General features: G+C 67.7%; 56 protein-coding genes and 1 pseudogene (2 of these 57 cut by a window edge). 37 read left to right on the top strand and 20 right to left on the bottom strand.

Annotated elements, in window-relative coordinates:
* A protein-coding gene (locus IE307_RS20920; RefSeq protein ID WP_191300107.1) for a LacI family DNA-binding transcriptional regulator crosses the window boundary here: on the top strand, positions 1-900 show its 3' portion. The gene continues 153 nt to the left of window position 1, outside the view; only the last 900 of its 1053 coding nucleotides appear in the window; the start codon falls outside the window, past its left edge; its stop codon occupies positions 898-900.
* A 59-nt stretch (positions 901-959) separates the two neighbouring features.
* Here the strand turns inward: IE307_RS20920 and IE307_RS20915 are convergent, their stop codons facing one another.
* Positions 960-2396 (bottom strand): aldehyde dehydrogenase family protein, encoded by a 1437-nt coding sequence (locus tag IE307_RS20915; protein ID WP_191300105.1) that lies wholly within the window; start codon positions 2394-2396, stop codon positions 960-962.
* A gap of 89 nt (positions 2397-2485) precedes the next feature.
* Between IE307_RS20915 and IE307_RS20910 the strand changes: the two genes are divergently transcribed.
* The 18 genes from IE307_RS20910 to IE307_RS20830 all read left to right on the top strand — a co-directional run bounded on the left by IE307_RS20910 (position 2486) and on the right by IE307_RS20830 (position 21201).
* Positions 2486-3235, top strand: coding sequence for a GntR family transcriptional regulator (locus tag IE307_RS20910; RefSeq protein WP_191300103.1), 750 nt, complete (start codon positions 2486-2488; stop codon positions 3233-3235).
* Positions 3225-4388 (top strand): hypothetical protein, encoded by a 1164-nt coding sequence (locus tag IE307_RS20905; protein ID WP_191300100.1) that lies wholly within the window; start codon positions 3225-3227, stop codon positions 4386-4388. Before IE307_RS20910 ends, IE307_RS20905 begins: the two co-directional genes overlap by 11 nt.
* On the top strand, positions 4385-5326 hold the full coding sequence (locus tag IE307_RS20900; RefSeq protein ID WP_191300098.1) for an ABC transporter permease: 942 nt from the start codon (positions 4385-4387) through the stop codon (positions 5324-5326). Before IE307_RS20905 ends, IE307_RS20900 begins: the two co-directional genes overlap by 4 nt.
* A 10-nt stretch (positions 5327-5336) precedes the next feature.
* Positions 5337-6209, top strand: a complete 873-nt coding sequence (locus tag IE307_RS20895) for an ABC transporter permease (RefSeq protein ID WP_191300096.1) — start codon at positions 5337-5339, stop codon at positions 6207-6209.
* Positions 6210-6246: 37 nt separating this feature from the next.
* Entirely contained in the window at positions 6247-7800 is a 1554-nt protein-coding gene (locus IE307_RS20890) for an ABC transporter substrate-binding protein (protein ID WP_191300094.1), read from the top strand.
* A gap of 8 nt (positions 7801-7808) precedes the next feature.
* A complete protein-coding gene (locus IE307_RS20885; RefSeq protein WP_229904926.1) occupies positions 7809-9638 on the top strand; it encodes an ABC transporter ATP-binding protein in 1830 nt (609 codons plus the stop codon).
* Positions 9635-10795 (top strand): mandelate racemase/muconate lactonizing enzyme family protein, encoded by a 1161-nt coding sequence (locus IE307_RS20880; RefSeq protein WP_191300090.1) that lies wholly within the window; start codon positions 9635-9637, stop codon positions 10793-10795. Before IE307_RS20885 ends, IE307_RS20880 begins: the two co-directional genes overlap by 4 nt.
* The gene (locus IE307_RS20875) at positions 10792-11616 is read left to right on the top strand and encodes an SDR family NAD(P)-dependent oxidoreductase (RefSeq protein WP_191300088.1); all 825 of its coding nucleotides are present in this window, start codon (positions 10792-10794) and stop codon (positions 11614-11616) included. The genes IE307_RS20880 and IE307_RS20875 overlap by 4 nt, the downstream gene beginning before the upstream one ends.
* Complete coding sequence (locus IE307_RS20870; protein ID WP_191300086.1) at positions 11609-12346, top strand: ribonuclease activity regulator RraA; 738 nt, start codon at positions 11609-11611, stop codon at positions 12344-12346. The genes IE307_RS20875 and IE307_RS20870 overlap by 8 nt, the downstream gene beginning before the upstream one ends.
* 66 nt (positions 12347-12412) lie before the next feature.
* Positions 12413-13783: an FAD-binding oxidoreductase gene (locus tag IE307_RS20865; protein WP_191300828.1), complete on the top strand. Its 1371-nt coding sequence runs from the start codon at positions 12413-12415 to the stop codon at positions 13781-13783.
* Between the two features lie 106 nt (positions 13784-13889).
* Positions 13890-16133: a GH39 family glycosyl hydrolase gene (locus IE307_RS20860; protein WP_191300084.1), complete on the top strand. Its 2244-nt coding sequence runs from the start codon at positions 13890-13892 to the stop codon at positions 16131-16133.
* A 348-nt stretch (positions 16134-16481) separates the two neighbouring features.
* Positions 16482-17084, top strand: coding sequence for a chemotaxis protein CheB (locus IE307_RS20855; protein WP_191300082.1), 603 nt, complete (start codon positions 16482-16484; stop codon positions 17082-17084).
* A 37-nt stretch (positions 17085-17121) separates the two neighbouring features.
* Positions 17122-17856: a Crp/Fnr family transcriptional regulator gene (locus IE307_RS20850; RefSeq protein ID WP_191300080.1), complete on the top strand. Its 735-nt coding sequence runs from the start codon at positions 17122-17124 to the stop codon at positions 17854-17856.
* 518 nt (positions 17857-18374) lie between these two features.
* Entirely contained in the window at positions 18375-18710 is a 336-nt protein-coding gene (locus tag IE307_RS20845) for an ArsR/SmtB family transcription factor (protein ID WP_191300078.1), read from the top strand.
* Between the two features lie 11 nt (positions 18711-18721).
* Positions 18722-20035 (top strand): alpha/beta fold hydrolase, encoded by a 1314-nt coding sequence (locus IE307_RS20840; protein WP_191300077.1) that lies wholly within the window; start codon positions 18722-18724, stop codon positions 20033-20035.
* A gap of 688 nt (positions 20036-20723) precedes the next feature.
* On the top strand, positions 20724-20870 hold the full coding sequence (locus tag IE307_RS20835; RefSeq protein ID WP_191300075.1) for a hypothetical protein: 147 nt from the start codon (positions 20724-20726) through the stop codon (positions 20868-20870).
* A gap of 104 nt (positions 20871-20974) precedes the next feature.
* A complete protein-coding gene (locus IE307_RS47305) occupies positions 20975-21106 on the top strand; it encodes a hypothetical protein (protein WP_268250391.1) in 132 nt (43 codons plus the stop codon).
* Positions 21107-21129: 23 nt separating this feature from the next.
* On the top strand, positions 21130-21201 hold the full coding sequence (locus IE307_RS20830) for a hypothetical protein (protein WP_373306030.1): 72 nt from the start codon (positions 21130-21132) through the stop codon (positions 21199-21201).
* A gap of 137 nt (positions 21202-21338) precedes the next feature.
* Here the strand turns inward: IE307_RS20830 and IE307_RS20825 are convergent, their stop codons facing one another.
* The 7 genes and pseudogenes from IE307_RS20825 to IE307_RS20800 all read right to left on the bottom strand — a co-directional run bounded on the left by IE307_RS20825 (position 21339) and on the right by IE307_RS20800 (position 32762).
* Positions 21339-22478, bottom strand: coding sequence for a glycosyltransferase (locus IE307_RS20825; protein ID WP_191300073.1), 1140 nt, complete (start codon positions 22476-22478; stop codon positions 21339-21341).
* Positions 22479-22680: 202 nt separating this feature from the next.
* Entirely contained in the window at positions 22681-23010 is a 330-nt protein-coding gene (locus tag IE307_RS20820; RefSeq protein WP_229904925.1) for a hypothetical protein, read from the bottom strand.
* A gap of 585 nt (positions 23011-23595) precedes the next feature.
* Entirely contained in the window at positions 23596-23925 is a 330-nt protein-coding gene (locus IE307_RS20815) for an ANTAR domain-containing protein (RefSeq protein WP_191300071.1), read from the bottom strand.
* A 259-nt stretch (positions 23926-24184) separates the two neighbouring features.
* Entirely contained in the window at positions 24185-25378 is a 1194-nt protein-coding gene (locus IE307_RS20810; RefSeq protein WP_444543461.1) for a glycosyltransferase, read from the bottom strand.
* Between the two features lie 45 nt (positions 25379-25423).
* A pseudogene (locus IE307_RS47730) lies at positions 25424-25714 on the bottom strand (STAS domain-containing protein); the annotation flags it as partial.
* Positions 25715-25953: 239 nt separating this feature from the next.
* Positions 25954-28230: a SpoIIE family protein phosphatase gene (locus IE307_RS20805; protein ID WP_229904924.1), complete on the bottom strand. Its 2277-nt coding sequence runs from the start codon at positions 28228-28230 to the stop codon at positions 25954-25956.
* The gene (locus tag IE307_RS20800; RefSeq protein WP_191300066.1) at positions 28227-32762 is read right to left on the bottom strand and encodes a hybrid sensor histidine kinase/response regulator; all 4536 of its coding nucleotides are present in this window, start codon (positions 32760-32762) and stop codon (positions 28227-28229) included. Before IE307_RS20800 ends, IE307_RS20805 begins: the two co-directional genes overlap by 4 nt.
* A gap of 550 nt (positions 32763-33312) precedes the next feature.
* On the opposite strand from IE307_RS20800, the gene IE307_RS20795 reads away from it, so the two are divergent.
* Positions 33313-33543 (top strand): hypothetical protein, encoded by a 231-nt coding sequence (locus IE307_RS20795; protein ID WP_191300064.1) that lies wholly within the window; start codon positions 33313-33315, stop codon positions 33541-33543.
* Positions 33544-33668: 125 nt separating this feature from the next.
* Positions 33669-33848 (top strand): CGNR zinc finger domain-containing protein, encoded by a 180-nt coding sequence (locus IE307_RS20790; RefSeq protein ID WP_308436379.1) that lies wholly within the window; start codon positions 33669-33671, stop codon positions 33846-33848.
* 18 nt (positions 33849-33866) lie between these two features.
* On the opposite strand, the gene IE307_RS20785 is transcribed toward IE307_RS20790, so the two are convergent.
* Together IE307_RS20785 and IE307_RS20780 are read right to left on the bottom strand one after the other, a co-directional pair.
* Positions 33867-34598 (bottom strand): ZIP family metal transporter, encoded by a 732-nt coding sequence (locus IE307_RS20785; RefSeq protein WP_191300062.1) that lies wholly within the window; start codon positions 34596-34598, stop codon positions 33867-33869.
* 826 nt (positions 34599-35424) lie between these two features.
* The gene (locus tag IE307_RS20780; protein ID WP_191300060.1) at positions 35425-35823 is read right to left on the bottom strand and encodes a hypothetical protein; all 399 of its coding nucleotides are present in this window, start codon (positions 35821-35823) and stop codon (positions 35425-35427) included.
* Positions 35824-36089: 266 nt separating this feature from the next.
* Here IE307_RS20780 and IE307_RS20775 point away from each other — a divergent pair, with 266 nt between their 5' ends.
* From IE307_RS20775 to IE307_RS20755, 5 genes are all read left to right on the top strand, one after another.
* Positions 36090-37298, top strand: a complete 1209-nt coding sequence (locus IE307_RS20775) for an MFS transporter (RefSeq protein ID WP_191300058.1) — start codon at positions 36090-36092, stop codon at positions 37296-37298.
* Between the two features lie 130 nt (positions 37299-37428).
* Positions 37429-38004, top strand: a complete 576-nt coding sequence (locus tag IE307_RS20770; RefSeq protein WP_191300056.1) for a PadR family transcriptional regulator — start codon at positions 37429-37431, stop codon at positions 38002-38004.
* 399 nt (positions 38005-38403) lie between these two features.
* Positions 38404-39480, top strand: a complete 1077-nt coding sequence (locus IE307_RS20765; protein ID WP_191300054.1) for an XRE family transcriptional regulator — start codon at positions 38404-38406, stop codon at positions 39478-39480.
* The gene (locus IE307_RS20760) at positions 39473-41848 is read left to right on the top strand and encodes an ATP-binding protein (protein WP_191300052.1); all 2376 of its coding nucleotides are present in this window, start codon (positions 39473-39475) and stop codon (positions 41846-41848) included. Before IE307_RS20765 ends, IE307_RS20760 begins: the two co-directional genes overlap by 8 nt.
* Positions 41849-41940: 92 nt before the next feature.
* The gene (locus tag IE307_RS20755) at positions 41941-42471 is read left to right on the top strand and encodes a sigma-70 family RNA polymerase sigma factor (RefSeq protein WP_191300050.1); all 531 of its coding nucleotides are present in this window, start codon (positions 41941-41943) and stop codon (positions 42469-42471) included.
* A gap of 41 nt (positions 42472-42512) precedes the next feature.
* Here IE307_RS20755 and IE307_RS20750 read toward each other — a convergent pair whose 3' ends face one another.
* From IE307_RS20750 to IE307_RS20740, 3 genes are all read right to left on the bottom strand, one after another.
* Positions 42513-42677 carry a hypothetical protein gene (locus tag IE307_RS20750; RefSeq protein ID WP_191300048.1) on the bottom strand — a complete coding sequence of 55 codons (165 nt, stop codon included), beginning with the start codon at positions 42675-42677 and terminating at the stop codon, positions 42513-42515.
* Positions 42678-42705: 28 nt separating this feature from the next.
* Positions 42706-43977: a glycosyltransferase gene (locus tag IE307_RS20745; protein ID WP_191300045.1), complete on the bottom strand. Its 1272-nt coding sequence runs from the start codon at positions 43975-43977 to the stop codon at positions 42706-42708.
* Positions 43978-44078: 101 nt separating this feature from the next.
* Entirely contained in the window at positions 44079-44648 is a 570-nt protein-coding gene (locus IE307_RS20740) for a helix-turn-helix transcriptional regulator (protein WP_191300043.1), read from the bottom strand.
* 152 nt (positions 44649-44800) lie between these two features.
* Here IE307_RS20740 and IE307_RS20735 point away from each other — a divergent pair, with 152 nt between their 5' ends.
* From IE307_RS20735 to IE307_RS20705, 7 genes are all read left to right on the top strand, one after another.
* Complete coding sequence (locus IE307_RS20735; RefSeq protein ID WP_191300041.1) at positions 44801-45385, top strand: helix-turn-helix transcriptional regulator; 585 nt, start codon at positions 44801-44803, stop codon at positions 45383-45385.
* Between the two features lie 127 nt (positions 45386-45512).
* Positions 45513-45890: a hypothetical protein gene (locus tag IE307_RS20730; protein WP_191300039.1), complete on the top strand. Its 378-nt coding sequence runs from the start codon at positions 45513-45515 to the stop codon at positions 45888-45890.
* 94 nt (positions 45891-45984) lie between these two features.
* Positions 45985-46365, top strand: a complete 381-nt coding sequence (locus tag IE307_RS20725; protein WP_191300038.1) for a hypothetical protein — start codon at positions 45985-45987, stop codon at positions 46363-46365.
* 33 nt (positions 46366-46398) lie between these two features.
* Positions 46399-47823: a PPE domain-containing protein gene (locus IE307_RS47300; RefSeq protein WP_191300036.1), complete on the top strand. Its 1425-nt coding sequence runs from the start codon at positions 46399-46401 to the stop codon at positions 47821-47823.
* A gap of 19 nt (positions 47824-47842) precedes the next feature.
* Positions 47843-48340, top strand: coding sequence for a YbaB/EbfC family nucleoid-associated protein (locus IE307_RS20715; RefSeq protein WP_191300034.1), 498 nt, complete (start codon positions 47843-47845; stop codon positions 48338-48340).
* Between the two features lie 34 nt (positions 48341-48374).
* On the top strand, positions 48375-48680 hold the full coding sequence (locus tag IE307_RS20710; RefSeq protein ID WP_191300032.1) for a type VII secretion target: 306 nt from the start codon (positions 48375-48377) through the stop codon (positions 48678-48680).
* Between the two features lie 2 nt (positions 48681-48682).
* A complete protein-coding gene (locus IE307_RS20705) occupies positions 48683-50374 on the top strand; it encodes an RAD23 family protein (RefSeq protein WP_229904923.1) in 1692 nt (563 codons plus the stop codon).
* Positions 50375-51123: 749 nt separating this feature from the next.
* Here IE307_RS20705 and IE307_RS20700 read toward each other — a convergent pair.
* From IE307_RS20700 to IE307_RS20690, 3 genes are all read right to left on the bottom strand, one after another.
* Positions 51124-51294 carry a hypothetical protein gene (locus IE307_RS20700; protein WP_191300028.1) on the bottom strand — a complete coding sequence of 57 codons (171 nt, stop codon included), beginning with the start codon at positions 51292-51294 and terminating at the stop codon, positions 51124-51126.
* Between the two features lie 201 nt (positions 51295-51495).
* On the bottom strand, positions 51496-52356 hold the full coding sequence (locus IE307_RS20695; protein ID WP_191300026.1) for a DUF4436 family protein: 861 nt from the start codon (positions 52354-52356) through the stop codon (positions 51496-51498).
* Between the two features lie 55 nt (positions 52357-52411).
* Positions 52412-52786, bottom strand: a complete 375-nt coding sequence (locus IE307_RS20690) for a DUF5684 domain-containing protein (RefSeq protein WP_229904922.1) — start codon at positions 52784-52786, stop codon at positions 52412-52414.
* A gap of 104 nt (positions 52787-52890) precedes the next feature.
* Here IE307_RS20690 and IE307_RS47295 point away from each other — a divergent pair, with 104 nt between their 5' ends.
* A complete protein-coding gene (locus tag IE307_RS47295; RefSeq protein WP_268250389.1) occupies positions 52891-53295 on the top strand; it encodes an SDR family NAD(P)-dependent oxidoreductase in 405 nt (134 codons plus the stop codon).
* Positions 53296-53404: 109 nt separating this feature from the next.
* On the opposite strand, the gene IE307_RS20680 is transcribed toward IE307_RS47295, so the two are convergent.
* Together IE307_RS20680 and IE307_RS20675 are read right to left on the bottom strand one after the other, a co-directional pair.
* Entirely contained in the window at positions 53405-53620 is a 216-nt protein-coding gene (locus IE307_RS20680; protein WP_191300020.1) for a hypothetical protein, read from the bottom strand.
* Positions 53621-53840: 220 nt separating this feature from the next.
* A complete protein-coding gene (locus tag IE307_RS20675) occupies positions 53841-54005 on the bottom strand; it encodes a hypothetical protein (protein ID WP_191300019.1) in 165 nt (54 codons plus the stop codon).
* A gap of 35 nt (positions 54006-54040) precedes the next feature.
* Here IE307_RS20675 and IE307_RS20670 point away from each other — a divergent pair, with 35 nt between their 5' ends.
* The 3 genes from IE307_RS20670 (at position 54041) to IE307_RS20660 (ending at position 55674) form a co-directional block, all read left to right on the top strand.
* Positions 54041-54298, top strand: coding sequence for a hypothetical protein (locus IE307_RS20670; RefSeq protein ID WP_191300017.1), 258 nt, complete (start codon positions 54041-54043; stop codon positions 54296-54298).
* A 252-nt stretch (positions 54299-54550) separates the two neighbouring features.
* Entirely contained in the window at positions 54551-54982 is a 432-nt protein-coding gene (locus IE307_RS20665) for a DUF2000 domain-containing protein (protein ID WP_191300015.1), read from the top strand.
* 368 nt (positions 54983-55350) lie between these two features.
* Entirely contained in the window at positions 55351-55674 is a 324-nt protein-coding gene (locus IE307_RS20660; protein ID WP_191300013.1) for an antibiotic biosynthesis monooxygenase family protein, read from the top strand.
* A gap of 136 nt (positions 55675-55810) precedes the next feature.
* On the opposite strand, the gene IE307_RS20655 is transcribed toward IE307_RS20660, so the two are convergent.
* Both IE307_RS20655 and IE307_RS20650 read right to left on the bottom strand, forming a co-directional pair.
* Positions 55811-57244, bottom strand: a complete 1434-nt coding sequence (locus tag IE307_RS20655) for a phytoene desaturase family protein (RefSeq protein WP_191300010.1) — start codon at positions 57242-57244, stop codon at positions 55811-55813.
* Positions 57245-57249: 5 nt separating this feature from the next.
* Positions 57250-57671, bottom strand: the 3' portion of a protein-coding gene (locus IE307_RS20650) for a hypothetical protein (RefSeq protein ID WP_191300008.1). It continues 52 nt past the right edge of the window; the window shows 422 of its 474 coding nt (coding positions 53-474); its start codon lies beyond the right edge, outside the window — the gene reads right to left on this strand; the stop codon is at positions 57250-57252.

Raw genomic sequence — 57671 nt, 5'->3', positions numbered from 1 at the left:
AACGTGGCCGCGCGGGCGATGAAGCGCGGCCATGCCGAGGTGGTCGGGATGATCGTCCCCGACATCGCGGACCCGTACTTCTCGGGCATCGCCTCGGGGGTCATGAAGGCTGCCGACGAGCAGGGCTTGATGGTGTCGATCGCCAGCACGCGCAGGCAGAGCGAGCGGGAGGCCGAGTACGTGGCCGGGTTCCGCCGGCAGCGCAATCGCGCCGTCATCCTCGCGGGCAGCCGCACCACCAGCCGGGCCGAGGTCGACAGGCTTCGAGCCGAGGTGGAGCGATTCGAGGCGCAGGGCGGCACGGTCGCCGCGGTGAGCCAGCGCAAGCTCCCGGTGGACACCGTGGTCGTGGAGAACAGGCAGGGCGCTCGAGCGCTGGCGGCCGATCTGGCCGATCTGGGGTACCGCGACTTCGCGGTGCTCGCCGGACCTCGTGACCTGCTGACCGCCAAGGACCGCCTCGACGGCTTCCGGGCCGGTCTGGCCGACCACGGCGTCGACCTGGCCCGCGAACGGATCGTCAACGGCGAGTTCAGCAGGGACGGTGGCTACCAGGCGATGGAGCAGGTCCTCGCGGAGTGCGACGGGGTCGACTGCGTGTTCGCGGTCAACGACGTCATGGCGCTCGGGGCGATTTCCGCCATCCGTGCGCGCCGCCTTGACGTGCCCCGTCACCTGTCCGTCGCAGGGTTCGGCGACATCTCGACGCTGCGTGACATGTCGCCGCGGTTGACCACCGTGCGGGTGGACCTCGAAAAACTGGGGCGGCTCGCGCTGGAGATGATTCTGTCCAGTGGGGACGGCGTGCCGCGGACCCATCGGGAGAAGTGCCAGGTGGTACTGGGATCCAGCACCCCCGGCCCGAAGCTCGCCAGCCGGAGGTCCGCAGCCCGAGGGTGACCTCGGCGCGGTCGCCCTCGGGCTGCGGACGTCGGTGTCGAGCCAGTGGTTCGACGGTCTCACGCGGGCCGCCGGGTCCAGTCGCCTTCCACTCGGCGCGGCACGCTCCACGGGTTGTCGCGACGCAACGGCGGGGGCAGCAGGGCGTCCGGGACGTTCTGGTAGGCGACCGGGCGCAGCCACCGGCTGATGGCGGCCGCACCGACGCTGGTGTGCAGCGGTGCGGTGGTCGCGGGCCACGGCCCCCCGTGGTGCATGGCCGCGGTCACTGACACGCCTGTGGGCCAGCCGTTCCAGACCACCCGACCTGTCCGCACCGCGCCGAACACCTTGGATGCCAGATCGTCCTCGACCTCTCCATGCACTGCGACGGCCAAGCTTGCAGGCACTGTCGCGAGCGTGCCCAGCAGGTCGTCGTCGGACTCGTACTCCACCACCAGTGCAGAAGGGCCGAAGCATTCCGCAACCGGCGCTTCCCGCAAGGCCGTAGCGGACATCGTGAAGAGGCTCGGGGAGACCGTTTCTCCTGTGTCCTGGGGCAACGGCACGATCTCGCGGACACCGCTTCGCCGCGCCAGCTCGCCGATCGCGGCCACGTAACCCTGCCGGATCCAGGATCCCAGCAAGAGGCTTGGCGCGACCTCCGCGACCGCCTGCTGCAGGACCTCCTCCAAACCGTGCCCCGCGGGCAGGAAGAGAAGGCCGGGCTTCGTGCACAGCTGGCCCGAGCCGAGGGTGAACGACGCCACGAACGCCTTCGCCACCTCCTCTCCGCGTGCCGCCACGGCCGCGGGGGTGACGACGACCGGGTTGACCGAGCCCAGCTCGCCGTAGAACGGGATCGGATCCTCCCTACCGGTCGCGAGGTCGAACAACGCGCGCCCACCCGCGCCGGAGCCGGTGAACCCCACGGCGGTGATGCTCGGGTCCACCACCAGCGCCCGGCCCGCATCCCGGCCGGTGACGAGCGACAACACTCCGTCGGGCAACACGTCCGCGGCCAGTGCGCACGTCAGCTCCGACAGCTCCGGATGCCCCTCGTGGGCTTTGACCACCACGGGGCATCCCGCTGCCAGTGCGCTGGCGGTGTCGCCGCCGAGCACGGAGAACGCGAACGGGAAGTTCGACGCGGCGAACACGGCCACCGGCCCGAGCGGGGTGAGCATCCGCCGGATGTCGGGCCGGCCCGCGGGAGGTGGGCCCCCGACGGGCCCGTCGATGACCGCGTCGAGGTAAGCGCCATCGGTGACCATGTCAGCAAAAGCAGCCAGCTGGAACCGGGTGCGGTCCACCTCGCCGTTGAGCCGGCCGAGGCCGATGTGGGTCTCTCGATCGGCGACCGAGACGAGTTCGCCGCGGTTGTCCTCCAGCGCCTGCGCGAGACGGAGCAGCAGGTCCGCGCGGTCGCGCGGCGACGATGCGGCGAGGAACGGAGAGGCCGCGAGGGCGGTCGTGGTCACCTCGGATACCTGTTCTGCCGCGGACGTGGTGTGCATGAGACCTCGCAGTGCTGTGCGGATCGGCGAAATCCAGAATTCCGGCGCCGACACTTGCGCTTGGTATCTTGGTATACCAACATACCGGTATGCCGTACGGAGATGTGACCCGGACCATAAGCTCACCTCGCGAGCCGGTCAACGGAGCAGCGCTGGCCGCTTTGCTACCACCCGCCCAGACACCCGCGTCCCGCGCCGACGTGGTGTGCGAGGCGTTGCGCCGGGCGATTCTCGACGGCGTGCTCCAGCCGGGGCAGCCGCTGGTCGAGCGGGAACTGGCGGACATGCTCGGCGTCTCGAAGACGCCAGTCCGTGAAGCTCTCAAGCAGTTGCGGTCCACCGGCCTGGTCGAGGTGGCGTCGTTCCAGGGAGTGCGCGTGCGCGAACTGGACGCGGACTACGTGGAGAAGCTCTACGCCGCACGGGCGAGCACCGAACCCTCCGCCCTCCGCCTGGCCGTGCAACGGCTCGGTGCCACCGAACACGCCGCCGCGCACACCGCGTTGAGCGAGGCGGCCGCGTGCGCTGCTCGCGGCGACCGGACCGGGATGGGCATCGCGAACCGGACGTTCCACCGAGTGCTGTACACGGCGTCGGACAACGGGTTCCTGTGCGACTTCCTCGACCAGTTGCAGGATCTGACCGCTTTCGCGGCCACCACCGGATGGCGGCTGCGGGCCACCTTCGAGCAGGAGGCGGCCGAGCACGCCGCGATCCTCGCTGCCGTGGAGCAGGGCGACGCGGACCTGGCCGAGCGGCTGGCCTGCGAGCACATCGAGAAAGCAGCCAAGACGCTGTCGGACACATTGCACGAGGCGGACGCGGGCCATGAAGCTTGATCTCTTCGCGCATCCGGTCTCCTTCCGGTCCGACCCGGTGGGGGAGGCCGAGCGGATCGCGGCCACGGGGGCGGACGGAGTCGTGCTCGCGCTGGCCTACCACAGCGGTCGCTGGCTGCTCACCACGAGCGATCCCGGCGCCGTCGTCCACGTCGACGCGGGTCGCTTCTTCCTCGACGACAACCCGGACCTGCTCGACCAGTCCGTCGTGGACGACTCTTCCGCGAACGTGGTCGGGGCGTTGCGGTCGGCCGGGCTCGACGCGTCCGGCTGGCTGGTCGGTCTGCACCAGTCGGCGATCGCCACCCGCCGCCCCGATTTGGCCCTGCGCAACGCGTTCGGCCACCGGTACCGGCACGCGCTGTGTCCGGCACGACCGGAAGTGGTCGCGTTCGCCCGCGCGCTCGTGGTGGGTGCGGTTCAGGGCACCGGTGTGTCCCGGCTGGAACTGGAGGCGTTCGGTTATCTCGGCTGGGAGCACCAGGGCGCGCACGAGAAGGTGGGCACCGCCCTGCGTCCGGCCGACCGGTGGCTGCTGTCGTTGTGCGTCTGCTCGGCGTGCTCGGCGCAGTTCAACAACTCAGGGGTGGACCCTGCCGAACTCGCCGAACGGACCGCCTGGGCGGTCCGGACCCAACTCGCCGAACCGCGCCCCGCCGCGACGCACGCGGTGGAGGACATCGACTCGGCGCTCGGACCCCAGCTGCACCAAGCAGTGCTTCGAATCCGGTCGCGGGTCAGCTGCGACCTGGTGGCCGCAGCCGTCGACGCCGCCGGGAACACCCCGGTCTCCGTGCGGGCCACCGCCGACCCCTACGGCTGCGCAGGCAAGACCGCGGGAGATCTCAGCGACCTCACGGCCACCCGCGCGGGGCTCACCGTCACCGACCTGTCCGGGGACTTCGGTTCCCTGCAACGAGAACTCGAGGTGGCCGCCGCGATCGCGACCCGCCTGACGGTCGGCTGGAGCCTCTTCCACTCCGCCACCCCGACCAGCGCGGTGCTCGGAGCCGTCACAGATCTGGCGCTCGCGCACGGGGCGGACGCGCTCGCGCTGTACCTCTACGACCTCGTTCCCGCGGCCCGGCTGCGGGACCTGCCCGCCCAGCGCCGCGCGTCTGCGCTCGTCACCACGGGGGAGACGTCCCGATGACGGCCTACCTGATCCGCCGGCTGGCACAACTCGTGCCGGTCCTGATCGTCGTCTCGATGGTCCTGTTCGCATTGCTGCGACTGCTGCCGGGCGACCCCACCACGGAGATCCTCGGCCAGGAGGCGAGTGAGGCCGACCGGGCCGCGCTGCGCGCCGACCTCGGACTGGACGCCCCCGTGTGGCAGCAGTACCTGAACTGGACTGGAGGTGCGCTGACCGGTGACCTCGGCCGGTCCTGGCTCACCAACGAACAGGTCGGCACCGTCATCCTCGACCGGCTGCCCGCGACCGTGGAACTCGGCCTGATCGCGATCGTGCTGACCATCCTCATCGGACTTCCGGCGGGCATCATCGCCGCAGTGCGCAGCCGCACCAAGACCGACGCGGTGATGACCACGGCCAGCGTGTTCGCCCTGTCGACACCGCACTTCTACCTGGCGGCACTGCTGATCCTGGTGTTCGGGCTTTGGCTCCGGATCCTCCCGCCGTCGGGATACGTGCCGTTCACCGAGGACCCGGTGCAGAACCTGCTGCACATGGTGCTGCCCGCGATCACGATCGGATCCACGATCATCGCGGTGATCATGCGGCAGACCCGCGGCTCGCTGCTCGCCGCGCTCGGCGAGGACTACGTCCGCACCGCGCGCGCCTCGGGACTGGCCCAGCGCCGGATCGTCACCGTCTACGCGCTGCGCAACGCCGTGGTGCCGGTCGTCACGGTGGCAGCGTTGCAGATCGGCGCGCTGATGAGCGCCACCGTGGTCACCGAAGCGGTCTTCACCGTGCCGGGCATGGGCACCTTGATCGTCAACGCCATCTTCAGCAGGGACCTGCCCATCGTCCAGGGAGCGGTGCTCGTGGTCGTGGTGTTCGTCCTGCTGGTCAACCTGCTCGCCGACCTCCTCTACGCGCGGCTCGACCCGCGCATCACCTACTAGGAGCCCGACCATGGCGATGACGACGAAGTCCCCGCCGCGTGAGCGGCCCGTGCTCGACAGCCTGCGCCGCGACCGGCGCGCCTGGTTCGCCCTGCCCGTGCTGGTGCTGCTCGTGCTCGCCGCGGCAGCCGCGCCGTTCCTCGACGACGCGGTCGCCGACACCGACACCGACAACCTGCTGGCCGGGCCCTCCGCCGCACATCTGCTGGGTACTGACGAACTGGGCCGCGACATCCTGGTCCGCGTCGTCGCCGGCGCACTGGTGACCCTCGAGGTCGCCACCATCGCCGTTGGCCTGGCACTGGTGCTGGGCACCGCGATCGGCCTCGTCGCGGGCTACCGAGGTGGTTGGGTGGACGCGGTGCTCATGCGCGTCACCGACGGCCTGCTCGCCTTTCCCCTGCTGGTGCTCGCGCTGACCGTAGTGGCGGCACTCGGGCCGGGTCTGCGCAATGCGCTGATCGCCATCGCCGTGGTGACGACACCGCGCTTCGCCCGCCTGGTGCGTGGCGAAGTCCTGTCCCTGCGCACCCGTGAATGGGTGTCGGCAGCCAGGATCGTCGGCGTCGGCACACCGACCATCCTCGTGCGGCACCTGCTGCCGCACCTGGCGGGCACCCTCCTCGTGTTCGCCGCTCTGCAGGCCTCCACCGCGATCATGGCGGAGGCGTCGCTGAGCTTCCTCGGGCTCGGGGTGCAGCCACCGCAGCCCGGTTGGGGCGGCATGGTGGCTTCCGGCACCGCGCACCTCGACTCCACCTGGGCGCTGAGCGTGTTCCCCGGCCTCGCGATCCTGCTGACGATCGCCGCCTTCAACCTCCTGGCCGATGCGCTGCGCGACGCGCTCGACGCCCACCGGCCGGTGCTGTCCCCGATCCGCTGACCTTCGCTCCTCCGCCCCCGTGAAGGGATCCGCTGCCGTGTCCCACCCCAGAACAACCCGGCGTGCCGCACTCTTCGGCCTCGCCGCCGTCCTGATCGCCTCCACCGTCGCGTGCGGGAGCCCCGCTTCCACCGGCCCGCGAAACGCGCCCCGCACCGGTGGCACGGTGTCCGTCGGGTTCGACAACGAACCGACCACTTTGGACCCCGCGTTCTCCAGCCAGATCTCCTCCGACCGCAGCGTGCTGAACCTGTTCTACGACACACTGCTGCGCCAGAACCGCGACGGCGGCTTCGTCCCCGCCCTCGCCGAGAAGTGGGACGCCCAGCCGCGCGCGCTGACCTTCACGTTGCGCACCGGCGTGAAGTTCCACGACGGCACGCCGTTCGACGCGAAAGCCGTCGCCGCCAACATCAACCGCGTGCTCGACCCGGCCACCAAGTCGACCAAGACCAGTGCTCTGGCCAAGATCGCCACCGTGGCCGTGGTCGACGACAGGACCGTCCGCTTCGACCTGAAGGACCCGGACCCGCTGCTGCTGGTCCAGCTCGCTCACGAGCCCGGCATGATGGTCTCGCCGGAGGCCTTGAAGACCAAGGGCGCCGAGTTCGGTCGCAACCCCGTCGGCACCGGGCCGTTCACGTTCGACCAGTGGCGCTCCAAGGTCCAGCTCACCGTCGTCCGCAACACCTCGTACTGGGGCAAGGACGCGGACGGCAACCAGCTGCCCAGGCTCGACAAGGTCGTGGTCCGGTTCATCACCGAACCCAAGGTGCTGCGCACGGAGCTCGCCACCGACGGTGTCCAGCTGGTGCGCGCCCTGCCGCCGGAGGAGTTCGCGCAACTCGCCTCCGACAAGCAGGTCAGCATGGAGGACGTCGGCGTGCGCCGGTCGTACTACGTGGCGCTCAACACGACTCGCGCGCCGTTCAACGACCCCAAGATGCGCGCCGCGTTCACCGCTGCCGTGGACCGTTCCGCCATCGGCAAGGTCGCCGCGTCCGACCAGTTCGACCTCGCGCCGTCGTTCGCGACGAAGAAGGACTGGTACTACGACGACTCGATCACCTCACCCTCCTTCGACCAGGGGGCTGCCAAAGCCGCCGTCACCGCACCCACGTCCATCACCGTGCTGGCTCGCAGGCGCGCACCGGACCCGACGATCGCCGAGCTCCTGCAGGCTCAGCTCTCCGACGCGGGATTCACCGTGAAATCCGAAGTGCTGGAGCTGCAGACGCAGCTCGACCGGATGCGCAAGCAGGACTTCGACGCCGCCGTGCTGGTGGTCGACGTGCCGCGGCTCGATCCTTCCCTGGTGTTCGACCCGTACTTCACCAGCAAGGGCTCGAACAACTGGTCGGGCCTGAACGACAGCACGCTCGACGACGTGCTCCTGCTGGCCCGCAGCACCGATGACAAAGCCGTGCGCAGCAAGGCTTACAGCGACGTGCAGCGCCGAATCCTGGATCAGCGCTACTGGACCTTCCTGCACCAGGCCAAGTCCCCGCTGATCCACCGCACCGCGCTGAAGGGCGTCGTGCTCAACGTCGACGGCCAGTGGCGCCTCGACGAGGCCTACCTCGACCGATGAGGACATCCATGAGCTTGTTGCGCGTCACCGATCTCGCGGTCTCGTTCGCCGGTCGGCCGGGACAGGACCCGGTGCGGGTGGTCGACGGCGTGGCCCTCCACCTCGACGCAGGGGAGATCCTGGCCGTGGTGGGGGAGTCCGGGTCGGGCAAGACCGTCACCGCACTCAGCCTGCTCGGCCTCAACCCCACGTCACCGACGTGCACCACCACCGGGTCCGTGCTCGTCGACGGCACCGAGGTCATCGGCCTCGACGAGCGGCAGTGGCAGAAGGTCCGGGGCAGCACCGTCGCGATGGTGTTCCAGGACCCGAGCGCCGCGTTGAACCCGTTGCTCACCATCGGCACCCAGATCGCGGACGCGGTGCGCGCCCACGAGCCGATGTCCCGCGAGCATGCCCGGCGCCGAGCGGTGGAAGCACTGGAACTGGCACGGATGCCCGATGCGAAAGGCCGGCTCGGGCAGTACGCGCACGAGCTGTCCGGCGGGATGAGGCAGCGTGCGGCGATCGCACTGGCGATCGCCCCACGGCCCCGGCTGCTGATCGCGGACGAACCCACCACGGCACTCGACGTCGCGGTGCAGGCCGAGATCATGGGAATGCTGGGATCGCTGTGCTCCGACCTCGACATGGGGCTGATCCTGATCACCCATGACCTCGGTGTCGTCGCGGGTCACGCCGATCGCGTCGCGGTGATGTACGCAGGGCGCCTCGTCGAAACCGGAGCGGCAGCCGGGGTGCTGGGCGATCCGCGCATGCCCTACACCCAGTCGCTGCTCGCCGCGACGCCCAGGGTGGACGGGCTCGCGCGGCAGCGGCTCACCGCCATCGGCGGGCGGCCGCCGAATCCCCGCGAGCGTCCGGCGGGATGTCCGTTCCAGCCGCGTTGCCCGGTGGCCGTCGACCGCTGTTCCACCACCCGTCCTGTGCGGGTGGACCTCGGACAGGGCCACAGCGCGGCGTGCCTCCTCGTCGAACAGCGCCCCACCATCGAACCGCCTGCCGTGTCGGTCCACAGTGGACCATCGGTTGGGGTCAAGATCCTGGCGGAGTTCGACGACGTGTCGCTGAGCTATCCGGTGCGCGGGGGCGTGCTGCGCCGGGTCACCGGGCAGGTGCACGCGGTCCGCGGTGTGAGCTTGTCGGTCATCCGCGGGCGGACGGTGGCGCTGGTCGGCGAGTCGGGATCGGGCAAGACCAGTCTGACGAAGATGTTGTTGCGCTTGGAGAAACCGGATCGGGGCACGGTCCGCTACGACGGCATCGACGTCACGAAGCCGGACCGCGACCAGCTCAGAACTCTGCAACGTGACGTCCAGGTCGTGTTCCAGAACCCGTACGCGAGCCTGGATCCCCGGATGCGGGTCCGCGAGCTCCTGGCGGAGCCGATGAAGGTCCACGGCCTCGACACGGACGAGGCCGAACTGGTCCGGCTTCTCCGTGAAGTGGGACTGGACGCCGGTGCGCTCGACCGGTACCCGGCAGCGTTCTCCGGTGGCCAGCGGCAGCGGATCGCCATCGCACGGGCACTCGCCCTGCGGCCGAAGCTGATCGTGTGCGACGAGGCGGTCAGCGCGCTCGACGTATCGGTGCAGGCGCAGGTGCTCAACCTGCTGGCCGACCTCCAGCAACAGCACGGGCTGGCCTACCTGTTCATCACCCACGACCTGGCCGTCGTGAGGTCCGTCGCGCACGACATCGCGGTGATGCGCGACGGCCAGGTGGTCGAGGCCGGCCCGGCCGAGCAGATCTACCAGGACCCGCAGCACGACTACACCCGTTCACTGCTGGCCATGGCGCCAGGACACCCCACGGCACCGCAGAGGAGCACCGCATGACCCGCATCACCGGGGTCCGGTTGACCACCGTCAACACCCCGCGGCACAACAGCATCACCTGCGGGCACGTGATGGTCGAACTGCTCACCGACACCGACCTGGTCGGCCTGGGGGAGATGTCGGACCTGCAGCACCTGCCGCGGTTCCACTTCGACATCCCCGAACTGGCCGCCACCCTCGAAGACCTGCTCATCGGCCTGGACCCGCTGCAGACCACGGAGGTCGAACGCAGGCTGGAGGCCAACTTCCCGCAGGCGGGCTACATCTACGACAAGAGTCGCGCGATCAAGTGCGGAGTGGACATCGCGGTCTGGGACCTGGCGGCCAAGGTGCTCGGCCTGCCGCTGTACCAGCTGCTCGGCGGACAGGTGCGCGACTCCGTGCCGATCGCCTACCCCGTGTTCCGGCAGCAGAGCGAAGCCGACGTCGAGCGCAACCTGACGATGGTCGACCGCCGGCTGGACGAGGGCTTCGAGTTCTTCCGCGTCTACGTGGGCCGCGACCTCGCACTGGACGAGCGGTTCCTGCGCGAGGCGCGGGACCGGTTCGGCGACCGGCTCACGATCAAGTCGCTGGACTTCTCCAACCTGCTCGACGCCAAGTCCGCCTGCTCCTTCGCCGAACGGGTCGCCGACGTCGGTTACGGACTCGTCGAGGCGCCCGCGCCGAATCACGACATACGTGGTCTGGTGTACGCACGTGACCGGCTGCACGTGCCGATCAGCGAGCACGTCTACAGCAACCGGTGGGCGCTCGATCTCGTGGCGGCCGACGCGGTGGACGTGTTCAACGTCAGTGTGATCGCCATCGGCGGCATCACCCCTGCCCGGCGCATCTTCGCCATCGCCGAGGCTGCGGAGAAGACCTGCCTGATCGGCACGACGCAGGAACTGTCCATCGGCACCGCCGCCGCGGCCCACGTCGCCATGGCCATGCCGGCCGCGACGCTGCCCAGCGACCCGGTCGGCCCGCTGCTCTACACCCGCGACGTCGTGCGCGAACCGGTGCGATACGAGAAGGGCCGGTTGCGCGTGCCCGAGGGCCACGGGCTGGGCATGGAGCTCGACCCGGACCTCCTCGCGGCCAGCGCGGGTCCGCTGACCTGGCGGCACACCACCGCCGACGCCGTGGTGGACCGCCAGCAGGTGACACCGTGACCCAGCGCTTCTCCGGCAAGGTCGTGCTGGTCACGGGCGGTGCGCGGAACATCGGCCGGGCGATCGCGCTGCGGATGGCGCAGGAGGGCGCCGCCGTCGCGGTCAACGGCCCTGACCCCGACGAGGCCGAAGCAACCGCCCGCGCACTGCGTGACGCCGGGGCGCAGGCGGTGGCCTGCCCGGCGGACGTGTCGGACGGCGAAGCGGTCGACAGGGCCTTCGAACGGGTGCTCGCCACGTTCGGCAGGCTGGACTTCCTGGTCAACAACGCCGCCCTGCCCATGGTCGGGCGCGCTCGCCTCGTCGACCTCGATCCGGCCGACTGGGAGCGCAGCTTCGCCGTCAACGTGCGCGGCGTCTTCCTGGCGACGGCCGCGGCGGCCAAGGTCATGCGGCCAGGCTCCGCCGTCGTGAACATCTCCTCGATCGGCGCCACCCGCGCCCACCTGGGCACCATCGCCTACGACGCGGGCAAGGGCGCGGTCGAGGCCGCGACCAGAGCCATCGCCGTGGACCTCGCATCGGCGGGCATCCGCGTCAACGCCGTCGCGCCGGGACCGATCGCCAACGACCGGTTCGACGCGCTATCGCCCGAACAGCAACGCGCCCGAGCCGAACCCGTCCCGCTCGGAAGGGTCGGGACCGGCGCCGACGTGGCAGGGGTGGTCGCTTTCCTGTGCTCGCCCGACGCCGCCTACATCACCGGTCAGGTCATCACCACCGACGGCGGCCTCACCGCGCAGGCCCGCCCCGCCGGTCTGGACCCGACCCTCGACCCGCCGCCATCCGAACACGAAGCAGAAAGCCGGCCCCATGACTGACAGCTCCACCACCCCGCTCGACCCCGACGACCTCGGCGCACTCGCGGAGGCGGGCACCGCGACCGTCACCACCCAGCTGTTCAAGCTGGGGCTGCGCAACACCTTCCTGGCCGGACTGCGCACCTACGGCCGTCCTGCCAAGCGGATGGTGGGCGAGGCTTTCACGCTCCGCTACATCCCGGCGCGTGAAGACATCGACGTGCTCGACGTGTTCGACGACTACGACCACCCCCAGCGCCTGGCCGTCGAATCCGTCGGCCCCGGTCAGATCCTCGTGGTCGACTGCCGGGGCGAGGGCCGGGCGGCCTCCGCGGGGCACATCCTGCTCACCCGCCTCGCGGCCCGCCACGCCGCCGGGTTCGTCACCGACGGCACGTTGCGCGACATCGCGGGCATCGACGAACTGCCGATGCCCGTCTACGCCACGGGCCCGGCGGCGATGACCAACCTCGCCCTGCACCACGCCGTCGACATGCAGCTGCCGATCGGCTGTGCGGGAGTCGCCGTCTACCCCGGCGACGTGCTGCTCGGCGACGCCGACGGCGTGGTCTGCATTCCGCGTCACCTCGTGGCGTCGATCGCGAACCCGGCGCGGGAGCAAGAGGCCCTCGAGGCGTTCCTGCAGCAGCGTGTCGCCAACGGCGCCCCGCTGCGCGGCACCTACCCGCCCGACGAGGCCACCCTGCGGGCTTACCGGGCGTTCACGCGGCCATCCGCGGCCGCTTCCTGAGCCGTCGGTGAGCGGGCGGTGCTCCTCATCGACCTGCCCGCTCGCCGCCCGATCCCGAGGAACCCCATGGACAGCCTGCTCGATCGACTGCGCGCGGAGATCGGCTCCGGAAACGTCCTCACCGATCCCGACGTCACCGACTCGTATGCGCGCGACATGATGCCGCTCGTGCCGGCAGGGCGCTCCCTGGCCGTCGCCCTGCCGATCGACACCGCCGGAGTGCAAGCCGTGGTGCGCGCTTGCGCCGAGAACGGTGTGCCTGTGGTGCCGCGTGGTGCGGGCAGCGGACTGACCGGTGCCGCCAACGCCGTGGACGGCTGCGTCGTGCTGTCGCTGACCAAGCTCGACCGGGTGCTGGAGATCGATCCGGACGACCGGATCGCTGTGGTGCAGCCGGGTGTGGTCACGAAGGACCTGCGGGACCGAGTCGCCGATCGCGGCCTGTTCTACCCGCCGGACCCGTCCAGCTACGACTGGTGCACCATCGGCGGGAACCTCGCCACCAACGCGGGCGGCCTGTGCTGTGTGAAGTACGGCGTCACCACGGATTCAGTGCTGGGCCTGGAAGTCGTGCTCGCGGACGGGTCCGTGCTGCGCACAGGCAGGCGCACCGTGAAGGGTGTCGCGGGGTACGACCTGACGAGCCTCTTCGTCGGCAGCGAGGGAACCCTCGGCGTCATCACCGAGGCGACGCTCGCACTGCGTCCTCGACCGGCGGCGCCGACCACGCTCGTCGCCGCGTTCGCCTCGGCCCAGGACGCGGGTCTCGCCGTCGCCGAGGTCGTCCGCTCGGGTGTGGTGCCGTCGCTCATGGAGATCATGGACGCCGTGTCGATCGAGGCGGCCGAGTCCTACCTGCGGACCGACCTCGGCGCAGGCGACGGGACAAAAGCTTTGCTGTTGTGCCAGTCCGACGCCGGGCCCACCGCCGGTGATGACATCGCGGCCGTGGAACGCCTCTGCGAGAAACACGGAGCGCTCTTCACCCACACGACCGACGACCAGGCCGAGGGCGCGATGCTGCTCGAAGCACGCCGAGTTGTCCTCACAGCGTTGGAAGCGCGCGGTGCCCTCCTCGTCGACGACGTGTGCGTGCCACGCACGCGGATCGCCGAACTGATCCTCGGCTGCGAGGAGATTTCGGCGGAGGTCGGGCTGACGATCGCCGTCGTCGGTCACGCGGGCGACGGCAACATGCACCCCACGATCGTGTTCTCCGGTCCCCGCGAGGAGAACAGGGCTCGCCAGGCGTTCGACTCCATCCTCGCACTGGGCCTGTCGCTCGGCGGCACGGTGACGGGTGAACACGGGATCGGGCGACTCAAACGCGACTGGCTCGCCCGCGAGATCGGTGAGGTCGGCCTGGCCGTCCACCGATCCGTCAAGCAGGCGCTAGACCCGCACGGCTTGCTCAACCCCGGAGCCGTCTTCCACTGACGGGCCGTCCTCACCTTATTCCCGCACAACGGAACCAGGCGTCGCGCTGAACGACGTCGGCTCCGGCGCGCGATCGTTCACCCCACTCCCACTCCAGGAGGTATCAGTGTCGATACCAGCAGACGTCACTCCGGCCAGCGGTTCACGCCGCCGTCCTCGCCGATTGGCCGCCGCCTTCGTGGCTGCGGCGTTGGCGGCGGCGATACCGCCGTCCGTCTTACCGGCGGCCGCCGCCGTCGACAGCGCCGACATCACCGATGCTTTCACCGGCGACGTGGGCTCGTTCCCCACCGGGTGGACCGCCTCACCCGAAGGTGGAACCGCCACCGTGCAACAGGTCTCCGAGCTCGAGCGGGGCCTGCGGTTGCACGACGACTCGACGACCGCCTCGATGGTGGTCACCCGATCCTTGGGCACCACCAGGTCCACCCTCGTCGCCGCCGCGCGGCTGCGCGCCGCCCAGACGACGTCGGTGATCGGAGTGCACCTCAGGGGACCGGCGGGTGACGCGGCCACCGTGGCGATGGACGCCGCGGGCCGCCTGTACACCTACAACGGGGCCAAGCGCGTGGAACTGGGCTCCTACCGGGCCGACGAGTGGCTCGACCTGCGGATCGTGGCGCAACCCACCGCCCGGAAGTACAGCGTTTTCCTCAAGGGCAAGCAGATCGCCGCCGACCTCTCGTTCCGCGTCGGCACAAGCACCCTGACCGACCTCCGGATCGGGGTCAGCAGGGAGAGCGTCGGCACCGCGTGGATCGACGACGTGCGCGTCTTCGCCTCACCAGCGCCCGACGGCTGGAACCCCGTCGGGACCGTCACACCCCGCACCGCCAAGCAGATCGGGTCGTCACGACTGCTGTCGGGCTGCGAGACCACGGGCCGCAAGTACGCCAAGTTCTCCGAGTACCGCGACCAGTTGCTCGCGCTGGGCACCACGACCTGCAGGGTGCAACCCGAGTGGAACGCCGTCGAGGCCAACGCCGACGGCAAGTACAACTGGACGACGGTCGACGAGATCGTGGACGCGCTCCTCGAGGCCGGCATCCAGCCGTGGCTGCAGGTCTCGTACGGCAACTGGGCCTACGGCAAGAAGGGGATCCCCGCCGGCGGCGCGAACCTCGGCGCGCCCCTGCCGAGCGGCGCGGGCCTGGAGGTCAACGCGAACTGGGTCAGGGCAATGGTGGAGCGCTACAAGCCCGGCGGTGTGCGCTACCAGGGCCGCGGTGCGGGCTATGGCGTCCGGCACTGGGAGATCTGGAACGAGCCCAACCACCCCGATGCGCCCTCGACCATCGGTGCCGACTACGCGGCTTACTACAAGCTCATGGCCACGATCGTCCGGCAGCAGCAGCCGGACGCGGTGCTCTTCGGCGTGGAGTACGGCCTCGACGTGGCCTTCGCCGACAAGTTCATGTCAGCTCTCAAGGCAGCCAAGGACGACGGCGAAGCGGACGGCGACACGGCCAAGCAGGCCGCCCGGATCGCTTTGGTGAACGGGTTTTCCTACCACCCGTACAGCAATTACCCGGACAACCCGGCGCTCTACAACTCCATGGCCGCGTTGCGCCAGGTGTTCGCCAAGTACTCCCAGTCGATCGAGATCCGGCAGGGGGAGAACGGCGCGCCGAGCACGGCGGGTTCGGTCGGTGCGTTCGGGCAGGACACCTTCACGGAGTACAGCCAGAACTCCTACGACCTGCGCCGGATCATCGGGGACCTCGGCGTGGGCATCAGCACGGAACTCCTGGGCACCGTGGACCTGTGGTACCGCTGGACTCCCACCAGCGCACCTCAGATCAACTCCAAGGGGCTCGTCGCAGCCACCTCGGACCTCAAGGCGACCTACACCAAGAGGTCTTACTACGGCGTGCAGAACGTGGCTGCCTTGTTCGACAACACCCTGCGCCCGGTGACGCGGCTCGAGCCGTCCGACGACATCAAGAAGAAGTCACCGATTCAGGGCTTCGACTTCACCACCACGGGCAATGGCGATCGGACCGTCACCGCGCGGGCGTTCGAGAAGAACGGCTCCGGTCAGCAGGCTGTCGCGCTGTGGTTCGGAGGCGACCCCGCGCAGCAACCCCGCTACGACAGCACGGGCAAGGAGATCGACATCGCGGCGCGACCAGACCGCGTGCCGAACGAGAACCGGGCCACCAAACCCGTCACGGTCACCTTCCGCGACACGAAGATGAGCAACCCTCGTCTGGTCGACCTCACCACCGGCACCGTCTACCGGATTCCGCCGAGCGCCGTGTCCCGGCACGGAGACTCCCTGACCATCACCGGGGTGCCCATCGGCAACACACCCGTCGTGGTCGCTGACCGCTCGATCACCGGTAGTTGACATACCCGGCACCGGAAGGCTCGCCCCTTCCGGTGCCGGAGTCGCTCGCTTCTGTGTGCGCGATCTTGTCGTGGGCGACTGAAAGTGGCTTGATGACGGAGGTCTGACGACGTTGACGCACGGTCGGACTTCTACCCGATCTTGCCCTTTGGGACATTCAGCGGGGACCCGTGACGGTACCCGCGCGTACAGGTCTTTCTCACTGCAAAAGCGCCGGGGAAGGCACGAACAGGCTGAACTGCACGCTGCCCGACTTGGCTGTCGCCTCCAACCCGACTCGGCGGCGGGCACTATCCTGGCGATGTGTGCGGAACCGGTCATACGACGGCTGCTTTCGACGTGGTGTGCATGGCCGCGTCGATGGGCGGTGTCGCCGCATACCGCGATCTCGTGCCGCTGCTCCCGGACGCCTTCCCCGCGGCGATCGTGCTGGTCCAGCACCGGCCCACGCACCACCGGGACTCCTTTGTCGAAGCGCTGCGCTACCGATCCCCGTTGCCGGTGCACCTGCTGGCCGACGGCGACGATTTGTCTCCGGGAGTCGTGCACGTCGTGCCCGCTCGAACATCTGCTGCGCTGACCGCCGACGGCGTGCGAATTCATCCCATGGACGACCACAGGACGGCTGACCCGCTGTTCATGTCGATCGCGGCCAGGTTCGGGCCACGTGCCTTGGCCGCGGTGCTGACCGGCCGCCTCGACGACGCAGCCCTCGGCGTTCGACACATCAAAGGCAGTGGGGGCCGGGTGCTCGCGCAAAACCCGGCCACTGCCATGGCCGCTGGTATGCCCAACGCCGCCATCGCCACCGGCTGTGTTGATTTCGTGCTGCCTTTGCCCGTGCTGGTTCATGCCGTGGTCAGCCTGGTGATGGCGCCCGGCGCTGCGAACATGATGCGCGTCGCGTTACCTTCGTGGGCGACAGCGATCCCGCCGGTGGCGGCCAGTTGACAGAGCCAGCGCGACGTCGAGGAAGGCGAGCAGGGCTATGACGGGCAGCGCAGCCGGTCGTCACGACCCGCGACGCAACCGGGTTCTTGCCGCCCTGTCCGACAAGGATCGTGATCAGCTGGTCGACGATTTCACCGTCGTGGAGATGCCTGTCGGCGAGGTGCTCTACCAGCCGGGTGAGCCGATCAGGGCGGTGTACTTCCCGCTGCTCGGCGTCTTCTCCATCGTCACCGACCTGGACGGGCCGAGCGTCGAGGTCGCCACGGTCGGCGACGAGGGAATGGTCGGGCTACCGGTGTTCCTCGGCGCGGGCATGCCGACCGAGCGCGCGCTCTGCCAGGTCGAGGGGCTCGCGCTGCGCATGGACGCCGACGTCTTCCGCCACGAGATCGCGATCATGGACGGGCCGTTGCAGGCCGTGCTGCAGCGCTACACCCAGTCCATGTTCACTCAGCTCGCCCGCAACGCCGCCTGCAACCGCAGCCATCACACGAGGCAACGCTGCGCCCGCTGGCTGCTGATGACCGCCGATCGCATGCACAGCGATCAGTTCCCTCTCACTCAGGAGTTCCTGGCCCAGATGCTCGCGGTGCGCCGCTCGTCGGTCAGCGAGGTCGCCGGCGCCCTGGCCGAAGACGGCTGCATCCGCTACAGCCGCGGCAACATCATGGTGCTCGACCGCGATCGCTTGGAAACCAACGCCTGCAGCTGTTACCGAGTCATCCGAGACGCAACCGATGCTGCCTTTCCACAGCACTCCAGCTCGGCCTGACGCGAACCGCGATGAGGCCGAAGAACCGTATGGCGTGCCATGGTCTGCACAGTGACCAACCCGCACCGTTTGGACCGGGCGTGCAAACCTCGATGTCGGCGGAGCGCGACAAGGCGGGCGCCTCACCAGTGAGTACGACCCGGCCCCCAGATCACATGCGAGCTCGCGTAGCTCCTGAGCGGGAGCGCTGGACTTCGAGGCCTCTCCGGCGATGACCAGATCGACAGCCTCCATCGCGGAAAGGACCGCCATGCGTCTGTCAAACCGTTGCCGCAGTTGAGCTTTCCGACCGATACGCCGCGTCGTGGTGCTCCGTGGAATCAGGGTGCCGGCGGTTTCAACCCGAAGATCCATCCGGCGTGACCGTTGGAACAGGACGAGGGGCCCGACCGCGCCATGGCACTGGTCATGTCTCTCATGAAGGGGTCGGACCAGGACGGTGTCAGTGTCCTCATCCAACTTGCCCTCTCCGGATGTATCTACTTGTGTGCATATACACCGAAGAGTATGTTCGTCTCATGACCGCCACTGTGCAGGAGCGATTGGCGACGATGTCCGAGCCGAATCGGTTCCGGATCGTCGAGTTGCTGAAGGACGGGCCACAGCCGGTGGGCGGGATCGTCGACGCGCTCGGACTGGGTCAGCCGCAGGTGTCCCGGCACCTGCGGTTGCTCGCGGAAGCGGAAGTGGTCGAGGTGACCAAGCGGGCCCAGCAGAGGATCTACCGGCTGCAGCCCGAATCGATGCATGTGATCAGCGACTGGGTGCAGGGCTTCGCAGCTCTGTGGGCGGAACGGATGGATCGCCTCGGCGCCCTCCTTGACGACGACCGTGCTTCCGAGTCGAACCAATGAGGGGGTCGGCCGTGCCCGACGGCATCGTGATCGACAGGACGAGCAACACCATCCACATCAGCCGTACCTATTCGGCCGGTGTCGACCGCGCCTGGTGGGCGTGGACCGACCCCGAGGCGATCAGTCTCTGGTGGGGGCCGCAGGGTTGGGCGGCCACCGTTTATGAGATGGACGTGCGACCCGGCGGTCGCTGGCGGTTCCAGATCGCGCCGGTGGACGGCTCGGCAGCTGCGGTGCGCGGTGTCGCCACCTACAACGTGGTCATTGCGCGGGCCGAACTGGCCTACGACGACGCGTTCGCCGACGAGGCATGGCAGCCCGAGGGCAAGGACAGCTTCCCCACCACGGTCACCTTCGCCGCAGCCGGCACCGGCTGCACCGTCGACGTCGCGGCAAGTTTCCCCAACGAGGCAGCGTTGCAACGGGCTGTCGAGCGGCAGATGGCAGATGGCTACGCCGAAGCGTTCGACCGGCTCGGCAGCGTGTTGGACACCCAGAACAATCCTGCTGAAGGGGAAAACACCATGTCCACCCTCACCTCGGCCGACGGCACCGCGATCGCCTACGAACAGACCGGATCGGGTCCCGCGATCATCGTGGTCAGCAACGTCGCAGAAGACCGCACCAGCGTCGCGGGCTTGGTCACGGCGTTGGCCGAGGACTTCACCGTGATCAGCTTCGATCGCCGCGGTCGTGGCGCCAGCGGTGACCCGCAGCCCTACGAGCCCGCACGCGAGATCGACGACATCTCGGCACTGATCGACGTCCTCGGTGGTCGTGCAGCCCTGACCAGCGGCTCCGGCGGTTGCGGGCTCGCACTCGATGCGGCCAGCGCACTGGGGAACAAGGTCAGCGGCCTGTACCTCTACGAGCCTCCGTTCATCGTCGACAGCTCCCGGCCGCCGGTTCCCGCCGACTACGTCGAGCATCTCGAAGCTCTGGTCGCGGCCGGCAAGCGCAGCGAGGCCAGCGAGTACTTCATGACCGAGGTGGTCGGTGTTCCCGCCGAATACCTGCCGATGATGAAGGCGGACCCGTCATGGGAGCAGATGGCGGCCTACGCCCACACCTACGCCTACGACGGCCGGATCTGGCGCGGCCTCCAGAACGGCACACCGCTGCCTGCTGACCGCTGGGCCATCGACGCGCCGATCGCCGTTGCCGTGGGCGGCAACGGCGAGGCGTTCATGCGCACGGGCGCCGAGGCGCTGGCCGAAATCCTGCCGAACGTCACCGTGCTGACTTTGGCCGACCACGACCACGGGGCCTTCTGGTCTGCCCCCGAGCCCGTCGCCGAACAAGCCCGCAACTTCCTGCTCGGCTGACCAACCTGTTAAGCCCTTTCAGCAGCGCGACCGGGCCAGTGCTGCAGCTCATCGTCGGTCATGGCCGGGCCCGGACCATGCGATGGAAGGCGCTCATCGAGCTCTGGCGGTCGTGCTCGCCGCCCGCTCCTATCGGTCAGGACCCAGCAAGGTCCTCAGCCAAACCGGCCGGTGGAGTGGTCGAAAGGGCTTCATGAAGGTGCGGCGGCGTCCGGCTGTAGCGCGGTTTTGGCGGTTGAGCGCGATGCGTGTCGACGCCCAGACGGGTATCCGGGACACCGTCTGCGCCGAGATGGCCGGGCTAACAAGCCTTCAGCCGGGTCGAACGTGATTCGCAGAGCACGGGGGACATGGCCTGTTCGGGTCTGCCAACACGTGCTCAATGCGTCGGCCATGACGTCATCAGTTGCCCCGTCACCTTCCGGTAGTGGTGCCCATTCCTTCTCGACAGCAAAGGGAGCTTGAGATCGAATGGGCCTGGGTACAGAAGGGCTGCCGTGCGCGCGCGTCTTCTGCACGGTAAGTCCACCTCTGGTGGACCGGCCGGGTCCGGTGCGGGGTCGTTGAGCAATCCAGCGCCCGCATCGGACCCGGTTCACCTTGCCGCCACCCCGCCGCTGGCCGTGACATTCGGAAGTGCGTCGAGCAGCCGGCGCCGTCACCACGGCGAAGCGAGAGGCAGTGCGGCATGACCGAGGAAACCCGGCCCGCCGACCAGGCCACCAAGGGCGATCGGCCTGACGTCCTGGAACGGCTTGACGAAGCGACCGACGCCGTGGAACGGTCCCGGACCGCTGCCGCCACCGACGATGCTCTCGTCGACGTCGATGAGTAGCAGTACGGCGCCAATCGCGGTTCGTGCCGCCGTCGGCGAGAACCGTGAGACCTGGCCGGAGTTCGAGGCCGCACGACATCCGCGCTCACCTGTCGGTGCCACTCGTGCTGCCCGAGACGGACAAGGGTGAAGCGACCCATTTGGGTTCCCTCAACATCTACAGCCGCACCGCGGCCGCCTTCGACCTCTTCGATGAAGGGCTTGTGCGCTGTTCACGACCGCAGCCTGCGCCGTGATCGATCAGGCAAAAGGGGTGTTGATGGCTGTGCACACCTGCAGTGCTGACGAGGCGTTCGAAATGTTGGTGCAGCGCTCACAGCCACAAACGTGAAGCCTCGTGAGATCGCGAAGACCTGCTCGACACGGTCGCTCGAGGTTGACCGCCGCGGACGTCATCGACCCGCAGCCGGGTTTCTGGCACGGGAAACTTCGTCAACGCAGCAATCGAACAACGACGGCTGGGACAGGTTATTCGCTACCGTGCTCTGGTTCGACACGTTGGTAGACCGCCAGTGCTTCTTTCGCCAACCTGTCTCGCGAGTAACGCGCGGACACGCGGTCGTGCGCTGCGACACCGAGTTCCTGCCGCTTGGTGTCGTTGGTGAGTAGTGATCGTAGAGATCGCGCGAGTGCGCGAGCGTCGTTGGTCGGAATGTGCAGGCCGCTCACGTTATGCGTGATCACGTCGGCCAACGCACCGACTGCCGCTGCGATCACCGGAACACCGCATCCCATCGCTTCAAGCGCGGCGAGCCCGAACGGGTCGGACCTCGGCGTGCACACCACAACATCAGCCGACCGCAACAAAGCGGGCATCTTGGCGTGGGGCACCGCGCCCGCGAACACGATCCGATCAAGCACGCCGAGCTGGCGTGCGAGCCTCCGCAACTGCTGAGCGACGGGATTGGCTTGTGTCTTCTCCCCGGCGATCACCAGCTCGATGCCGTCCACAACAGACAACGCGGCGACAGCGGTGGCGAGCCCGCTGCCAGGCTCGAGCCTGCCCACCGAAACTACGCGCCGGAGACTTCCCCGTGCAGCCACAGGACCCTCTGGCTCGAACAGCTCCAGATTCACCCCTGGTGGTACGACGGTGGTCTGCGTGCGGTGCACGCCCAGTTGCATGAGCTGGGTGACTTCCTGCATGGACGTCGCCACCGTCCACGACGCCCTGCGGGCGAGCAGCCGCTCGGCGTCGGCGCGTTCTTCGTTGTCCGACGGCCCGAGCCCATGATGCGAGTGCACCACCGGCACCTGAACTCGATGCGCGCTGACCAATGCGGCCAGGCCGGATTCCCAATGGTGCGAGTGCGCGACATCGGGTGACGAAAGCCGCCACTCCTCGGCGAGGAACTTGGCGAACTCTCCAAGATGTGCAACCAGTTCATCGTCGGAGATGGGCTTGGCTGGGCCGACAGGCACCTGCACGACTTCGTACTTCTCGTCGGTGCGGAACCGATCAGCGGACCTGGTCGCTGCGCGTCGCGTGTAGACGGTGACCTCGTGCCCCAACCCGCACAAGGCAGCCGACAACTCCCGGACGTGTGCTTCTTGTCCTGTGCCCTCGGTGAGCGGGTTCGCCACCACGGACACCATCGCGATTCTCATCTGAACTCCCCACAAGCAGATGACTTGGGTGACTTCCGGCGAGCGTCGAGCATCTGTGGCCCACCTCGCTGAAACCTGTTGCTTTGAGGGTTTGCTGAGCCTGCCGCCATCATCGAGAGCGGCCAGCCATGTGGTGTGAACCGGCGAGGGCTGCCGCGAGATGTATGTCGGCGGTGGGGCTCCGAGCCCGGACCGGATGCGGCTATCTCCTCAGCCCAGACGCCGCGCACAGCAGCCCCCAGCAGGTGGCGAACCCGGCCACCTTGCGCCGGGCGGACGGATCGGGGAGCGAGAAACCGAAGATCATGGCGTCAGCCAGATCGGCGGCTACCCGTGCTGCGACCGCCACCTGCAACGAGCGGCCGGGTGGTGCGAGAAGCATCGCAACACCGATCGCGGTGTCACGGGCACCGATCGCGGCGACAAGTGTTCCGACCGGACGGGAAACCTCTCCTTCTGCGGTGGTCAGTCCTGCGGGTTTTGCCAGGATCTTCGGCGAGATGATCAATGCCGCGCTGTAGACGGCCGTCACCGCACCGAGAACACGCGTCAACACAGGAGCACGGTCATCTATCGACATGCGATCCTCCTCACCATGGCATCGCCACGAGGTCAGGAAGGATCTACCCCGAAAAATCGATTCAAAACCGACGCAAGTGTCCATGGGTCATGATCCGGCCGTCGATCGCGAGAATCGATGTGGTCCCGACGCGCAGCTTCCTTCGCGCGATCAGCTGCACACCTACGGCGTGACCGCACCGCTAGCGTTCTTCACGGCCGGATAGAACGAGGATGCGGATCGGTGCGCTGCCGTCTCGGCTGATCACTCCGAAGGTTCGCCCCGACTGGGCGGCGGAGGTGGAGTCGCCGCTGAACGACACCTGGCCCGGTCCTTCTCCAGTCGGGTCCTCGATCGATCGCTGCAGTGGACACTTCTAGCTCCACCGCACGCCTGTCTGCACTCATTCTCGGCATGCGGGCAGTGGCCTTCATGAAGTCGTTCGGACTCAGTACGCTCGTCATTGCTCACGCGAAAGCCGCGCCGCGTTGAGAACTACTGGACCGAACACGTGAGCAGGCAGATACGACCGATCGGAGTCGGTGACTTCCTGTCGGCCTAGGGGCGATCGCTCACTGCTGACCCTTTGTCGGCGAACAGTCCGCTGAGCCCGGCGGCACGTGCCTCAGCCAGCACAGCCTGTACCACCTCGTCGTTCAGCTCCGTGGTGGTGTTGCTGCCGATTGCCACGACGACAGCGGAGACGTCATGCAGTTTGGTGTTGGTGCGCTGGGAGATCTCCCGTAGCAGGGTGAACGCCGTTGGGTCGTCGCAGGAACAGATCAGCATCACCATGCCCTTGGCTTGTTCGATCACAGGCCGATGCACGGCGATGTTGCGCAAGGTCTGCAGCTCGGTGTCCGGGTCGGTCCCGTCGTGCGAGTTCACACCGTCCATTTTTGCAACATCTGTAGCCGGTGCACCAGCTCTCGCGTGTTGTCCTGACTTGCGTAGTGGACCAGCAGCGGCTGCGACGCCGTAGATCACGATGACCGTGCAGACGACAAACGACTACAGACCTTTACTCACTCCACCAGGTGAATCAGACCGGATCACCGAACCGGCGCCACTGCACCACACGGATGTACCGCACGCGAACCCGCTGGATGCGCTCCAAGCGGTTCGGAACGCCGCCACCTCGGCGAGCTCACACCAGTGTGGAGCCGCAGCCCCTATTTTCCGCCCCTGTGCGCTGCTGAACACCTTGCCAGGTCGCAGGCTGGCCGAGACGTTCGTACACCGCCAATGCCTCGTTCGCGAGCCGGTCACGTGAGTGCCGGGCCAACACGCGATCACGCGCGGCGATGCCGAACTCCTCCCGCATGAGGTTGTCGGCGAGCAGCTGTCGAAGCGTCCGGGCGAGCACACGCGGCTCACGCGGCGGGACGTGCACGCCGGTGACGTTGTGCACGACGACATCCTCCAGCGCACCTACAGCGGTCGCGACGACCGGAACACCGCACGCCATGGCTTCCAGGGCCACCACCCCGAACGGGTCGGACCACGGTGCGCACACCACGATGTCGGCTGAGCGCAGCAGGGCAGGCATGTGGGCACGCGGTACGGCACCGGCGGAGACAACCCGGTTCAGCACACCCAACTCGTCCGCGAACTCTCGCAGCTCATCCGCGACGACGCTGGATTTCGGGTCTTCGCCGGCGATCACCAGCTCCACGTCGTACATTGTGGACAAGGTCGTGATGATGTCCGCAAAGCCGTTGTGGCGTACGTACTCACCGACAGCTACGAGGCGCCGCAACAGACCTCGGCGAGCGACTGGGCCGTCAGGGTGGAAATGCTGTACGTCCACACCGGACGGCACCACGGAGACCCGAGCGCGGCGCACGCCTAGTCGCCACAGCTCTGTGGCTTCTTGCGAACTCGATGCCACGACCCACGACGCCCTGCGCGCGACTAGTTTCTCAGCGTCGACGCGCTGCTCGGTGCTACGCCCACCCAAGGCGTTGTAGGAGTGCACGACAGGAAACTGACCTCGACGAGCCCCGATCACGGCCGCCAGCCCGGAGGTCCAGTGATGCGTGTGCACGACGTTTGGCGGACGCAGCTGCCACCGCGTGTCCAGGAACCTCGCGAACTCGCCCAGGTGGGGTACGACCTCGTTCTCGGGGAGCCTGCGAGCCGGGCCTGCCGGCACCTGCACCACCTGGTACCCGTCGTCGGCAGAGATTCGATCGGCCGTCACCGGATCCTCTCGGCGGGTGTAAACGATCACTTCATGCCCGAGATCGCACAACGCCGCGGACAGTTGAGCGACGTGTGTGCCCTGCCCGTGGTCGTCGTTCAGCGGGTTCGCGTTCTCGGAGACGATGGCGATCTGCATCGGCGCTCGGCCTGCCTCGCGGGCGACTCGGATCGCGTCCGACAAGGTCTCGTGAAACGGAAACGTTTTGGACAATCCAGCGACCTCAAGTGAGCGCGCGACGCTAGGCAAGGACACGACGAGATGAAGTGGTACGCCACGAATCGTTGTCCGCTCGTGGGTCTCGAGAAGAACCTTGAGGCCGGACGACCCGAGGAAGGATACTTGGCTGAGATCGAGGACAATTGCGTAGAAGCGTTTCTTCGCCTGATCTGTCAAGGCTGCTGCCAGCAACGGAGCGGTGCTCATGTCCATCTCGCCGGCAACCGAGACGATCACGATTCCGTCCTGGACCATCGTGCGTATCGACCATTCGTCATTCATGTCAAGAACATTGTCGTTCACTCGATCACTCCCACGCACGGCGATGTTCACCGAGCTCGACCTTATCGCTGAACAACGCATCTGCAAGTCGCGAAATCGGGCGTGATGGAAAGGTTTGGCGTCGGCAGGAAGGGGTATGGAGCCCGCCTTCTGATCAGCTCAACCCGAGAAATTCCGACGCCGCGACATGCAGAGTCACCCACAAGGGGTGTCTATGGCAGTTGGACGCCGACGACGCAGGTGTCGTCATCGGTGTTGGATGCGCCGTGAGCGAGAAGGTGGTCGAGCAGTTCATCCAGGTTCGACCACGGGGCCCGCGCTGTGTCACACAGGTGGTCCAGGCAGTCGTCGAGCGGGACGTCCCTGCGTTCGACCAGGCCGTCGGTGTACAGCAGCAAGGTGTCGCCGGGTTCGAGCTGAACCTCGCCCTCCTCGTAGGACGCCTCGGCGAGCGCGCCGAGCAGGAGACCGCGCAGCATCGGCAGCAGTTCGGCATCGCCGTTGCGGATCAGCACCGGTGGCAGGTGGCCGGCGCGAGCCCAGCGCAAGATGCGGGTGTGAGGGTCGTAGAGGCCGCAGATCGCGGTCGCGATGATGTTGTCGGTGAGGTGGTTGGCCACGAGGTTCAGCCAAGTGACCAGTTGGGCCGGCCCTGCACCAGTAGCGGCGAGTCCGCGCAATGCGTTGCGCAGCACCACCATCCCGGTCGCGCCTTTGATGCCGTGACCGGTGATGTCACCGACTGACACGAGGATCTGCTTGGATGGCAGGACAACGGCGTCGTACCAGTCGCCACCGACCAGCTCTTCCTGCGCGGCGGGCCGGTAGCGCACGCCGACGCGCAGTCCGAATGCCTCGATCGTGGGGTGTGTGGGCGGCATGATCGCTTGCTGGAGCTGCAGGGTGAGCTTGTTGCGCTCCAGGGCTTCCTGCTCGGTGAGCGCGAGCTGGTCCTGTGTGGCCGACAACGCGACCTCGGTCCAGTGCTGCGCGGACACGTCCTGGTAGGCACCGCGGACCGCCAGCAGTTCGCCCTGTGGGCTGAGAACGGGCTCGGCGATCACCCTCACGTGCCTGGTGATGCCGTCCGGGCGCTGCAACCGGAACGCGGCGGACGCCTGGCGGTGGTCACGCAGCACGTTGTGCAGGAATCCGTTGAGCGAAAGCACGTCGTCGGGGTGGGCGTGCGCCGCGATCTCGGACAGCGGCACCGGATCGGTGCTGGGAGCGCGTCCGTAGAGGGTGTAGAGCTGGCTGTTCCAGATGATCCTGCCGCTGTGCCGCTCCTCCTCGAACCCGCCGACGCGGCCGAGGCGTTGTGCGTGTTGCAGCAGGTTGGCCAAGCGGGCCGTCTCGTCCTGCACCCTCCACACGACCAGAACCAGTGCGCCGTGCCGGGTGATGCTCACAGCGGCCGTGACCGTCAGCGGCACCTCGTCGATCAGCGTGGCAAGGGTCATGCGGTCGGTGCGGAACGGCTCGCCGGTGGCGTGCACGCGCTCGATCTTGTCGAACAGGTTTCCCTCTGCCGCGGCTAGCGGGTAGGCCTGCAGCAGCGACTTGCCGGTGATCACGGATCGTGACCGGCCGGCGAGGTCGACGAATCCGCGGTTCGCGTGGTGCACCTGGAAGTCAGTGATCGCCCCGTCCGGTGAGATCTCCGGGCCGAGCACGAGCGCCGGGTCCAAGAGCCCGTCGGCGAGATCAGCGAGTTCGGAGGGCGCTTGCACGAGATTCGGCGCTGCGGTGCTGTCGAGGGTGGCGGCGCACAGTTCCGCCAACGCCTCCAGCTGTTTGTGCACGCTCATCGGCTGAGGCGCGAGTGGTCCGGGCCAGCAGATCTCGAGCACACCGGCGATGCGGCCACCGGTTCCGGCAGGAGTGGCGATGCGGCCGGGCAGGCCGGGACCGATCGACGGCAGCCCCGACTCACCGAGGTCGACGATCCGTACGGCGTTGCGCTCGACCAGTGCCCGGCGGGCGGGGGTGGGCACACCGGGCGGGACGTAGCGCCAGCGGCTCGCCTCACCTGGTGAGAACCCGGCGTGCCCGGCCAAGGTGAGAGACGAGTCGGCGCCGGCGGACCAGATCGCCACCGCTGTCGCGCCCAGAGGAGCGAGCGCGTGGTCGAACAGGGATTGCGCGACGGCGTGCGTGTCGTCGGCATGCAGTGCGCCGCTTTCCGCTGTCCGCAGTCGGACAGCGGTCGTGTCGTCCGGTTCGTTCGCCACCGCGGCGAGGTTGTCCCCGGACACCTCGTTGATGATGTCGACCGCGAGTTCGAGCGTCGTGGTGCCGGCGTGCTCGGCCAGCAAGGCGAGCTGTTCTGCAGCCTGTGCGGGGCCACAGCGCAGACGCTCGACGAGCACACCTTTGGCGAGTTCCACGAGTGCTCGGCTGTCCGCTCCGGCGCGCATCTCGTCGAGCTCCTTGCGGAGCCGGTCGATCGTGTTCGCGAGCCGGTCCACCGGCGATTGCCCGGTGGTCACCGGGAGCGCATCCACCGGCGCATGCACGAGATGAGGTCGTCGGCGTCCACCGGTTTCGTGACGTAGTCGTTCGCTCCCGAGGCGATGCTCTTGTCGCGGTCGCCCGGCATTGCCTTCGCAGTCACCGCGATGATCGGCAGCCCGGCGTGGTCCGGCATCGCGCGGATCGCCGACGTGGCCGCGTAGCCGTCCATCTCGGGCATCATCACGTCCATCAGGATCAGGTCGATCTCCGGATGACCGAGAAGCGCGTCGATGCCCTCCCTGCCGTTCTCCGCGTGCAGCACGCGCACACCGTGCAGTTCCAGGATGCTGCTGAGCGCGAAGAGGTTGCGGGCGTCGTCATCGACGATCAGCACCGTCCTGCCGTCCAACTGCCCGTTGCTGTGGTGCGCGACCGATTGCCCCGGCTGTTCCGGGCGGACCAGCGGCAGCACGCCTCCAGGGCCGTCGGCGTTGAGGTGCAACGCGATCCGTGCACGTAGTTCGTCCAAGCTGGACAGAAGCTCCAGAGGACGCGTGCGGCTGCGCGCTTGCAACTGCTGCTCGTGCTGCGGGGTGAGTCTGCGGTTGTTGTGCGCCAGCACCGGGATCGTCCGGGTGGCGGCATCACCGTCGAGCGCTTCGAGGAAACGCAGTGCCGCACCGTCGGGCATGTCCAGTTCGAGCACCACGCAGTGGTAAGGCTCGGCTGCGAGAGCGGTGGCCGCTTCCTTCCTGCCGATGGCCGTCACCACTTCGACGGGACCGCGCGGGTCGTCACTGCCCGCGAGGTCGGTGACAGCGCTTTGCGCGACGAGCGAAAGCAGGCCCTGCGGCCGTTCTTCGATCACGAGCAGCCTGCGCTTGTGGCCCGTCACAGAGCGAGTGGTCTCCGCAGGCGTGACGGACGCCGCCGGAGCGACGGTGTCGTGCGCGTGCTCAGCGAAGTCCGCATGGCGCACCGGCAGGTAGAGGGTGAAGGTGCTTCCCTTGTCGACCGTGCTCTCCGCGGTGATCGAGCCACCGAGCAGGTAGGCGATCTCACGGCTGATCGACAGGCCGAGCCCGGTGCCGCCGTACTTGCGGCTGGTGGTGCCGTCCGCCTGCTGGAAGGCGCCGAAGATCGACTCCAGCTGGTGCTCGGCGATGCCGATGCCGGTGTCGCTGACCCTGAACATGATCGCCGGTCCGTGCAAGCTCACCGCGGGAGGGAGGTCCTGCGGGTCGGCGAGCTCGATGCGCAGCTCGACACCGCCGGTCTCGGTGAACTTCACCGCGTTGGAGAGCAGGTTGCGCAGCACCTGCTGCAAGCGTGAGTCGTCGGTGACCAGCTCCGGGGGAGTGCCTGGAGAGGTGGTCAGCTGGAAGCTCAACCCCTTCTGCGAGGTGAGCGGACGGAACGTCACCTCGACGTAGTCCATCAACTGGCGCAAGGACACCCGCTCGGGCGTGATGTCCATCTTGCCGGCCTCGATCTTGGACAGGTCCAGGATGTCGTTGATCAACCCCAACAGGTCGGAGCCCGCCGAGTGGATGATGCCCGCGTACTCCACCTGCTTCGGGGTGAGGTTGCGGCTCGGGTTCTGCGCGAGCAGCTGAGCGAGGATCAGCAGGCTGTTGAGCGGGGTACGCAGCTCATGGCTCATGTTGGCCAGGAACTCCGACTTGTACTTCGACGCGAGCGAGAGCTCACGCGCGCGGGTCTCGAGCTCCTGCCGCGCCTGTTCGATCTCGAGGTTCTTCGCCTCGATGTCGCGGTTCTGCGTGGCCAGGAGCGCCGCCTTTTCCTCCAACTCGGCGTTGGAGAGCTGCAGCTCCTCCTGACGCACCTGCAGCTCACCCGAGCGCGACTGCAGCTCACCGGCGAGCCGTTGCGACTCGACGAGCAGCTCATCGGTGCGGGCGTTCGCGATGATGGTGTTGACGTTGACGCCGACGGTCTCCATCAGCTGGTCGAGGAAGTCCCGGTGGATGTCGGTGAAGTGGTGCACCGACGCCAGTTCGATGACGCCGAGGACCTGGTCTTCCACGACGATCGGCAGCACGACGAGGTTGACCGGCGCCGTGCGGCCGAGTCCGGAGCTGACTGCGACGTAACCCGCGGGCATCTCGTCCACCGCGATGGTGCGGCGGCTGCGCGCGGCTTGGCCGACCAGCGACTGCCCGAACTGGAACCGCGTCGCCCGTGAGTCGTCGTCGGGGTGGCCGTAGGAGCTGATCAGTCGCAGCTCCTGGCGGTCATCGGCGTCGTCGGCCAGGTAGAAGGCGCCGAACTGGGCCGACACCAGCGGTGTCAGCTCGTCCATGATCAATTCGGCGACCACGGCGAGGTCCCGGCGGCCCTGCATGAGACCGGAGATCCGGGCCAGGTTGGACTTCAGCCAGTCCTGGTCCTCGTTGGCCTTGGTCGAGTCGCGCAGCGACCCCACCATCGAGTTGATGTTGTCCTTGAGCTCCGCGACCTCACCCGAGGCCTCGACGGTGATGGACCGGGTCAGGTCGCCCTCGGCGACCGCGCTGGTCACCTCCGCGATGGCGCGCACCTGCCGGGTCAGGTTCCCAGCGAGCTCGTTGACGTTCTCGGTGAGCCGCTTCCAGGTGCCGGAGACGCCCTCGACCTCGGCCTGACCGCCCAGCCGTCCTTCGCTGCCGACCTCGCGCGCAACGCGGGTGACCTCGGCGGCGAACGAGCCGAGCTGGTCGACCATCGTGTTGATCGTGGTCTTGAGCTCGAGGATCTCGCCGCGCGCGTCGACGTCGATCTTCTTGGTCAGGTCGCCCTGTGCGACGGCGGTGGTCACCTGGGCGATGTTGCGCACCTGGTTGGTCAGGTTGTTCGCCATGAAGTTGACGTTGTCGGTGAGGTCCTTCCACGTGCCCGCCACGTTCGGCACGCGTGCCTGGCCGCCGAGCATGCCCTCGGTGCCGACCTCGCGCGCCACGCGGGTGACCTCGTCGGCGAACGCGGACAACGTGTCGACCATCGTGTTGATCACGCCGGCCAGTGCCGCGACCTCGCCCTTGGCCTCGACGGTGATCTTCTGTGACAGGTCGCCGCGGGCGACCGCGGTGGCGACCTGGGCGATGGACCGCACCTGGTTGGTCAGGTTGGACGCCATGACGTTCACGTTGTCCGTCAAGTGCTTCCACGTGCCGGAGACGCCGCGCACGGTCGCCTGGCCGCCCAGGTTGCCCTCGGTGCCGACCTCACGGGACACGCGGGTGACCTCGTCGGCGAAGCCCGACAGCTGGTCGACCATCGTGTTGATGGTCTCCTTGAGCTCCAGGATCTCGCCACGCGCGTCGACCCGGATCTTTTGGCTCAGGTCGCCTCGCGCCACCGCCGTCGTCACCTGCGCGATGGAGCGCACCTGGGCGGTGAGGTTGTCCGCCATGACGTTGACGGACTCGGTGAGGTCCTTCCACGTGCCGGACACGCCCTTGACGTCCGCCTGACCGCCGAGACGGCCGTCCGTGCCGACTTCGCGGGAGACGCGGGTGACCTCGTCGGCGAAGGAGGAGAGCTGGTCGACCATCGTGTTGATCGTGTTCTTCAGCTCGAGGATCTCACCGCGGGCGTTGACGTTGATCTTCTGGCTCAGGTCGCCTCGCGCGACGGCGGTCGCGACTTGGGCGATGGAGCGCACCTGGGCGGTGAGGTTGCCCGCCATGAAGTTCACCGAGTCGGTGAGGTCGCGCCAAGTACCGGACACGCCCTTCACATCGGCCTGCCCGCCGAGAGCACCCTCGGTGCCCACCTCGCGGGAGACGCGGGTGACCTCGTCAGCGAACGATCCGAGCTGGTCGACCATCGTGTTGATCGTGTTCTTGAGTTCGAGGATCTCGCCCCGGGCGGTGACGGTGATCTTCTGGCTCAGATCGCCCTGCGCGACCGCGGTGGTCACCTGTGCGATGTTCCGGACCTGGTCGGTCAGGTTGCCGGCCATGAAGTTCACGGAGTTCGTGAGGTCCAGCCACACACCGCCGACGCCGGGAACCTCGGCCTGGCCACCGAGTCGTCCTTCGCTGCCGACCTCACGCGCCACACGAGTGACCTCGTCGGCGAAGGACGAGAGCTGGTCCACCATCGTGTTCACGGTGTCCTTGAGCTCGAGGATCTCACCGCGCGCGTCGACGTCGATCTTCTGGCTGAGATCGCCTCGCGCCACCGCGGTCGCGACCTGAGCGATGTCGCGGACCTGACTGGTCAGGTTGCCCGCCATGGCGTTCACCGAGTCGGTGAGGTCCTTCCACGTGCCGGACACGCCCGGAACCTCGGCCTGGCCGCCCAGCCTGCCGTCGGTGCCGACCTCGCGGGCGACGCGGGTGACCTCGGACGTGAACTGCGACAGCTGATCCACCATGCCGTTGAAGACCGTCGCGATCTCACCGAGCAGTCCGTCGGAGTCGTCCGGCAGGCGAATGCCGAAGTCACCGTCGCGGACTGCCGTCAGGCCGGCGAGCAGTTGCCGCAGCTCCGGTAGGTCCACAGCTCTTCGTGCGCTGTCCTGACCTTCGCTCTGGTCGGTAGCCGCGGTCGTGCCACTCATCCAACGTCCTCCACTGCACGGCCGAACCACGTGGAGGCAGACCTGTGGGCTCAAGCGCACCTCGTGAACAGGATGAGATTACTGGACCTGTGGGCGCTTTCGTTCCATGTTGTGGTCCCGGTGCGCAATCACGGGCGGGCGTTGACCACCAGCGCCGCCGTCGTCGCCGAGCACCGCTGTTCGCAGACGGACCACTGACCGGCCTAGTATCTCCACAAAGGACAGAAAGCGGCAGCGGGCACTGCGTGTCGGTGTTCTGGAAGCGGCGTCACGATGTGATCCTGCGTCGCTCTGCACGACTTGTCGGCGACTGCGGTCGGTTGGAGCGAGATGGCAGGCCCTTGCGACGCGGTGAGCGGCGCGGCCGGCTCCGTGACTGTCCTTGTGGGCTGGGGTCTTGCCTGCTGGTGCTCATCGACCCGCTAGAGTGACCCGAGCGCTGACACGTCACGCGACGTCGCAGGCGAAATGGCTCGCACGTCGATTCTTGTCGGGACACGATGCGGTGTGATCGATCCGCCCATGGGAGTGCTCCACCGACAAGGGCGTGATGACCGCCGTTCGCGGTTCGGCCCAACTACAGGGTCTGCGCGTCGACCTCTCGCTGGTCGGCGTCCGCGTCACGCCACTGCGCCAACTGCTCCCGAACATCGAGCACAGCGACGCGACGCCGCTGCGCATCCTCGCGTTCGCCCAGTTCGGTCTCGCGGTCGTCCAGTCTGCGCTCGCGGTCGTCCAGCCCGACTTGCCGTCGGTCCAGAGCACGATCGCGGATACGTGACATTTCCGCAGTCGACTCGGCCACCTGGGTGTCGATGTCGTCTTGCTGGCGTGTCCGCTCAGCGTCATCGCTCGAAATGGTCACTTCTCATCTGACCACCTTCACGAAGATCGGCGAAGTCCTGAGTGAACTCGGGTCAAGCTCTGCGCCGCACCGGACTGCCGGTGGGCCTCCACGACATCTCCCGCAATGGCCGCGGTTGTTGGTGTGCGCAGGAAATCTGCGGCAACCGCCACAAGACGCGCACCTACCGCCAACGGCGCCACCACGATCAGCGTGAGGGCGGTTCTTGGCGGCCGCCGTGACCCGTGGTGCCGTACTGATCAGGCGGCAAGGACGAAGGACAAGAAGAACCCCCCGGCGGTGGCGAACGCGTTGAGCGGCCGCCCGTGCTCGAACGCCTCAGGCATCAGCGTGTCGGCCAGCGATGCGAGTACCGCCCCGCCGGCGAAGGACAACGCCACAGCCAGAACGGCATCGCTCAGGCCTCCCGCGACCAGTCTGCCGAGTACTACCGCGCCCGCCAGCAGCAGCGCGCACACCGCCCAAGTGATGATCACCGTTCGCTTGCTCTGTCCCGATTCGCGCATGGCGACGGCGCCGACGAGAGACTCCGGAAGATTGGAGAAGAAGATCGCCACCAGCAACGTCAACGACACTCCGCTGACCAAGGACACCCCGAGTGCCAGGTTCTCCGGTACTCCGTCCAAGGTCACCGCGGCGAGCAACGCGAAACCGACGCCACCACGTGCACCGGCCTTCGTCACCTCCCGTTGCCCGGGCCCGGAGTGGCCGGTGACGTAGCGGTCCAGGGCGGAGTCCACCAGTACGAACGTGGCGGCCCCGGCCAACAGGCCGAGCCCGGACCGCGTCGCACCACCGAGGTGGAACGCCTCTTCGAAAAGCTCGAACGCCAACGCGGAGATCAGTGCCCCGCTGGCGAAGGCCAGTAGGACACCGGTTACCCACCGCGGTGGCCGCCACAGTGAGCCGGCGACCGCGCCGATTACCAGAGCACTCGATGCGGCAAAGCCGTACAGCACCGCTGTCAGCATGTCAGTCATTCTGAGGGCCGACCGGGCGGCGCACCAGTCCGTTCGCAAAGCGCAAGTTCGCCCGAGCGAACGACTGCAACCTGAACTGCAGTTGGCTCATGGTCCAGCAACTGCGCACCGAGTGCTTGACGCACAGCTCCGCCTGGCAGTGGGGGCAGGGACACGTTGGCCACCATCGTGAGCGCGATGTACCACACCGCGCAAACGCGTCCCGGCCCACCGTTGCGACCGCGCCGCTGAACACGTCACCGCTTGACAGGCCAACGCCCGAAGACTCCTTCGCCTCGATCCCGGTTCCGAGTCCCGACCGAGTCGCCGCCGCGATCGTCCGCCTGGCCGACCGGCTTCGACGACACGTCTCCCTTCCGGTCGGCCGTGCCAATCTGTTGATCATTTCGGCGTTCCGCAGCCTGCCGACGACGTAACCGCGCATAAGCTCACGCAGTCCTGGTTCCCAGGGCTGGTTGTTGCTACTCCCGCAGGTCGGCGCGGGTTCGTTCAAGTCCACTAAGGACCGTTCATGAATGTTCAACACGCTGCTGTTCTCGGATGAGAATTTTCAGATCCCCGGTCGGTGCCGCTCAGGGGCTGAGTTATCGCAAATCAGGCGCCGGTGCTTCACGGTTGACGCGATACGGCGTTGTGGGTGCAGTCGCACGCTGACTGTTCAACTGCGCCGCGAATCTGGGCATTTCGCCAACGCAGGCCGCCCGGAGTTCACCTTGCGGAACGCGTAACCACAAATAGTCCAACCCAAAGCGCGATCGGTACGTGACCAAGCAGGTCACGTACCGATCGTCATTCACGCATTCAGTTCTGAGGCGAGTTACGGAACTGCTCGCCAGTGCGTGACCTGCACCGCGTCGGCCGAGATGCCGATCTTGTTGAAGATCGCGTCATGCATCCGCTCCATGAAGACGGTCTTCTTGTCGTTGAAGTACTGCTCGTCGTACCACGCGACACCGAAGGTGACCGTGCCGCCGCCCTCCTCGTGGCGCTGCAGCCAGGTGCGCTGCCAGTTGTACATCGTGCCCGGGTTCTTGGCGAGCTTCTCGTCGGACGCCTGAAGTGCGGCGATGCAGCGTTCGACCGCCTCGTCGTCCCCCAGCGTGAAGTCGCAGTGGGACTCGGCGACGACCGTGCGATCACCTCGACGTCCAGGAGCTTCTTCGCCCCAGAGAATGAGCTCGCGGACGACATTCTGCGGGTCAAGGGTGACAGTCATTGAAGACCCCCTCATCCATGAATCGGAAGCTGGCGGGCCGAGGAATGTGACCAGATGAATCAAGGTGCCCCCCAGCTCTTGACGTAAACGACACTGCCACGGATTCCTGAGGACGTCAAACGCGGTCAGTCACTCGATCGGCCGTAGCGCAGTGATCTGCGGGTCGGTATGAACGCGTCCACGCGAGCGACCAAGTCCGATGAAGTGGAATACCGCTGCATCTGTCACGATGTCTGACCGTGGCCAATATGAGCTCTCGTACGACATTGGCGTTGATCGCCTCCGGATACGGCTTGTCGGCGATGGGTGACGAGATGCTCCTCGTCGTCCTCACGCTGCGCTTTTACGGAGAAGGCAGATCGGGCGGTGCGATCTCCGCGCTGGTCATCGCCGGTGTGCTGCCGATGGTGTTGCTGGCACCACTGGCAGGAGCCGTGGTGGACCGGTTCGAGAGCACCAAACTCATATCTGTTGTTTTGAGCGTGCAAGCGTTGCTCGTCGCGGCGCTGGCCTTCGTCAACGACTTTGGGCTGACACTCGTGCTGGTCGGACTGATCGGCCTCGGGTTGGCGCTGGTGTCGCCCGCACTGGCTTTGCTGGTCCCCGCCGTGGTCGGGGAAGACGGGGTGGCCGCTGGTTACGCGCGGCTCGAACTGTTTCGGACCACAGGCACGATCGGCGGCCCTGCACTCGCCGGCGTGCTGATCGCCCTCGTGGGGGAGCGGGCCGTCCTGCTGTGTGATGCATTTTCGTTCCTGGTGATGGCCGTTGTCATCGGAACGCTGAAGGTTCGCCGGCACCCCGACCCGTCCCAAGCGAAGCTGAAGTGGCGTGAGCAGGTGCGGCAGGGCAGCGGTCTCATCCGCAAGAACGCCGTTCTTCGTGTGGTCGTTCCGACGCTCGCCGCCGCGATCGTGTTCACAGCGGTGTTGACGGTGGCCAGGGTGTACTTCAGTCAAGACCAGTTGAGGTCGGGTGACCTGGGATACGGCCTGCTCGTCGCCGCACATCTGGCTGGGATGACCATCGCTGCCGCGTTCGTGGCACCCCGTGTCCCGATCTCCAAGCAGACGACGGCGCTCGTCACCGCCAGTGTGGCGATGGGCGTGGCGCTGGTCGTCGCGGGATCGTTCAACTCGTACCCGCTGGCTTTCGCGAGCTTCCTGCTGACCGGGGTGTGCAACACGGTGCAGGGGCTGGCGATACGCAACCTGGTGCACGCGCACGTTCCTGCCCGGATGCGCGGGCGAGCGTTCGCCTCGTCCGGTGCGATGCTCAACAGCGCGCACATCGTGGGAACGGGGCTGGGTGGGCCGTTGAGTTCGGTGCTCGGCGGCGGGCATGCGTTGCAACTGGCGGGTGCTGGAACGCTGCTCGTCGGCCTGGCCGCAGTTCCGCTGTTGATGCGCGTGGGTCCATCCGAGACCCAAGAGGCACAGGAAGCGGTCGCAGAAGGTCCGCCGGCTAGGACCTGACGTGGCAGTCCCGCCGGGAGGATCGGTGCCGGGGTACGCCGGCCGTGCCGTCCCGATCACGGAACGCTGTGCAAGTCGGCGCATATGCAACTAGTTGCAGCCCAGGGTCGATTCCGGCTACTTTCCGGGCATGGCCCTCGAACACGCCATCCTGATCACTCTCGAAGAGCGACCGAGCAGCGGTTATGAGCTGGCGCGGCGCTTCGACCGGTCCGTCGGACATTTCTGGGCAGCCACCCACCAGCAGATCTACCGGACGCTGAAGCGGATGTCCGAGATCCGCTGGGTCACCTCTCACGAGGTGCCCGGGGAGGGCAGGCCTCTCCGCAAGGTCTACGAGGTGACCGACGAGGGGCGTGATGAGTTCGTCCGCTGGCTCTCGGAGAACGGCGAGCCCGCGCCGTACCGCCAGGAGATCGCGGTGAAACTGCGCGGGGCATCACTCGGATCCCTGCCGACGCTGATCGCCGAGTTCACCCGGCACCGCGACCTGCACGCCGGGTGGGTGGCCGCGTTCCGCCGGATGGAGCAGCGGGACTTCCCGGACCCCGCCTCGCTCACTGGACGCCGGCTGCACCACTACCTGGTGCTCAGCGGCGGGATCCAGTCGGAGGAGATGCTGTTCGCGTGGTGTGACCAGGTGGTGGCCGCGCTGGAACGCGAGCTGTCCGGCACGTCCTCCCAGTCGGCCGCCGCGGCCGGGTGAGCGTGGCTGCCGAGGCGCAGCAGACCGATCAACCGGAGTTACATCACGGTCAACACGTGTGCGTTGTGGCAGGCACCCCGCTCACCGAGGTCGATGATGTGCAGCGCCAGGGACAGCGCGCTGACGGAGTGAGCGACTCATCTGGCCCGGCTGCGAACCCGCGCACGGGTGTGAGCATCACGAACAACCTGGTGACGAATTCCGATGACGAGGCGGAGAAGGCTTGCAGACCCCCGGTCCGGGCCAGACAGGCGAGCACGGCGCCGTTCCCGACGCCTTGTGGCGTGAGCGTGCTCAGCCGTCGCGGTTGAACCGCGGGTATGGCGTCGGACCGTTGCTGCGCGCAGCCGTTGATCACCGTGGTCTGTCCCTCCGCACCGCTTGCCCAGCAGGTGCGCCATGACCGGCGCTCCAGCCCTCGGCGCACTGCTCGCGTCCTATCGCAGGAGGGCCGGACTCACGCAGGAGGAACTCGCTGAGCGCGCGGGGGTGAGCGCGCGTTCGATCAGCGATGTCGAATGTGGACGGATCAGATGGCCGCAGCGGCGGACTCGTGAGTCGCTCGCGGAGGTGCTCGGGCTGAACGATGCCGAGCGGGAGGAGTTTCTGCTCGCCACCAAGACCGGCAAGTTGTCCGCACCGCAGGCTCCCGTACCGCCGGCCGTGCGGCGGTCGCCGCTGCCGCCTGGTGTCACCGACTTCACCGGCAGAGCGGCGGAGATGACCGCGCTCGCCGGGCTTGCTGAAAGTGGTGGCGTCGCGGTGCTGCACGGCCCTCCCGGCGCCGGCAAGACGACGATCGCGGTCCACTTCGGACATACCGCCACCGCTTCGTTCCCCGGTGGGGTCGCCTTCGTGCAGGGCGCGCTGAGCCAGGACGATCTGGTCGCTGCCGTCCACGGAGAGCGAGTGCTGCTCGTGCTGGACGACAACAGCGGGGCAGAGGAATTGCACGCGCCACCGGGATGCCTGGTCGTGGTGACGACCCGCCGGCCGCGGATCGCGGACCTCGCGCTGCACGTCGGTCCGTTGCCGGAAGCGCTCGAGCTGCTGGAGCTGATCATCGGCCGTGACCGCCTGCGTGCGGAACCCGAGGCAGCGGATGAGGTCGTGCGGCTCTGCGGTGGACTTCCGCTGGCCGTGCGCATCGCGGCAAACCGGCTGCTCAGCAGGCCGCGCTGGCCCGTTGCCCACCTCGCCGAGGTGCTGCGCGACTCCGAACGCGGAGTACGGGTGCTCGCCGGCACCGACAACCGGCTCGTCCAAGCGCTGGAGGCGAGCTCCCGGTCGCTCAGCGCGGCGGCGCTGGAGTGCGTGCGTACCGGTGGGGTGCCGGCGACGGCAGCGCTGCGCCACGAGTTGTTGTCGGCCGGAATGCTGGTGCCGGGCGCGGACGGCGGGTTCTCCATCGCTCACCTCGCACAGGCCTACCTGATCGGACAAGGGGTGCCCGTGAGGGCGGATTGCCATGAGTGACCAGTCGCTGGCCGACCACCTGCGGTTCTACCGATTGCGGGCGGCGCTTACCCAAGGCGAGCTCGCCGAACGAACGGGCGTCAGCGTCCGTGCCATCCGTGACCTCGAACGCGGTCGTGCTCTCACGCCCCACGTGCGCAGCCTGCGCCTGCTCGCGGACGGCCTCGACCTGGCCGATTCCGAAGCCGCCCAGTTGCTGGCGCTCGGGGCGGGCAACCGCACCGTGCCGGCGGCGGAGGTCCGCGACGAGAGGGAGTTCGCGTTCCCCTCGGCGTCGGCCGGATTCGTGGGCAGGCAGAGCGAACTGAGCTGGGTGCTGGAGCAGGCGGAAGCGGCGGGGGACGCCGTCGTGACGCGGGTCGGGGTCGTCCACGGTCCTCCCGGGATGGGCAAGACCAGCCTGGTCCTCACCGCCGCGCACCGGTTGCGGGAGCACTTCCCCGATGGCTGCCACTTCGTGGACCTGGGCGGTATGAGCAAGGATCCGTTGTCGGCCGAACAGGCGGCGGGCCGGCTCCTGAGGAGCCTCGGCGTGCAGGTGAGAGCCTTGCCGACGGACCCCGCCGAGCTGTTCGGCCACTACCGGTCCTTGCTGCGGGAACGCTCGGTGCTGCTGGTGCTCGACGACGCGGGCGACGCGGCGCAGGTGAGGCCGCTGCTCGCGGCGAGCGCCGGTTCGTTCGTGCTCGTCACCAGCCGCAACGTCCTCCCGGACCTGGACGGGGCGCAGCGGCTCGACCTCGGCTTGATGGACCACGAGGCCGCGGTGCAGGTGCTGACCGGAATCGTGGGGGACCAGCGCTGCGCTTCCGAACCCGCGGCGGTGGCCGAGGTGGCGCGGCTGTGCGAAAGGGTGCCGCTGGCGTTGCGGATCGCGGGCAGACGGCTGGCGAGCCGGCCGGAGTGGTCGATCACCGGCTTCGCGGAGCAGCTGGCCGACAGCGCCAACACGCTGTCCCTGCTGAGCGCCGGAAACCTCCAGGTGCGCGCGGCGTTCGAGTTGTCGCATCGGCAACTCAGCCCCGAAGCGGCTGTGATGTTCCGCAGACTGGCCTTGGCTCCGGGGCGTGACGTCGGCCTCGACCTGGCAGCCCGGCTCGCCGAGCAGAGCACCGCCACCGCGGACGTCGCGCTCTCCGAGCTCGCGGATGCCAGCCTGGTCCGGCCGGGCGGCGAGCCCGACCGGTACTCGTTCCACGACCTGCTGCTGCTGTTCGCAGGCGAGAAGCTCGCGGCGTCGTCCGACGACGTCGAGGCGTGTCGTCAGCTCATGATCCGGTGGTTGCTGACCAAGGCGATCACCGCGAGCAGGTTCTTCCACCCCGACGACGAACCTCTCGCCGATGACGTCGCCGTGTTCGGTGACCTGGGTGCGGCGGAGCGGTGGCTGGACAGGGAAGCGGACAGCTGGCTGGGCGCCCTGCGCCTGGCGGTGGCGCGGGAGCGGCACGCCGACGTGCTGGAACTCGCGCATGCGATGCACTGGTACTCGGACCACCGCGGGGCCGGCGAGACGTGGCTGGAGGTGTACGGCGCAGGCCTCGACGCCGCGCGTGTCGTCGGCACGGCGCACGACGTGGCCGTGCAGCTCAACTTCGTCACGTGGACTCTGGGGTTCGTCTTCCTGCGGTATCGGGACGCGTTGCTGGTCGGTGAGGAAGCCATCGCCCTGACGGAGCGGGAGAACGACGTCATCGAGCTGGCGTGGGCTCATCTCTACCGTTCCGTCCTGAAGGGGTTCCTCAAAGACCTAGACGACGCCGTGAGCTCGGGGCAGCGGGCGCTCGAGCTGTTCCAGTCAGCCGGGTACGAGACCGGTGTGACGATCGCTTGCAACGCCTTCGGCGACGCGCTCGTCGCCGCCGGCCGGGTGGACGAGGGACTCAGGTACCAGCGTGAGGCGATCGCCAGGCATCTTGCCGTGATCGGCCCGCGCGGCGGGAGCAGTGACGACAACCTGGCCTCGATCTACCTCAGTCACTCGGACACGTTGCTGCGCAACGGAGAGGTCGGGGATGCGGGACGAGCCATCGACCAGGCGGAGCGGCTCCTCAGCACGGGTTCGGTGTGGGGACGTGCCTCCTCGCACCACATGCGCGGAAAATACCTGCTTGCACTGGGACACGACGAGAAGGCCTACGACGAACTGTCGGTCTCCATGGAGTTGGTCAAGTCGACGAGCAGGCGCGTGCAGCTGCTCACCATGCTCGCGGACCTCGCGGAGAAGCTGGGCAGGCCAGACGAGGCACGCGAGCACCGGGTCCGGGGTGTCGCGCTGCTCGGCCGCCCGGACCTCACGCTGAACCGCGCCGAGACAGCCGAGATCGCAGCGGCGCTCGGGGTCCCGATCGAGGTGTTCATCAACTGAGATGGACCGGCGATTCTGCCGCTGGTCTCTCGTGGTGGCGCCGTCCACTTCGGGACAAGCTCTCCTCGCGGTTCTGTGCGAGGGGAAGACCGATGACATCGACGATGAGAGCGCTCTCGGACTCAGGGGAAGCCGAGGCGCTCGTGCGCGACCTGTTCCAGGACAAGCGGGCTGCGATGCTCGCGTACGCGCGGCAGCTCACCCGCAACCACGCCGAGGCGGAGGACGTAGTCCAGGAGGCGATGGTGCGGGCGTGGCAGCACCACGCGGCGTTGTTGAACGGAAAGGGATCGGTGTACGGCTGGTTGATGACCGTGGTGCGCAACATCGTGCACGACCGCTACCGCGCCCGCGCGGCACGACCGCAGGAGGTGTCGGTGGACGCCGACCTGACGGTCCACGACCACGCCGACGCCGTCGTGGACCGGGTGCTGGTTCGCGACGTCCTGCGCGGGCTCCGCGCGGAACACCGGGACGTGCTGGAACGCATGTACTTCGCCAACGCCACTCCCTCGGAGGTGGCACGGGACCTCGGTGTCCCGTCCGGCACGGTGAAATCGCGCTCGCACCGGGCGATCCGCCAGATGCGGCAGCGGAGGGCCGGACTTGACCGAACGGCGTGACTGCTCGGTCATTTCCTCCCCCATTCACCAGGTGCCCGTGATCAGGATGGGACGTCTTCGTCCGGGACGGCGGAAGTGGTGTCCTGCCGGCTTGCGTTCGTGCCCGCCCGGTCCCCGAACGGATCGACGGCGAGCCAGCCGTCGGCGCGCCGGGCCGCGCGGTTCAGAGCGGAAGGAGCTAGGGGAAGCGCGATGCCGATGCGCATCTGTACCTCTCTGTGGCCTACGGGTGTTTCACGCGTTCACGTGGGCAAGGTGTTCGACGTGGTCGGCGCTGAGCGTTCCCGCGTCGTGCTTGCGATATTCAGCGGCGAGCCTGACCGCGTGGGTGCGGTAGGAACTGTTGTCCAGCACGGTGCGCACGGCGCTGCGCAGAGCCTTGACCGAGGGCGTGGAGGTGCGCAGGTTGAGGCCGGCACCGGACCGTTCGACCCTGGCGGCGACCTCCGGCTTGTCCTCGGTCATGCCCGCGACGACCAGCGGCACGCCCTGTGCGAGCGCGAGCTGCACACCGCCGAACCCGCCGTTGGTGATCATCACCGAGGTCAGCGGCAGCAGGTCGGCGTAGGGCAGGAACGGTGCCGCGAAGGCGTTGGGCGGTAACGGTCCTACGTCGTGGGCGCCGGTGCTGGCGACAACCGTGACGTCCTGATCGGCCAGTGCACGGATGGCCGGCAGGACGAGCTGGTTCAGGGCCATGTCGGCGACCGTGCCCTGGGTGACGTGCACGACCGGGCTTCCGGCCCGCAAGACCTCCTCCCACCACGGCGGCAGTTCGGTCGCCGGCGCCCGGTCGACCAGCGCGCCGACGAACTTCACCTGCGGCGGCAGTTGCTCGCGGGGGTGCTCGAGCTGGGCGACGCCGTTCTGCAGGTGCAGGTGCGGTGAGACGCTGGAGAGGCCGCGCTCACCGGCGGGCATGCCGAAGTCCTCCAGGAGCTTGTCCCGGTGTTCGAACACCGGCTTGAACACCACGTCGTTCAACAGCCGCCCGAGGACCGCGTTGCGCAGCTTGCCGAGCGGACCGGGCCGGTACCGCAGTCCCGGCCCGAAGGGTGGGATCTCCGGTGCGGGCAGCATGAGCGGGGTCACGCCGACGCTCACGGCCCACGGGCCGCCGAGTTGTTCGAGGAGGGCTGCGCCCACGTACGCGGTGTCGTGCAGCACGAGGTCGGACGGCCGGTCGGCGAGCAGGCGGCGCAGGTCGGCGATCTGGGCCGGGATCGGGTCGAGGAACACCGCGCGCATGTCGTACCGGAGCTTCGCGACTCCCTTGAGCCGGTTCCGTTCGGGGAAGAGCTCGTTCACGTTACGTCCACAATGGTCGATCGACGGGTCCATCGCGACGAACTCGGCACCGGCCGCGGTGACCTGCCCGGCGAACACGCGTCCGGTGCACCACCGGACGCGGTGCCCGCGCTCGGTGAGTGCGCGGGCGATGGGCAGCAGAGGGGCCACGTGACCGGGTACGGGCATGGTCGCGACCAGGAGGTCCAAAGTGGGCATTGCGGCAGTCGAGCAGACTGTCCCTTTCAGGAACCGACCGGGACACTCCACAGGAGCCGGAGGGACAGGAGAATCGCCCTCTTGATCCCCGCCCGCAGGGCTCACAGCAAACCCGCCCGCAGCGCGTACGCGACCGCGTGCGCCCGTGAGCGCAGGTTCAGCCTGGTCGTCAAGCGGTGCATCTCCAGCTTCACCGTGCGCTCGGAGAAGTTCAGCCGCTCGGCGATCTCCGCGGTGCCCAGCCCTTCCGCGACGAGTCTCAGCACGTCCACCTCGCGGGTGTTCAGACCGGAGTCGCCCAGACCCTGCGGAGACAGCACCTCGCTGTGCAGCCGCCGCATTTGGCGCAGCAGATCGCCGAGCACGTCGGACGGCATGACCGCCCCGCCTGCTGCCACGGTGGTCACGGCGTGGACCAGCCGGGCCGCGGTGACCTGGGCGCGAGGTAGAACGGCCATCACGTGCCGTTCGACCAACGCCATCAGATCGACCCCACGCAGGTGTTTGGCCATCAGCACGACCGGTGCTCGTTCCGCCTCCGCCCACACGCGCATCGTCGACAACACCTCGTGTTCCACCTGGTCGACGGCGAGCAGGAGCACATCGCAGTGCTCCGGTGGCTCGTCCCCGCTGACCACCTCGATGCCCTGGTGCGTCTCGAAGTGCTCCAAGATGCCTGCGCGTGCCAATGGATCTGCGGTGTGCACCCACACACTTACTCCCCGCATCCAAACCCCTCGCACCACACCTCGATGGAACCCGTTCAAACCAACACACGTGTCACTCCTCGTACGAGTTCCATCGGTGTAGTGAGAGAGATCAGATGAACAGCGTGATGGTCGCCGTGTGCTCCGCAGACGCGTTGGCCCTGCCCGGGGTGAGCAGTCTGCTGGCCGACAGGCCCGCGGTGACGGTGGTGCCCAGGGACAAGGTCGGCCAGGCGGACATCGCGATGGTGGTGACGGACGAGGTCGACGAGACGACTCTGGACCTAGTGCGCTGGATCACCCGTTCCTCGTCGGCACGCACGCTCCTAGTGACCGACCACCTGACGCGAGGTGACAGTGCGATGCTCGCACGCTGCCGGGTGTCCGGACTGCTGAACAGACGCGCGGTGACTCGCGAGCGCCTGTCACAGGCCATCGACGAGGCGCTGGCCGGCGACTGGGCGCCGGTGTTGCCCGTGACCGAGCTGGCCGAGGGCAGTGGCGGCGGTGATGCCTTCACAGCAAGGGAAAAGCAGTTGCTGCGGCTGCTGGCGGACGGCCATGACACCGCGGAGATCGCGAGGTTGCTCGCTTACTCGGAGCGAACGGTGAAGAAGATCGTGCACCAGATGCTGACGAGGCTGAGGTTGCGCAACCGGGCGCACGCCGTGGCGCACGCCATGCGAGCCGGCGTGCTGTAGGTGTCCGACGGTGCGGTCCTAATTGCCCTCTCGACCCCCACTTCGCCGTTCGTGCGACGGGTTCGACGCGGTGAGGTCGAGGATCCACTCGACCCTCACCAGCTGACCCCGACAAGGACTCCCCATCATGAAGAAGATCATCATTGCCGTTGTGGCAGTCGCGGCCGCGTTGCTCACTGCGGCACCCGCCGCGCAGGCCGGTCCCGGCAACCTGTGGTCACCGGTGCAGCTGTGCGCCAAGGGGACCTACGCGGCGTCGTTCTACATCAACTCCACCTACACCCAGACCGGCCAGGCTTCCGGCTCCCTCAGCTCACCGGTCGTCCAGCCCGGTTCCTGCTGGAACGCGTACTGGGGCACCTTGGACCTCAACGCGTGGGTGCGGGTCACCGGCCATGACCACGGCAAGCCGTTCGAGCTCGGTGGCGTGTGGTTCAACAGCCGCAACGGCGGCCTGTATGTGTCGACGTACGGACCGGTGAACGCGCCCTACTTCAAGGCCTGACCGAGAGCTCGAACCATTGGGCGCAGATTTCCGTGTGATCGATGGCAACCACGACGAGGTTGTGCGGCAACGACTCAAGAGGACATCGGTTCGTATGAAGATCGTCGGTGACAACGACCCTGTTCCGCTCAGAGACACCGTGAGCTCGGGTCAGGTGCAGCTCGACCCGGCAGCGGGCGAAGAGCTCCGCAGGCAGTTCCAGTCCCAGATCGACCAGGTCGACACGTGGCTCGAGCGTGCCGGCTACAGCATCGCTCGTCCGGCGCCACTGGGCGCGAACCCGGTGGGCGACAGGATGCGCGAGAAGTTCGCTGATCGGGCTGAGGGGGAGCAGTACTCGTTCGTGAGCGTCATGACCGCGTACCGCGCGGTTCTGGAACAGACGAAGAACTCGATCGTGCAGGCGATCGAGAACTTCACGCGCCTCGACGAGGAACAGCAGGCCGAACTGAAGAAGCACATGGGCGCGGGCTGAGCCGTGTCCATCGAGTCGAGAGGTGAGCCGGTCATGTTCTCCGAGACCGACCCCGGCGAGGTCGAGAACGTTCCGGTCCTCACAGATCCGCAGAACTGGGCGTCGCGATCGCACCAGGAGCTGTACGCCGCCGTGCACAACGGCAACGATCCCGGTCAGGCCGGTCAGATCAGCTCCGACTGGAGCAGGTACGGCACCGAGCTGACCGAGGCGTCGCGGACGATGACCTCCGTGATCACCGCGTCCGAGTCGAAGTGGACGGGTGCGGCCGCGGAGGCCGCGCGTGACGCGATGAAGAAGCTCGGGCAATGGGTGGACGAGACCGCGCGCACCGCGGTGGAGGTCGGCAACAAGGTCGCCGACCAGGGCCGTGTGATGGAGGCCGCCCGCGCGCAGATGCCCGCTCCCGTCGAGTTCGACTGGAACAGGGCCACCGCCGCGCTGTCACAGCCGGGCACGCCCGCGTTCGTGCTGGCCTCCGCGGACATCGCGATGGCCAACGCGTCGTCGCGCGCCGCACACGAGCAGGCGGTCGACGTCATGACCGCGATGGAGAACAACTCGCGGCAGATCGACTCGTCGATGCCCGCTTTCAAGCCGCCGTTCAACCCGAACACCGGTCAGGTGGAAGAGCCGGTGATGGCTGTGGCGCGGTCCGGTGCCGCGCCTGCGCTCGGCGGGGTCGACGCGTACACGTCGACGCAGACCGCGAGTGCCGGTGCCATCGCCGCTCCGCCGAGTGCCAGCGGTGGCACGGGAACCGGCGGTGTCGGCGTGAACCAGCCCGCTGCAGCGGCGTACGCCCCGTCCGCTCCGGGGTTGGGCGCCGGTGGTGGTAACTACACGCCGCAGATGCCCGGCTACAACCCCGGCGGCACCAACGTCGCCGCCGCATACGTGCCGACCGCGCCGGGCTACAACCCCGGTGCGACTTCCGGCTCCACCTACACCAGCGGAGCCGGTGGCAACGGCGCCTACACGCCGCAGATCCCGATGGTTCCCTCTGCCGGCAGGAACACCCCCGGCACGAACCACACCCCGCAGAACCTCAAGTTCGCTCCGGCGGCACCGGGTGCGGGCGGCTTCGGTGGTGGCGCCGGCGCGAACGGTGGCCCCGTGCCGTTCAGCCCCTCGTCGGGTGGCGGTGGCGGCGGTTCATTCGGCGCGGGTGGTGGCGCGGGCGGTTCGATGACACCCGGTGGTTCGGCCGGTGTGCAAGGTCAGCCGCGCGGCGGGATGCCGATGGGCATGACCGGATCCGCCGGCGCGTCCGCGATGGGTGCCGGCACGGGTGGCGCGCCGATGGCTCCCGGTGCCGGCGGCAAGGGCGAGGACGACAAGGAACACCGGTCCGCCAGCTACGTCATGGGGGGCGACCTGTTCGAGGTCCCCGGCGAGAACCTGCCTCCATCGGTCATCGGCGCCCTGAAGACGAAGGCCCGGCCGCAGCCTGCCTGAGCCCGAAGCGACGTCTGCGGTGGTGGAGCCGGACAGCAACTCGAAACAACGCCAACTCGGCGTGAGGGGGAATTTCATGAATCCGTTGGCTCCTGTGGACGGACGCGAGTCGGTCGGGATCGATCCCGACCAGTGGATGCGGGACATGCAGGCCAAGGCCGACGATCTCGCGGCGAAGTCGGCACAGCTGCGCGAGGACATGGCCTGCGCGTCGGCCACCGTGATGTCGGACGATCACGCGGTGCGGGTGATGATCGCCCCTACCGGCGCCCTGCAGGACATCCAGCTGACCGAACACGCGGCTCGCCTGAGCCCCGACCGCCTGCGGGCCTCGATCATGGAGGCAGTCGGCAGGGGACAGCGCGCGGCCTCCGAGAAGATGATCGAGGCCTTCGCGCCGCTCGGTGCGGGCACCGAGTCCATGGACCTGGTGATGTCCTACCTCCCTCCTGCCGTGGAAGAAGAGGGAGAAGAAGCCCAGTACGACCGCAGCGAAGAGGACGACCGGCCGTGGTGAACCCTCCGCTCGTTTCCACCCTGCGAGGTAGTCGATGACGGGTGCTTTCGGCGTGGATCCCGACGCGATCACCACGTTCTCCGCGAACCTCGACGACCTCGTCGCCCAGCTCGAGACCTCGAAGGGCGTGCTCGGCAGCGTCCACTTCGACCCTCTGGTGTTCGGCATCGTCGGACAGATCTTCGCCGCCGCCGCGCGCGTCGAGGTGAAGAAGGCCGAGGAGTGCATCGGCAAGTACGAGGCGGGTCTTCGCGAGGCGGCGAAGAACGCCCGCCTGACTGCGGCCACGTACAGCAACACCGACCAGGGCAATGCCAAGACGTTCTCCGGAGGTCTCTGATGGTGCAGGGCCTGACACTCACCCCTGGCTTCGGTGAGGGGACCGAGTTCACCGACGGGTTCTCCGGCGCGGGCATGGTCGACACCGTGGCGGGCCTCGTGAAGGCGGCGCAGGACCAGGACAGCGCTTCGATCGCCGCTTTCAGCGTCGGTCTGGCGTTCGACGTCGTCGGCGCTGCGCTGAACCCGCTCGGCGCCGTCCTCGGTGCCGGCGTCGGCTGGCTGATCGACCACATCTTCTTCCTGCGCGAGCCGCTCGACCTGCTCATCGGCGACAACATCGCCATCCGGCAGGAAACCGAGAAGCTCAAAGAGGACGCCGCCGGCTACGAAGGGCTGGCGTCAGGGCACCTCGACGCACTCAGGAAGCTCGACGGGTGGACCGGTGAAGCGGCCGAGCGCTTCCGCGCGACGATGTCGCACGTCGCCAAGGAACTCGAGGCCATCGGATCCGCGGTCAACGCCTCCGCGAAATTGATGGGCACGATGGGTGCGGTCGTCACTGCCGTGCGCTCGCTGGTGCGGGACATCATCGCCATGGTGATCGGCAACCTGATCGGCGGCGCGCTGGTAGCGATGGGCCTGGCGCCGATCACGCTGGGCGCGTCGGTGGTCGCGTTCGTCGGCACTGCCGTGGCGACCGCTTTGGAAGCGCTGGCCCGGATCATGGGTCACATCGCCAAACTGAAGTCGCTGCTCACTTCGTCGTCGAAGGCGGCGGACGACCTCGGCACAGCACTCACGAACATGAGCGACGACGCGGCGCGCTTCACCAGGGGAGGCGGCTCGTCGAGCGTCTCGACTCCTCCTCCGTTGAGGGGCAACGGTGACACGCCCTCGATCAACGGTGGCGGCGGTGCCGGTGGCCCCAGACCGCCCGCTGCTGATGTTCCGCCGGTGCAAAGGCCGCCGGAGGTCCCAGGAGGCAGCGGGGCCGGCGCTCCCAGGCCGCCCGCAGGGGATGTGCCCACGACCCAGAGACCGCCCGAGGTTCCGGCCACAGGCGGCAAGGGCGACACCCCTGAACCCCCGCCCGTGCAACGGCCGCCGGCGGATGGCACGAACACGGCGACTGTCACGCCCCCTGCGGTCAAACCGCCGGACTCGCCCACGGTGCCGAAACCGCAAGAAGTCCCCAGTTCGCCGCCGCCAGGCGGAGGAGCCGGCGGTGCCACACCGCCCGGAACCGGTGGTGCGCCCAGGCCGAGCACGCCGCCTCCCGGCGCGCCGAACACTCCGGCCACGCCGAAACCGGACGACGCCGCGCCCAAACCTTCCACGGGCGACCCGAACGCGCCGAAACCCCCGGTGGGCGAGTCCGCAGCACCCAAGCCGCCCGGTTCGGACACTCCCGGCCCAGGTGGTGCGGGAGGGACGAAGCCGTTGTCCTGGGGCGAGGCCAAGAATCACATCGAAGACCTGGGCAAGTACGGCAAGCAGCACCTGGAAAGCGTGCTCACGACCAAGTTCGGCAAGACTCCGGAAGAGGCTGCGGACATCAGCCGGTGGATCAAGAACTTCGAGGAGCTCGCCGCGCCCGGTGGCCACCTCACGGTGGCGGGGAGGGCGTTCGCCACGGGGTCGATGCTGCACCTGGTTCACGAGCTGTGGAAGGAACTCGGCGCTGACCGGCACGGTCAGCAGGAGAACTCAGGCTTCCTCGGTGACCTGAGGGAGTACAACTCGCAACAGTGAACCCACATCCTGCAGCACGACCTGACCACCTGATCGCACTGCAGGGCTGCTGAGCCGTGGCGTGATTGTGCGTCATACGCCGAAACCCATGGCCTGATCGGGATCTCGTCTCGTGGTCCAGAGGACTGCGAGACGAGATCCCGTTTCTCGTCGGCCGAACGAAGACCAGCATGAGCCATGAGCGGCCACCGAACGCCTGACGCCGGGTTCTGGCCGGTGATCAGAATTCCGTCCTGGACCACGTGGGACTGCCAGTCGGCGACTTTCGAGCAGGACCCGCTCAGCTTCTCCAGTTCGTCTTCGACGAGGAAGGGCAAGACGTCGTGCCCGAACGCAGAGTGGCCTCGATCAACCGGACCGGGCTCTCGTTCTCGGCCAGGCCCCTCAGCGGTCCGTGCCGCCGGGTTGGAGGCCGCGTCGAATGGTGGAGGGCAAGAAGGTCACCGGGTTCGCCAATGCCGAGGTGTCGGGGGTGCAGCTGAGGTGCTGACGTCGACGGAATCGAGACGCACGGGTTCGCGAGCGCCGTGGTCGCTTCCACGTCGGCTTCGAAACGACGAGTACCGGTCTGCGCGTTCACCTCGGTGCTCACCGGGTTCGGCGGCGGCTCAACATTCAGGAGCGAAGCGAGCTGGACGTCCCACCCGGCGCGCTTCAAGCGGTAGCAGGGGAGCGGTCAGCTCCTTGAGCCGGAAGCCCTTCTTGTACCCGGTGTTCCCGAGTTGTGGATCGGGACCTGTGTGGTCGTGTTACAGGCCGAGTAGCCGGCGGGTGGCCACCATCGTGTCCATCTGCCCGTGCTCGCGGCAAATCCTCGCCAGAACGCCGGCCCCGAGCCACATGTCATCCAGGGCTTCCGCCAGCGACCGCGCATCCCCGCTGATCGTCAGGGAACTGTTCCGCTGCTCCTGCGCGATCACCCGCTTGAGGCGATCGAGGGAAGGCGGTGGTGACCTCCTCGAAAGCCAGGCGCATCGACTCCGCCAGCTCCGGCGAGTGCCGGAGTTCCCTGCCGCAAGGGCCGGCTCATGATTCCGCCGGATCAACAACGTAGCCCGCTTGCTGTCCCTTCCACACTGCGCTGCGGGCCGGGGTCACGCGTGTGAGACCCCGGCCCGGTTTCAGGCAGCGGCCTTCTTCCTCAACTCGGTCCGATAGCCCACAACGACTGTGGTGATGAGGGAGAGCGAGATCAGCGTCTCGGCGATGAAGAACGACCCGAAGTCGACGACCGAACCGATCGGCGGCGATCCCGGTACGGCGTTCCGCAGAGGCACCAACGCGAACAGAAGTGCTCCCATGAAGCTCATCGACGGCCAGAGCAGGCCGTGCTTGCCACCCACCGCGTAGAGTGCCGCGATCACCGCGGAGATGCTCAGGCACCACATGAAGATCATGATGAAGATGGCGAATGCGAACATCCCCGTGGTACGACTGGCCGTCGCGCTGAACTCGAGTCCGCCTGATTCGGACTTCCCCTGTCCCGGTTCAAGCCTGAAGAACGAGTCCGCGCTGCTGAACGTCACGTTCACCGGGATGGAGTCGGCCGCGGTCTCCGCGTAAAACCCGAAATCGACGCCATAGCGGTCGAACGGGTAGTCCGTGATGACACCGGTGGTCAGCGGTACGCGCACGTCCGCCACGCTCGGGTTCTTGCCGGCCTTGAACGAGAGCACGTCCCCCTTGATCGCGTTGACGTAGAGGGTGATGTCGTTCGCGGGCATGCCGTCCTGGTCGGCGAACCGCCCGGCGGGCTCGACGAAGACCTGCGCGGAGACCTCTTCGGTGACCGGGTCGACCTTCTGCACGTAGAACTGCACGTCGAGCCGGTCAGGCGTCGCAGCGTCGCCCATGGTGTGCATGGTCTGCCCTTGCGACCGTTCGACGAGGTAAGCGCTCAGACTGGCGCCGGTGATCACCACAGCGATCGCGACCGGGATGAGCACCTTGAGCCAGCGCCGCGACGGCGCACTTTCCTGCATGGCTGTAATCCTGTTTCTTCTAGTCCAGAAGCCTTTGTGCTCAGGGGAGGTCGTCTCAGTGAGCGAAGGCGGCGCTGTCCTGCCCGGCACGGTCCACACCGGTGTACCGCGCACCGCCGAATCCAAGGATCGCGAGTCCGACCACGCTGAACAGCCACAGTCCCACGACACCGAACGCCTTGCTCTTGCCGAAGGATCGCGCGAGATCGAGCGAGACGAGGAGGTGCGCGACGATGTTGACGACGGGCACGAGGTACAGCACGACCCACCAGCCGGGCCTGCCTGCGGTCTTCACCAACAGGTAGAGGTTGTAGACGGGGACGATGGCGCCCCAGCCGGGTCGTCCCGCCTTGGTGAAGACCTGCCACATCGCGGCGATCAGAACAAGACTGATGATGATCGTCACGAAGTTGGACACGGTCGAGTCCATGTTTTTCTCCTGCATGTCCTGGAAAAGTGGAAAGAGTTCCGATCGACGGCGCGCTATAGTCCACAGTGGATTGATTGCGCGCTTGGGCAGAATTAGACGCCACTGTGGACACTTCGTCCAGCTTGAGCGGCGACCGGGGACACGAAGATCGGGCACGCCGCCCGAACGGACACCGATCACTGGTCGAACAGATCGCGGCGAGTTCGAGACCGGTTCGACGCGCCCGATCCGCGGAGTCTGATGAGCAGTCGGCCGGTGAGCGGTTCGCGCTCGACGGCAACGAGGTTGTGATCATGGGCAGGCGCGTCGAGGTCCTGGGGAAGGCGGCGAACAGGATCTCCGGGCAGGTGAGCACGCTGGTCGCCGACCTCAGTGAACCCGACCAGGCGGAGCAGGTGACCAAGCGGCACGCCGAGCAGTTCGGCAGGGTTGACGTCCTGGTCACCAGTGTGGAGATCGGAGCTTCGTCCGAGCAGACCGGGGGAGTGGGCGGCGCGGCATGGCACTGACTGGGCAACTTGCGCGCGGACGTGCTGACCGTGGTTCTGCCGACCGAGGCGGTCAGGGACTTGCTCACCTCGCCCGGCGGCCGCGTGATCCTGTCAGCTCGATTGCGGCCTACCTCGGGTCTGGATCCGGCTCGTACGCGGGAATGGCGTCGTGGTTGTTGTCTCCTGTCTGCCGGGACTGATGCTTGACGGTGGAGACGATCGCCGCGGCAAGAGTCTGGACAGGGGCGACAGCTGCTGATTGATTTGTGACGAGGACGGGGTGGCTGGCAACCTCGATGTCGTTCGCGAGCGCGAGTTCGGGCGAGTCGAGCGGCACCACCATGGCAGGGAGCTGTCGTGGTCGGCCGCACCGCTGAGGCGCCGGCCCGCGTCGATCCGCTCCATCGAGGCCGACCGGACGAGCCCGTGTTCGACAGGCTCAGAGCTCGGCCGAGCATGGTCCGTCCGGCAGACCCCTGGCGGGACTCGTCGCCGGCGCCAATGACTCAGGACGGCTCGTTGCCAGCTCCCACGGGGCCGCTACAACGGGTGGTGCGGCGCACTCAGAGCTCGATGGGGAGAGGAGCGAGACCGGACGCGACCACAGTGAGCTTGTCTGCGGCACCGCTGGTCTCCAGCACCAGCCGCGGGGCGATCCCCAGCCCCGTACCCGAGCGCGACGTGGGCGCGAAGAGCCCTGCCGAGCGGTAACAGCGCAGTGTTCGCACGGGCAGGTGGGTAGTAGTCCTCGCATCGCTGGATCTTGGCGCCCGCCATCTCGAAGTGGGACAGGACGGGCACGACGAAGGACTTGCCGGTAGGCGAGTGGTGCTCGGCGAAGGCGCCGATGTCGGTGCTGGAGAATCACCAGCGCACGCCGCCGCGGACACCTGGGCTCGTCGTGGAGGTCCTCGACGGCGATGTCCGACCTGGCGGCGAATCTGTTCTCGGTCGCGCTGACCACGCCGAGGTGGTCCGCGCGATCCAGGGCCCGGTCAAGGCGGGATCGCGGGGCAGGTAGTTGCCGTAGCCGAGTGAGATCTGCCCGGTGCGCGGGGCGAGTGCGTGTTCATCGCGACCGGCCAAGCGGGCGCCAACTCCGCATCTGACCGAGGTCTCCCATTCCGACCGGCACGCGAGCCCATGTCAAAACGGTCGACAGAAACGGCTACCGCCGAATGAGGTTCGGCAATGATCGGTGAAGCATTCGATCTGCCGAACGAAGTTCACGACTGAGTGGTCTGCGCCGCCTTTTCGCCTAGGTTTTCTCGCTGTGTCCAGTGAAACGGAAGTTGCGCGACAGACCACCAAGCTCGTGATCGTGATCGATGAAACGCTGCCCAGCGGTCATGCGGTCAACGCTGCCGCAGTTCTGGGGCTCAGCATGGGAGGCCGGATCGCGGATTCCCTCGGCGAGGACGGCAAGGACGCGTCGGGCGGAGTGCACCTCGGTTTGAACACCCATCCCATTCCTGTCGTGACCGCGAGCCGAGAGCAGTTGCGGGAGTTGTTCGTCAAAGCTGCCGACCGGCCGGACCTGTTGGTCGTGGGGTTCAACGAGGTCGCCCGTCGTGCCCGTGCGTATGAGGACTACCTGGCGACGTTGGCTGGAACTCCCGGCGATGAGATCGATTACGTGGGGGTGGCCGTTTTCGGTCCGCGCAACCGCGTTTCCGCCCTGACGAGGCGCTTCTCGCTGCTGTAGCGGGGTATGTCCAAAGTAGAGCTCCACGAAGATGTCAGTGACGCACCACAATCGCCTTGGCGTGGTCGGAAGCACCGCGCTCAACGAACGTCTGCGCTCGGCTCTCCGGCAGTGCGATGGTGGCCCGACGGCGTCTGTTCCTCCGCACCTGAACGACAACTCCCGGTGGTGATGTCGATGTCGGTGGGATATTGTGCAACGGTCGAAAAGGACCTGGGTCGGCAAAGGTAAGCCCGACCCCTCATCACGAGGCTCCGTCCGTCGCTGCGGCGACGGCCCCGCGACAAGTTCTCGGCGAGATGCCGAGGCTTGGCGCTGCCCGTGTGTCGAGTTCTCGGCTTCTCGTCTGGTCACGTAGAGGAGAAGCAATGCCCATCATTCGTGTTGGTCCAACGGTCACGCAGATCAACGTCTTCACCGTGGAGCCGGATCGCCAGCAGCCTTTGATCGACTACCTCGCCGCTGCTGCCCAGGTCGCCAGCGAGGTGCCCGGCTGGATGTCGGCGAGCCTTCACCGCAGTCTGGACGGCACTCGCGTGGTGAATTACGCGCAGAGTGAGAGTCACGATGCCGCGCAGAGGGTGTTCCAGCACCTCAAGTCCCGAGGCATGATCGAGGGCAACAAGGCGTTCGGGCAAGCCCACCCAGGTCTGTACGAGGTCTCGTTCACCCTTGATCGAGACGACCGCTGACGCCTGTTCGATCGATCCCGGTCAGGCGCAACGCGTCTGACCGGGCACGGCGACGCTACTCGCGCTGTGCACGACGGCGCCCTCACCATTCGCGCGCAACTTCGATGTGCCGCCTCGTCAAGGAAGAAGCCGACGACTACTGGACCGCGGGCGCGAGGCCCAGATGGCGAAGGGCTCTCCCGGCGGCGTGATACCCGCTCATGCCGTGGACTCCGGCTCCTGGGGGAGTGGCGGCGGAACAGAGGTAGACGCCGGGTATGCCGGTGTCGTAGGGGTGAGGTGTCAGACGGGGCCGGAACACCAGTTGGAACGGGTCGTTGGCTCCGGTGAGGATGTTGCCACCGACGTAGTTCTCGTTGCCGCGCATCAGATCTGCGGGCTTCTTGGCGGAGAACGCCACGATCTTGTCCTTGAAGCCAGGAGCAAAGCGTTCGATCTGGTCGACGATCGCAGCGGTGGCGTCTCCGTTGTATCCGTGCGGCACGTGCGCGTAGGCCCAGATCGGGTGCACGTCACCGGCAGATCGGCTCGGGTCAGCGAGGTATTGCTGCCCGACCAGGACGAACGGCGCGTCCGGCATCCTGCCGCGCCGGACATCGCGAGCTGTGCGGATCACCTCGTCCGGATCACCACCCAGGTGGACGGTTCCCGCCACACCGCAGTCGGCGTTGCTCCAGGGCACATCACCACGCACGGCGAAGTCGACCTTGAACGCCGCCGGGCCGTGACGCCAGCGGCGGTACGCCCGATGCACGCGTCCCGGGAGGTGGCCTTCGAAAATCCGTGCAGCAGCAGAAGGCGAGGTGTCGAGCACGACGACATCCGCGTCCGGCAACTCCGAACTGCGCTTGATCCTGGTGCCTGTCACGGTCTTGCCACCGAGGTCTCGCAACAGCGCGGCCAGCGCATCCGTGATCGCTTGTGAGCCACCCTCGGCGACCGGCCATCCGAACCGATGTCCTGCCGAGATCAGCATCGCCGCCACCGAGGAGCTCATCGGCGCGCGCAGATCGTGCATGACGTGAGCGGCGACGCCGAGGAACAGGCTTTGCGTGACGGGGGAGCGCCACAGCAGGCGCGTCAACGCGGCGGGCGGCACCGCGCGCAGCCCGAATCGTGCCGTATGCACCGGATGGGACGGCCACCTCAGCAAAGGGCCCAGCAAGTCGCTCGCTGTGGCCTCCAGGTTGGCAGCGAGTGGTCCGTACGCCTGCCGCCACCGCTGACCATCTCCTGCGGGCAGGCCCGCCGCGGTCTCGTCCACTGAGCGCCGCAGCACCCCGCACGTGCCGTCGTCGAGAGGGTGAGCGAGCATCACCTCGGGATGCCGCCACCGCAGTCCGTACCTGTCCAGCCTCAGCTCTCGCAGGTAGGGCGAGAGCACGGCGGTCGGGTGCACAGCTGAGCATTCGTCGTGCAGCGTCCCTGCGACGAGCTTCTCCGTCGTTCTCGCGCCCCCACCGAGCCGGTCGGCGGCCTCGAGAACGGTCACGTCGATGCCGTACTGGGCCAGGCGTACCGCCGCCGCCAGCCCATTCGGGCCCGATCCCACCACCACTGCCTTGGGCACCGAACTCAACCCCGGTCCTGCGATCGAGCACGGTCCAGGTGAGGAGTGCCGGTCGTCAACGGATCGGCGAAGATGTCACGCAGCTTGGCGCGGTCGTGCAGGACGAGGACTCCACAGAGGACTGTGTAGAGGGCCGCCATGTACTTGACCGAGGGGTAGTCGAACGCGAAGTCCATCAGCGTGATGTTGAGGCCGATCACGAGCAGCGCGCAGGCGCCCACGAACGTGGTGCGGCGGAACACCAGCAAGATGGCCGGAACCAGCTCGAACAACCCGGTGATCCGGCCGTAGAAGGGAGAGTAGCCGTAGAACAGCCAGACCAGTGAGGTGCCGTCGACCGTGGCCTTCGAGAGGTCGTTCCAGTCGCCGTAGTAGTACTGTCCGCCGAACAGCTTGACGCAGCCGTAGAGGATGAAGATCGCCGCCA

The organism is Lentzea cavernae (assembly GCF_014653695.1).
Taxonomy (GTDB): domain Bacteria; phylum Actinomycetota; class Actinomycetes; order Mycobacteriales; family Pseudonocardiaceae; genus Lentzea; species Lentzea cavernae.
The sequence above is the reverse complement of the archived record's forward strand: the minus strand, read 5'-3'. Positions and strand labels throughout refer to the sequence as shown.

Excerpts from the sequence above, each read along its gene's own strand:
- IE307_RS20900 (WP_191300098.1), top strand. The coding sequence starts at position 4,385 with ATGACGGCCTACCTGATCCGCCGGCTGGCACAACTCGTGCCGGTCCTG.
- IE307_RS47300 (WP_191300036.1), top strand. The coding sequence starts at position 46,399 with ATGTTCTCCGAGACCGACCCCGGCGAGGTCGAGAACGTTCCGGTCCTC.
- IE307_RS20750 (WP_191300048.1), bottom strand. The coding sequence starts at position 42,677 with ATGCGCATCGGCATCGCGCTTCCCCTAGCTCCTTCCGCTCTGAACCGC.
- IE307_RS20780 (WP_191300060.1), bottom strand. The coding sequence starts at position 35,823 with ATGACTGTCACCCTTGACCCGCAGAATGTCGTCCGCGAGCTCATTCTC.
- IE307_RS20760 (WP_191300052.1), top strand. The coding sequence starts at position 39,473 with ATGAGTGACCAGTCGCTGGCCGACCACCTGCGGTTCTACCGATTGCGG.
- IE307_RS20865 (WP_191300828.1), top strand. The coding sequence starts at position 12,413 with ATGGACAGCCTGCTCGATCGACTGCGCGCGGAGATCGGCTCCGGAAAC.
- IE307_RS20710 (WP_191300032.1), top strand. The coding sequence starts at position 48,375 with ATGACGGGTGCTTTCGGCGTGGATCCCGACGCGATCACCACGTTCTCC.
- IE307_RS20770 (WP_191300056.1), top strand. The coding sequence starts at position 37,429 with ATGGCCCTCGAACACGCCATCCTGATCACTCTCGAAGAGCGACCGAGC.
- IE307_RS20795 (WP_191300064.1), top strand. The coding sequence starts at position 33,313 with ATGACCGCCGTTCGCGGTTCGGCCCAACTACAGGGTCTGCGCGTCGAC.
- IE307_RS20800 (WP_191300066.1), bottom strand. The coding sequence starts at position 32,762 with ATGAGTGGCACGACCGCGGCTACCGACCAGAGCGAAGGTCAGGACAGC.
- IE307_RS20910 (WP_191300103.1), top strand. The coding sequence starts at position 2,486 with ATGCCGTACGGAGATGTGACCCGGACCATAAGCTCACCTCGCGAGCCG.
- IE307_RS20765 (WP_191300054.1), top strand. The coding sequence starts at position 38,404 with ATGACCGGCGCTCCAGCCCTCGGCGCACTGCTCGCGTCCTATCGCAGG.
- IE307_RS20810 (WP_444543461.1), bottom strand. The coding sequence starts at position 25,378 with ATGCAGATCGCCATCGTCTCCGAGAACGCGAACCCGCTGAACGACGAC.
- IE307_RS20870 (WP_191300086.1), top strand. The coding sequence starts at position 11,609 with ATGACTGACAGCTCCACCACCCCGCTCGACCCCGACGACCTCGGCGCA.
- IE307_RS20785 (WP_191300062.1), bottom strand. The coding sequence starts at position 34,598 with ATGCTGACAGCGGTGCTGTACGGCTTTGCCGCATCGAGTGCTCTGGTA.
- IE307_RS20735 (WP_191300041.1), top strand. The coding sequence starts at position 44,801 with ATGAACAGCGTGATGGTCGCCGTGTGCTCCGCAGACGCGTTGGCCCTG.
- IE307_RS20845 (WP_191300078.1), top strand. The coding sequence starts at position 18,375 with ATGACCGCCACTGTGCAGGAGCGATTGGCGACGATGTCCGAGCCGAAT.
- IE307_RS20905 (WP_191300100.1), top strand. The coding sequence starts at position 3,225 with ATGAAGCTTGATCTCTTCGCGCATCCGGTCTCCTTCCGGTCCGACCCG.
- IE307_RS20755 (WP_191300050.1), top strand. The coding sequence starts at position 41,941 with ATGACATCGACGATGAGAGCGCTCTCGGACTCAGGGGAAGCCGAGGCG.
- IE307_RS20745 (WP_191300045.1), bottom strand. The coding sequence starts at position 43,977 with ATGCCCACTTTGGACCTCCTGGTCGCGACCATGCCCGTACCCGGTCAC.
- IE307_RS20880 (WP_191300090.1), top strand. The coding sequence starts at position 9,635 with ATGACCCGCATCACCGGGGTCCGGTTGACCACCGTCAACACCCCGCGG.
- IE307_RS20915 (WP_191300105.1), bottom strand. The coding sequence starts at position 2,396 with ATGCACACCACGTCCGCGGCAGAACAGGTATCCGAGGTGACCACGACC.
- IE307_RS20850 (WP_191300080.1), top strand. The coding sequence starts at position 17,122 with ATGACGGGCAGCGCAGCCGGTCGTCACGACCCGCGACGCAACCGGGTT.
- IE307_RS20725 (WP_191300038.1), top strand. The coding sequence starts at position 45,985 with ATGAAGATCGTCGGTGACAACGACCCTGTTCCGCTCAGAGACACCGTG.
- IE307_RS20695 (WP_191300026.1), bottom strand. The coding sequence starts at position 52,356 with ATGCAGGAAAGTGCGCCGTCGCGGCGCTGGCTCAAGGTGCTCATCCCG.
- IE307_RS20660 (WP_191300013.1), top strand. The coding sequence starts at position 55,351 with ATGCCCATCATTCGTGTTGGTCCAACGGTCACGCAGATCAACGTCTTC.
- IE307_RS20680 (WP_191300020.1), bottom strand. The coding sequence starts at position 53,620 with ATGGTGGTGCCGCTCGACTCGCCCGAACTCGCGCTCGCGAACGACATC.
- IE307_RS20895 (WP_191300096.1), top strand. The coding sequence starts at position 5,337 with ATGGCGATGACGACGAAGTCCCCGCCGCGTGAGCGGCCCGTGCTCGAC.
- IE307_RS20690 (WP_229904922.1), bottom strand. The coding sequence starts at position 52,786 with ATGGACTCGACCGTGTCCAACTTCGTGACGATCATCATCAGTCTTGTT.
- IE307_RS20835 (WP_191300075.1), top strand. The coding sequence starts at position 20,724 with ATGACCGAGGAAACCCGGCCCGCCGACCAGGCCACCAAGGGCGATCGG.
- IE307_RS20730 (WP_191300039.1), top strand. The coding sequence starts at position 45,513 with ATGAAGAAGATCATCATTGCCGTTGTGGCAGTCGCGGCCGCGTTGCTC.
- IE307_RS20825 (WP_191300073.1), bottom strand. The coding sequence starts at position 22,478 with ATGAGAATCGCGATGGTGTCCGTGGTGGCGAACCCGCTCACCGAGGGC.
- IE307_RS20885 (WP_229904926.1), top strand. The coding sequence starts at position 7,809 with ATGAGCTTGTTGCGCGTCACCGATCTCGCGGTCTCGTTCGCCGGTCGG.
- IE307_RS20855 (WP_191300082.1), top strand. The coding sequence starts at position 16,482 with ATGGCCGCGTCGATGGGCGGTGTCGCCGCATACCGCGATCTCGTGCCG.